At 68.0% G+C, this 47,542-nt stretch carries 36 protein-coding genes, 1 tRNA gene and 1 pseudogene; 25 read left to right on the top strand and 13 right to left on the bottom strand.

The genetic code is table 11. From position 1 onward, the window contains the following. The 18 genes from RMP06_RS13890 to RMP06_RS13975 form a co-directional block, all read left to right on the top strand. Window positions 1–141: EF-Tu C-terminal domain-related protein (locus tag RMP06_RS13890; protein ID WP_460826231.1), on the top strand; the 141-nt coding region annotated here is incomplete at its 5' end. A 28-nt stretch (window positions 142–169) separates the two neighbouring features. Next, a tRNA-Trp gene (locus RMP06_RS13895) sits at window positions 170–245 on the top strand. Window positions 246–397: 152 nt separating this feature from the next. Continuing rightward, window positions 398–781, top strand: a complete 384-nt coding sequence (gene secE / locus RMP06_RS13900; RefSeq protein WP_310462376.1) for a preprotein translocase subunit SecE — start codon at window positions 398–400, stop codon at window positions 779–781. Window positions 782–798: 17 nt separating this feature from the next. Continuing rightward, a complete protein-coding gene (gene nusG, locus RMP06_RS13905) occupies window positions 799–1,365 on the top strand; it encodes a transcription termination/antitermination protein NusG (RefSeq protein WP_310462377.1) in 567 nt (188 codons plus the stop codon). A 104-nt stretch (window positions 1,366–1,469) separates the two neighbouring features. Continuing rightward, on the top strand, window positions 1,470–1,904 hold the full coding sequence (gene rplK / locus RMP06_RS13910; RefSeq protein WP_310462378.1) for a 50S ribosomal protein L11: 435 nt from the start codon (window positions 1,470–1,472) through the stop codon (window positions 1,902–1,904). Window positions 1,905–1,906: 2 nt separating this feature from the next. Further along, window positions 1,907–2,623 carry a 50S ribosomal protein L1 gene (rplA, locus tag RMP06_RS13915; RefSeq protein WP_310462379.1) on the top strand — a complete coding sequence of 239 codons (717 nt, stop codon included), beginning with the start codon at window positions 1,907–1,909 and terminating at the stop codon, window positions 2,621–2,623. Window positions 2,624–2,973: 350 nt separating this feature from the next. After that, the gene (gene rplJ / locus RMP06_RS13920; RefSeq protein ID WP_310462380.1) at window positions 2,974–3,516 is read left to right on the top strand and encodes a 50S ribosomal protein L10; all 543 of its coding nucleotides are present in this window, start codon (window positions 2,974–2,976) and stop codon (window positions 3,514–3,516) included. A gap of 54 nt (window positions 3,517–3,570) precedes the next feature. Then, window positions 3,571–3,948: a 50S ribosomal protein L7/L12 gene (gene rplL / locus RMP06_RS13925; RefSeq protein WP_310462381.1), complete on the top strand. Its 378-nt coding sequence runs from the start codon at window positions 3,571–3,573 to the stop codon at window positions 3,946–3,948. Between the two features lie 331 nt (window positions 3,949–4,279). Beyond that, window positions 4,280–8,407 (top strand): DNA-directed RNA polymerase subunit beta, encoded by a 4,128-nt coding sequence (gene rpoB, locus RMP06_RS13930; RefSeq protein WP_310462382.1) that lies wholly within the window; start codon window positions 4,280–4,282, stop codon window positions 8,405–8,407. A gap of 11 nt (window positions 8,408–8,418) precedes the next feature. Further along, the gene (rpoC, locus tag RMP06_RS13935) at window positions 8,419–12,636 is read left to right on the top strand and encodes a DNA-directed RNA polymerase subunit beta' (RefSeq protein ID WP_310462383.1); all 4,218 of its coding nucleotides are present in this window, start codon (window positions 8,419–8,421) and stop codon (window positions 12,634–12,636) included. A gap of 134 nt (window positions 12,637–12,770) precedes the next feature. Continuing rightward, window positions 12,771–13,217 carry a Fur family transcriptional regulator gene (locus RMP06_RS13940; RefSeq protein WP_310462384.1) on the top strand — a complete coding sequence of 149 codons (447 nt, stop codon included), beginning with the start codon at window positions 12,771–12,773 and terminating at the stop codon, window positions 13,215–13,217. A gap of 82 nt (window positions 13,218–13,299) precedes the next feature. Then, complete coding sequence (locus RMP06_RS13945; protein ID WP_310462385.1) at window positions 13,300–13,980, top strand: metal ABC transporter ATP-binding protein; 681 nt, start codon at window positions 13,300–13,302, stop codon at window positions 13,978–13,980. Further along, window positions 13,977–14,864: a metal ABC transporter permease gene (locus RMP06_RS13950; protein WP_310462386.1), complete on the top strand. Its 888-nt coding sequence runs from the start codon at window positions 13,977–13,979 to the stop codon at window positions 14,862–14,864. Before RMP06_RS13945 ends, RMP06_RS13950 begins: the two co-directional genes overlap by 4 nt. After that, on the top strand, window positions 14,861–15,778 hold the full coding sequence (locus tag RMP06_RS13955) for a metal ABC transporter solute-binding protein, Zn/Mn family (RefSeq protein ID WP_310462387.1): 918 nt from the start codon (window positions 14,861–14,863) through the stop codon (window positions 15,776–15,778). Before RMP06_RS13950 ends, RMP06_RS13955 begins: the two co-directional genes overlap by 4 nt. Next, window positions 15,778–16,311: a DUF2796 domain-containing protein gene (locus tag RMP06_RS13960; RefSeq protein ID WP_310462388.1), complete on the top strand. Its 534-nt coding sequence runs from the start codon at window positions 15,778–15,780 to the stop codon at window positions 16,309–16,311. The genes RMP06_RS13955 and RMP06_RS13960 overlap by 1 nt, the downstream gene beginning before the upstream one ends. After that, window positions 16,311–17,054 carry an ABC transporter ATP-binding protein gene (locus RMP06_RS13965; protein WP_310462389.1) on the top strand — a complete coding sequence of 248 codons (744 nt, stop codon included), beginning with the start codon at window positions 16,311–16,313 and terminating at the stop codon, window positions 17,052–17,054. Before RMP06_RS13960 ends, RMP06_RS13965 begins: the two co-directional genes overlap by 1 nt. Further along, entirely contained in the window at window positions 17,051–18,325 is a 1,275-nt protein-coding gene (locus RMP06_RS13970; protein ID WP_310462390.1) for an ABC transporter permease, read from the top strand. Before RMP06_RS13965 ends, RMP06_RS13970 begins: the two co-directional genes overlap by 4 nt. 1 nt (window position 18,326) lies before the next feature. Beyond that, complete coding sequence (locus tag RMP06_RS13975) at window positions 18,327–18,956, top strand: DUF3299 domain-containing protein (protein ID WP_310462391.1); 630 nt, start codon at window positions 18,327–18,329, stop codon at window positions 18,954–18,956. A gap of 21 nt (window positions 18,957–18,977) precedes the next feature. On the opposite strand, the gene RMP06_RS13980 is transcribed toward RMP06_RS13975, so the two are convergent. Next, window positions 18,978–19,724 (bottom strand): Crp/Fnr family transcriptional regulator, encoded by a 747-nt coding sequence (locus tag RMP06_RS13980; RefSeq protein ID WP_310462392.1) that lies wholly within the window; start codon window positions 19,722–19,724, stop codon window positions 18,978–18,980. A gap of 138 nt (window positions 19,725–19,862) precedes the next feature. Between RMP06_RS13980 and uvrA the strand changes: the two genes are divergently transcribed. Beyond that, on the top strand, window positions 19,863–22,760 hold the full coding sequence (uvrA, locus tag RMP06_RS13985; RefSeq protein ID WP_310462393.1) for an excinuclease ABC subunit UvrA: 2,898 nt from the start codon (window positions 19,863–19,865) through the stop codon (window positions 22,758–22,760). A 36-nt stretch (window positions 22,761–22,796) separates the two neighbouring features. Here uvrA and RMP06_RS13990 read toward each other — a convergent pair whose 3' ends face one another. The 9 genes and pseudogenes from RMP06_RS13990 to RMP06_RS14030 form a co-directional block, all read right to left on the bottom strand. After that, window positions 22,797–24,029 carry a type II toxin-antitoxin system HipA family toxin gene (locus tag RMP06_RS13990; protein ID WP_310462394.1) on the bottom strand — a complete coding sequence of 411 codons (1,233 nt, stop codon included), beginning with the start codon at window positions 24,027–24,029 and terminating at the stop codon, window positions 22,797–22,799. Beyond that, complete coding sequence (locus RMP06_RS13995) at window positions 24,026–24,361, bottom strand: helix-turn-helix transcriptional regulator (RefSeq protein ID WP_310462395.1); 336 nt, start codon at window positions 24,359–24,361, stop codon at window positions 24,026–24,028. The genes RMP06_RS13990 and RMP06_RS13995 overlap by 4 nt, the downstream gene beginning before the upstream one ends. 45 nt (window positions 24,362–24,406) lie before the next feature. After that, entirely contained in the window at window positions 24,407–24,850 is a 444-nt protein-coding gene (locus RMP06_RS14000; RefSeq protein ID WP_310462396.1) for a DUF3237 domain-containing protein, read from the bottom strand. 56 nt (window positions 24,851–24,906) lie between these two features. After that, window positions 24,907–25,449 carry a TetR/AcrR family transcriptional regulator gene (locus RMP06_RS14005; protein ID WP_310462397.1) on the bottom strand — a complete coding sequence of 181 codons (543 nt, stop codon included), beginning with the start codon at window positions 25,447–25,449 and terminating at the stop codon, window positions 24,907–24,909. Window positions 25,450–25,455: 6 nt separating this feature from the next. After that, a complete protein-coding gene (locus RMP06_RS14010) occupies window positions 25,456–26,382 on the bottom strand; it encodes an alpha/beta hydrolase (RefSeq protein WP_310462398.1) in 927 nt (308 codons plus the stop codon). A 38-nt stretch (window positions 26,383–26,420) separates the two neighbouring features. Next, window positions 26,421–27,806, bottom strand: coding sequence for an ABC transporter substrate-binding protein (locus RMP06_RS14015; protein ID WP_310462399.1), 1,386 nt, complete (start codon window positions 27,804–27,806; stop codon window positions 26,421–26,423). A gap of 35 nt (window positions 27,807–27,841) precedes the next feature. Beyond that, window positions 27,842–28,582 (bottom strand): ATP-binding cassette domain-containing protein, encoded by a 741-nt coding sequence (locus RMP06_RS14020; RefSeq protein ID WP_310462410.1) that lies wholly within the window; start codon window positions 28,580–28,582, stop codon window positions 27,842–27,844. Continuing rightward, window positions 28,525–29,259 (bottom strand): annotated as a pseudogene (locus RMP06_RS14025) (ABC transporter permease); the annotation flags it as partial. The gene RMP06_RS14020 and the pseudogene RMP06_RS14025, both read right to left, overlap by 58 nt. 61 nt (window positions 29,260–29,320) lie before the next feature. Continuing rightward, window positions 29,321–30,349, bottom strand: coding sequence for a GGDEF domain-containing protein (locus RMP06_RS14030; protein ID WP_310462400.1), 1,029 nt, complete (start codon window positions 30,347–30,349; stop codon window positions 29,321–29,323). A 255-nt stretch (window positions 30,350–30,604) separates the two neighbouring features. On the opposite strand from RMP06_RS14030, the gene RMP06_RS14035 reads away from it, so the two are divergent. Together RMP06_RS14035 and RMP06_RS14040 are read left to right on the top strand one after the other, a co-directional pair. Next, a complete protein-coding gene (locus tag RMP06_RS14035) occupies window positions 30,605–32,647 on the top strand; it encodes a putative bifunctional diguanylate cyclase/phosphodiesterase (RefSeq protein WP_310462401.1) in 2,043 nt (680 codons plus the stop codon). A gap of 81 nt (window positions 32,648–32,728) precedes the next feature. Next, window positions 32,729–35,092, top strand: a complete 2,364-nt coding sequence (locus RMP06_RS14040) for a putative bifunctional diguanylate cyclase/phosphodiesterase (RefSeq protein WP_310462402.1) — start codon at window positions 32,729–32,731, stop codon at window positions 35,090–35,092. Here the strand turns inward: RMP06_RS14040 and RMP06_RS14045 are convergent. Genes RMP06_RS14045 through RMP06_RS14055 form a run of 3 tightly spaced genes read right to left on the bottom strand, consistent with a single transcriptional unit; the run spans window position 35,076 to window position 38,796 of the window. After that, window positions 35,076–36,980, bottom strand: coding sequence for a polysaccharide biosynthesis protein (locus RMP06_RS14045; protein ID WP_310462403.1), 1,905 nt, complete (start codon window positions 36,978–36,980; stop codon window positions 35,076–35,078). The genes RMP06_RS14040 and RMP06_RS14045 overlap by 17 nt on opposite strands. A gap of 17 nt (window positions 36,981–36,997) precedes the next feature. Next, entirely contained in the window at window positions 36,998–37,594 is a 597-nt protein-coding gene (locus tag RMP06_RS14050; protein WP_310462404.1) for a sugar transferase, read from the bottom strand. Between the two features lie 17 nt (window positions 37,595–37,611). After that, on the bottom strand, window positions 37,612–38,796 hold the full coding sequence (locus tag RMP06_RS14055) for a DegT/DnrJ/EryC1/StrS family aminotransferase (protein ID WP_310462405.1): 1,185 nt from the start codon (window positions 38,794–38,796) through the stop codon (window positions 37,612–37,614). A 244-nt stretch (window positions 38,797–39,040) separates the two neighbouring features. Between RMP06_RS14055 and RMP06_RS14060 the strand changes: the two genes are divergently transcribed. From RMP06_RS14060 to RMP06_RS14075, 4 genes are all read left to right on the top strand, one after another. Next, window positions 39,041–42,391 carry a C2 family cysteine protease gene (locus RMP06_RS14060; RefSeq protein ID WP_310462406.1) on the top strand — a complete coding sequence of 1,117 codons (3,351 nt, stop codon included), beginning with the start codon at window positions 39,041–39,043 and terminating at the stop codon, window positions 42,389–42,391. 104 nt (window positions 42,392–42,495) lie between these two features. Beyond that, window positions 42,496–44,649, top strand: a complete 2,154-nt coding sequence (locus tag RMP06_RS14065) for a type I secretion system permease/ATPase (protein WP_310462407.1) — start codon at window positions 42,496–42,498, stop codon at window positions 44,647–44,649. After that, complete coding sequence (locus tag RMP06_RS14070) at window positions 44,646–46,016, top strand: HlyD family type I secretion periplasmic adaptor subunit (protein ID WP_310462408.1); 1,371 nt, start codon at window positions 44,646–44,648, stop codon at window positions 46,014–46,016. The genes RMP06_RS14065 and RMP06_RS14070 overlap by 4 nt, the downstream gene beginning before the upstream one ends. Further along, window positions 46,006–47,412 (top strand): TolC family protein, encoded by a 1,407-nt coding sequence (locus RMP06_RS14075; protein WP_310462409.1) that lies wholly within the window; start codon window positions 46,006–46,008, stop codon window positions 47,410–47,412. The genes RMP06_RS14070 and RMP06_RS14075 overlap by 11 nt, the downstream gene beginning before the upstream one ends. The last annotated feature ends 130 nt before the right edge of the window (window positions 47,413–47,542 follow it).

Consider the following 47,542-nt stretch of genomic DNA (forward strand, 5'->3'; position numbering starts at 1 on the left):
GAAATGGTCATGCCGGGCGACAACGTGTCGATCACGGTCAAGCTGATCGCCCCGATCGCCATGGAAGAAGGTCTGCGCTTCGCCATCCGCGAAGGCGGTCGCACCGTCGGCGCCGGCGTCGTCGCCAAGATCATCGCCTGATTTCCAGTAAACTCACCAGTCAGGCCGCAGGGGTATAGCTCAACTGGCAGAGCGTCGGTCTCCAAAACCGAAGGTTGGGGGTTCGATTCCCTCTGCCCCTGCCAAATCCGATGGCTAAAAAGTCGTCGAGATTTGTTGCCTGACCGGCAGCCCGCGGGACGTGTCGACGCCCTGGCGGGCTTTCCTGCTTGTGGATGTCGATGATGGCGCGCAGTGCAATGGCTGTGACACGCCCACCCCGAACGAAGTGAATGTGATGACCGCTCCGCAAGTCGAAACTGTTTCCACCAACGCTGACAAGACCCGGCTGATCGCTTCGGGTCTGCTGCTGCTTGGGGGGCTGGTGGCGTTTTACCTGCTCTCCGCACAAGGGCCGTATGCCCAGTGGGCGGCCCTGCTGGTGCTGCTCGGCGGTGCAGTGGCCGTGTTCTTCGCCTCCGAGTCTGGCAAGGCACTGATCGCCTACGGCCGCGAGTCAGTCAAGGAGTTCTACAAGGTGGTCTGGCCGACACGCAAGGAAGCAGGTCAGATGACCGGCTATGTCTTTGCCTTCGTCGTGGTCATGGCCTTGTTCCTGTGGATGACCGACAAGACCCTGGAATGGGTGCTGTACGACCTGGTCCTCGGCTGGAAACGCTGACAAAGCAAGGTTTCATGATGAGCGATATCCAGTCCACAATCCCTGCCGCCGTTCCCATGCGCTGGTACGTGGTCCACGCCTATTCCGGTATGGAAAAGGCCGTCGAGCGCAACCTGCGCGAACGCATCGACCGCTCTGGCATGCAGGCCAAGTTCGGCCGCATCCTGGTCCCGACCGAAGAAGTGGTCGAGATGAAGAACGGCAAGAAGTCGGTCACCGAGCGCCGTTTCTTTCCCGGCTATGTGCTGGTCGAGATGGTGATGAACGACGAGTCCTGGCATCTGGTCAAGAACACCAGCAAGGTCACCGGTTTTGTCGGTGGTGCCAAGAACCGTCCTTCCCCCATCTCCGAAGACGAGGTCATGAAGATCGTGACCCAGATGCAGGAAGGCACCGAGAAGCCACGTCCCAAGGTGGAGTGGGTGGTCGGTGAAGTCGTGCGGATCAAGGACGGTCCGTTCACGGACTTCAATGCCGTCATCGAAGACGTCAACTACGACAAGAACAAGATGCGGTTGTCGGTCACGATTTTTGGCCGTGCAACACCAGTGGAACTCGACTTTCACCAGGTCGAGAAAGTCTGACGCTTCACCGCGTCGGATCGGGTGGCGGGTGCATGGTGTGCCCGCGTATCTCACATGACGAGGAGCCTGCTTCAGTGGCAGGCGCTTGAACTCGAGGAGCCATCATGGCAAAGAAAATCGTCGGCTTCATCAAGCTGCAAGTTCCGGCAGGCAAGGCCAATCCTTCGCCCCCGATCGGTCCCGCTCTCGGTCAGCGCGGTCTGAACATCATGGAGTTCTGCAAGGCGTTCAATGCGCAGACGCAGCAGGGCTTCGAGATCGGCATGAAGCTGCCGGTGGTCATCACCGCCTTCGCCGACAAGTCGTTCACCTTCATCATCAAGAGCCCGCCGGCAACGGCCCTCCTGAAGAAGGCCGCCAAGATCGAACGTGGTTCGGCCCGCCCGCACCTCGACAAGGTTGGCAAGCTGACCCGTGCGCAGCTGGAAGAGATCGCCAAGATCAAGGTCAAGGATCTGACCGCAGCGAACATGGACGCTGCCGTCCGGACCATCGCGGGCTCGGCCCGTTCGATGGGCATCAACGTGGAAGGGGTCTGATCATGGCAAAGCTGACGAAGCGCGAAAAGGCGCTGCAGGGCAAGATCGAGACGACCAAGCTCTATCCGATCGACGACGCACTGGGCCTGCTGAAGGCTTGTGCAACCGCCAAGTTCGATGAATCCATCGATGTGGCTGTGCAGCTCGGCGTGGACGCCAAGAAGTCGGACCAGGTCGTGCGTGGCGCGGTCGTGATGCCCAACGGCACCGGCAAGATCAAGCGTGTGGCCGTGTTCACCCAGGGTGCGAAGGCGGATGAAGCCCGCGCTGCAGGTGCGGACGTGGTCGGCATGGACGACCTGGCTGCGGAAGTCCGGGCCGGCAACATCAACTTCGACGTGGTCATCGCCTCGCCGGACGCGATGCGCGTGGTCGGTCAACTTGGCCAGATCCTGGGTCCGCGTGGCCTGATGCCTAACCCGAAGGTCGGCACCGTGACCGCTGACGTGGCCACCGCAGTGCGCAACGCCAAGGCGGGTCAGGTCCAGTTCCGCGTCGACAAGGGCGGCATCATCCACGGCACCATCGGTCGCCGTTCGTTCGAAGACGGCAAGCTCAAGGGCAACCTGCAAGCGCTGCTGGACGCGCTGAACAAGGCCAAGCCGGCATCGAGCAAGGGCGTCTACCTGCGCAAGGTCGCTGTCTCGTCGACGATGGGCGTGGGCGTCCGCGTGGACATCGCCAGCGTCACCGCCGGCATGGGCACCAGCCAGAACTGATCGACAGATCACGGTTTCGTTGCGCGGCGTCGCGTGGCGGAACCCGGGCATGGTGCGAGTCTGGCACCGTTGCTTCGACAATATTTGGTGGGCTGAGGCGGCAAGGGCGACAAGCTCTGGTCACCGCAGGTCATCGAAGACCGCTGGCGAATTGCTCCCCTGGGTGACCGGGACGGGCAGGGCTTAATCGGCGCGTTCAGGCTTCGGCTTGGGCTGATCCGGCCAGCGCAGATGGCGTACCCGCCGCAAAGGTTGACCCCGTGGTGACACGGGCTCCTGAACGGCAAGGTCGCTGAACCCGGTGTGCCCTGAGCGTGCAAGCGCGACGGGCATGTTTTAAGGAGTGGACCTTGAGTCTCAATCGCAACGAGAAAGCAGCCGTTGTCGAGGAAGTGATCGCCCAGGCGGCGAAATCACAGACCTTGACCGTGGCCGAGTACCGTGGCCTCACCGTCGCTCATCTGGATGCTCTGCGCAAGACCGCGCGCGAAAAGGGTGTGTATCTTCACGTGCTGAAGAACACCCTGGCCCGCCGTGCTGTTGCCGGAACGCCGTTTGAGGTCGCCGAGAGCCTGTTCGTCGGACCGCTGATCTATGGCTTCTCTGAAGATGCCGTGGCAGCCGCGAAGGTCGTTTCCGACTTCGCCAAGACGAACGACAAGCTGGTCATCAAGGGCGGTGCCTACGGTGGCAAGGCGCTGGACGTCGAAGGCGTCAAGGCGCTGGCCAGCGTGCCCAGCAAGGAAGTCCTGCTGGCGCAACTGCTGGGTCTGCTGCAGAGCCCGATGTCTGGTCTGGCCCGTGTACTGGCCGAAGTGGCCAAGCAGCGTGATGTCGTCGCCGAAGCGCCTGTCGCCGAAGCCGCGGCTGCTGAAGAAGCGCCCGCCGCCTGATCCCTGGTCACACACGACCTGTTTTCTCGAATTCACTGTATTTAGGAGCCCCAAATGGCATTCGATCAAGAAAAATTCCTGTCCGACCTGGACGGCATGACCGTTCTGGAACTCAACACCCTGGTCAAGGCTGTTGAAGTGAAGTTTGGCGTGTCGGCTGCCGCCATGGCGGTCGCCGGCGGCGGCGGTGGCGCTGCTGCTGCTGCGGTCGTTGAAGAGAAGACCGAATTCAACGTCGTGCTGCTCGCAGCCGGCGCTCAAAAGGTACAGGTCATCAAGGCCGTGCGCGAACTGACGGGCCTCGGCCTGAAGGAAGCCAAGGATCTGGTGGACGGCGCTCCGAAGAACGTCAAGGAAGCCATCTCCAAGGCCGACGCAGAAGCCGCTGTCAAGAAGCTGGTCGACGCTGGCGCTCAAGCCGAAGTCAAGTAATTCAGCGTGCGCGACAAGCGCATCTGAATCACAGCAGGCTGGTCCGACAGGGCCAGCCTTTTTGTGCTTCTCTTGGGGTTACGGGTTAATCCTTAGAGATCACCTGAAAAAGCCGTCCGGGGTATTCTGGAAGGCTTTTTCAAGTGTTCTCTGAACCGACTGCAGAGAACCGGTTTGGTCGGACCGGGGTGCAATGCCCTGGTTGTCCGCCAGCGGCTGGTAGTGGCCAGCCACCAAGCTTCAGGCGCAAGGCCTGGTGCCAGTCGTCCCGATTTTCGGCCGAATGAACTGCTGCCTTGGCCTGGCGGCGGACTTCGACACGGAGTGATTGATGGCGCAAGCAACCCCCTATAGCTACACCGAGCGCAAGCGAATTCGCAAGAGCTTCGGCAAGCGCGCGAGCGTGCTGAACGTTCCCTATCTGCTCACCATGCAGAAGGACAGCTACGTCGCTTTCCTGCAAAAGGATGTACCCCCGCTGAAACGCAAACCAGAAGGTTTGCAAGCCGCGTTCCTCTCGGCGTTCCCGATTGTTTCGCACAACGGGTTCGTGGAGATGAAGTTCCTCGAATTCAACATTGCCAAGCCGCCGTTCGACGTGCGCGAGTGCCAGCAGCGTGGTCTCACGTTTGCTGCTGCCGTGCGGGCGCGCTTGCAGATGATCATCTACGACCGCGAGAACTCGACCAACCAGTCGAAGGTAGTCAAGGAGATCAAGGAGCAAGAGGTCTACATGGGCGAAGTACCGCTCATGACCGACTACGGCTCGTTCATCGTCAATGGCACCGAGCGTGTCATCGTCTCGCAGCTGCACCGTTCCCCCGGCGTGTTCTTTGAGCACGACAAGGGCAAGACGCACAGCTCCGGCAAGCTGCTGTTCTCGGCGCGGATCATCCCGTACCGCGGCTCGTGGCTCGACTACGAGTTTGACCCGAAGGACATCCTGTTCTTCCGCGTCGACCGCCGCCGCAAGATGCCGGTCACGATCCTGCTCAAGGCCATCGGCCTGAATCCCGAGCAGATCCTGGCGCACTTCTTCGACTTCGACAATTTCCGCCTGATGGACTCGGGTGCACAGCTCGAATTCGTCGCGGAGCGTCTGAAGGGCGAGATCGCGCGCTTCGACATCACCGACAAGAACGGTGTGGTCGTCGTCGAGAAGGACAAGCGGATCACCGCCAAGCACCTCCGCCAGATCGATGCCTCCGAGACGCAGTTCATCAGCGTGCCGGAAGACTTCCTGGTGGGGCGTGTCATCGCCCGCAACATGGTCGATGCCGACACCGGCGAGATCGTGGCGAAGGCGAACGAGGAAGTCACCGAAACGCTGCTGAAGAAGCTGCGTTCGGCGGGCATCCGCGACGTGCAGTGCCTGTTCACCAACGAGCTGAACCAGGGCGCCTTCATCAGCCAGACCCTGGCGGCCGATGAAACCGCCGACCAGCTGGCCGCGCGCGTGGCCATCTACCGCATGATGCGTCCCGGCGAGCCGCCGACGGAAGACGCGGTCGAAGCGCTGTTCCACCGCCTGTTCTACTCGGCTGACACGTACGACCTGTCGCGCGTGGGCCGCATGAAGTTCAACGCCCGCGTGGGCCGCGACGGCTCCGAAGGCCCGATGACGCTGACCAACGAGGACATCCTCGACGTGGTCAAGATCCTCGTGGACCTGCGCAACGGCAACGGCGAAGTGGACGACATCGACCACCTCGGCAACCGCCGCGTGCGTTGCGTGGGCGAACTGGTCGAAAACCAGTACCGCTCGGGCCTCGCCCGGATCGAGAAGGCCGTCAAGGAACGCCTCGGCCAGGCCGAGACCGAAGCCCTGATGCCGCACGACCTGATCAACTCCAAGCCGATTTCCGCGGCGCTCAAGGAGTTCTTCGGGGCGTCGCAGCTCTCGCAGTTCATGGACCAGACCAACCCGCTGTCGGAGATCACGCACAAGCGCCGTGTCTCCGCCCTGGGCCCGGGCGGTCTGACCCGCGAGCGCGCCGGCTTCGAAGTCCGCGACGTGCATCCGACCCACTACGGCCGGGTCTGCCCGATCGAGACGCCGGAAGGCCCGAACATCGGCCTGATCAACTCGCTGGCCCTGTTCGCACGGCTGAACGAGTACGGCTTCCTGGAAACGCCGTACCGGCGCGTCAAGGACGGCATTGCTTCCCTGCAGATCGACTACCTGTCGGCCATTGAGGAAGGCAAGTACATCATCGCGCAGGCCAACGCCTCGCTCGACGCGGACAACCGCCTGTCCGACGAGCTGGTCTCGGCCCGTGAAAAGGGTGACTCGGTCCTGACCGGTCCGGAACGCATCCAGTACATGGACGTGGCCCCGACGCAGATCGTGTCGGTCGCGGCCTCGCTCGTGCCCTTCCTGGAGCACGACGACGCGAACCGCGCACTGATGGGCGCCAACATGCAGCGTCAGGCGGTGCCGACCCTGCGCCCCGAAAAGGCGCTGGTCGGCACGGGCGTCGAGCGTGTGGCAGCCGTGGACTCGGGCACTGTCGTGACGGCGCGCCGTGGCGGCATCGTGGACTACGTCGACACCAACCGCATCGTGATCCGCGTGAACGACGCGGAAACGGTGGCCGGTGAAGTCGGCGTCGACATCTACAACCTGATCAAGTACCACCGCTCGAACCAGAACACCAACATCCACCAGCGTCCCATCGTCAGCCGCGGCCATCTGGTCGGCTGTGGCGACGTGATCGCGGACGGTGCATCGACCGACCTGGGCGAACTCGCCCTGGGGCAGAACATGCTGGTCGCGTTCATGCCGTGGAACGGCTACAACTTCGAAGATTCGATCCTGATCTCCGAACGCGTGGTGGCCGAAGACCGCTACACCTCGATCCACATCGAGGAACTGGTGGTCATGGCGCGTGACACGAAGCTGGGCCCCGAGGACATCACCCGCGACATCCCGAACCTGTCCGAGGCGCAACTGTCGCGTCTGGACGAGTCCGGCATCGTCTACGTCGGTGCCGAAGTGAACCCGGGCGATGTGCTGGTTGGCAAGGTCACGCCGAAGGGCGAGACCACGCTGACGCCGGAAGAGAAGCTGCTGCGCGCGATCTTCGGCGAGAAGGCGTCCGACGTGAAGGACACCTCGCTGCGCGTGGACCAGGGCACGATGGGCACCGTCATCGATGTGCAGGTCTTCACCCGCGAAGGCATCCAGCGCGACAAGCGCGACCAGCAGATCATCGACGACGAGCTGAAGCGTTTCCGCCTGGACCTGAACGACCAGCTCCGCATCGTCGAGGCCGATGCGTTCGACCGGATCGAGAAGCTGCTGACCGGCAAGGTCGCCAATGGTGGTCCGCGCAAGATCGCCAAGGGCACGGTCATCGACAAGGCGTATCTGACCGAGGTCGAGAAGTACCACTGGTTCGACATCCGCCCGTCGGAAGACGAAGCGGCCAACCAGCTCGAATCGATCAAGAACTCGCTGGAGCAGACGCGCCACAGCTTCGACCTGATGTTCGAGGAAAAGCGCAAGAAGCTCACGCAGGGCGACGAGCTGCCCGCCGGCGTGCTGAAGATGGTCAAGGTCTACCTGGCCGTCAAGCGCCGCCTGCAGCCGGGTGACAAGATGGCCGGCCGCCACGGCAACAAGGGTGTCGTGTCCAAGATCGTCCCGATCGAAGACATGCCCTACATGGCCGACGGCACCCCCGCCGACATCGTGCTCAACCCGCTCGGCGTGCCGTCGCGGATGAACGTGGGTCAGGTGCTGGAAGTCCACCTGGGCTGGGCCGGCAAGGGCATTGGCCAGCGCATCGGCGACATGCTGCAGCAAGAGGCCCGCGTGGCCGAGCTGCGCAAGTTCTTCGACGAGCTGTACAACCAGTCCGGCGGTCGTCCGGAGCAGATCGAGCAACTGACCGATGACGAAGTCGTCGAGATGGCGCGCAACCTGACCAACGGCGTGCCATTCGCGACGCCGGTGTTCGACGGGGCGAAGGAATCCGAGATCCGCGCGATGCTCAAGCTCGCGTACCCGGACGACATCGCGGCGAAGAAGGGCCTGACCCCGACCCGCACGCAGGCCTTCCTGTACGACGGCCGCACCGGCGACCAGTTCGAGCGTCCGACCACCATCGGCTACATGCACGTCCTGAAGCTGCACCACCTGGTCGACGACAAGATGCATGCCCGCTCGACCGGCCCGTACTCGCTCGTCACCCAGCAGCCGCTGGGCGGCAAGGCGCAGTTCGGCGGCCAGCGCTTCGGCGAAATGGAAGTCTGGGCGCTGGAAGCCTACGGCGCGGCGTATGTCCTGCAGGAAATGCTGACGGTCAAGTCCGATGACGTGAACGGTCGCACCAAGGTCTACGAGAGCATCGTCAAGGGTGAGCACTCGATCGAAGCCGGCATGCCGGAATCGTTCAACGTGCTGGTCAAGGAAATTCGCTCGCTCGGTATCGACATCGAGCTTGAGCGCAACTAAGGAGAAGATGCATGAAGGGATTACTCGACCTTTTCAAGCAGTTCACCCCGGACGAACACTTCGACGCGATCAAGATCGGGCTGGCCAGCCCGGAAAAGATCCGCTCGTGGTCGTTCGGCGAGGTGAAGAAGCCCGAGACGATCAACTACCGCACCTTCAAGCCGGAACGCGACGGCCTGTTCTGCGCCAAGATCTTCGGTCCCATCAAGGACTACGAGTGCCTGTGCGGCAAGTACAAGCGCCTCAAGCACCGCGGCGTGATCTGCGAGAAGTGCGGCGTCGAAGTCACGCAGACCAAGGTGCGCCGCGACCGGATGGGTCACATCGACCTGGCCGCTCCCTGCGCGCACATCTGGTTCCTGAAGTCGCTGCCGTCGCGTCTGGGCATGGTGCTCGACATGACGCTGCGCGACATCGAACGCGTGCTGTACTTCGAAGCCTATGTGGTGGTGGATTCGGGCATGACCCCGCTGAAGAAATTCAGCATCATGTCCGAGGACGACTACGACACCAAGAAGCGCGAATTCGGTGACGAGTTCACCGCGCTGATGGGCGCCGAAGGCATCAAGCAGCTGCTCGAAGAGATGGATCTCGATGTCGAGATCGAGCGTCTGCGCGGCGACATGACCGGCTCCGAGCTGAAGGTCAAGAAGAACTCCAAGCGCCTCAAGGTGATGGAAGCCTTCAAGAAGTCGGGCATCAAGCCGCACTGGATGATCATGCAGGTGCTGCCGGTGCTGCCGCCGGACCTGCGTCCGCTGGTGCCGCTGGACGGCGGTCGTTTCGCGACCTCCGACCTGAACGACCTGTACCGCCGCGTCATCAACCGCAACAACCGCCTGGCGCGTCTGCTGGAGCTGAAGGCCCCTGAAATCATCGTGCGCAATGAAAAGCGCATGCTGCAGGAAGCCGTCGACTCGCTGCTGGACAACGGCCGCCGCGGCAAGGCGATGACGGGTGCGAACAAGCGCGCGCTCAAGTCGCTGGCCGACATGATCAAGGGCAAGTCGGGTCGCTTCCGCCAGAATCTGCTGGGCAAGCGCGTCGACTACTCGGGTCGTTCGGTCATCGTGGTCGGCCCGACGCTCAAGCTGCACCAGTGCGGTCTGCCCAAGCTGATGGCGCTGGAGCTGTTCAAGCCCTTCATCTTCTCGCGCCTGGAGGCGATGGGCATCGCGTCCACGATCAAGCAGGCCAAGAAGGAAGTGGAATCGGGTACGCCGGTGGTGTGGGACATCCTTGAAGAAGTCATCAAGGAACACCCGATCATGCTGAACCGCGCGCCGACGCTGCACCGCCTGGGCATCCAGGCCTTCGAGCCGGTGCTGATCGAAGGCAAGGCGATCCAGCTGCATCCGCTCGTCTGCTCGGCGTTCAACGCCGACTTCGACGGTGACCAGATGGCCGTCCACATCCCGCTGTCGATCGAAGCGCAGATGGAAGCCCGCACGCTGATGCTGGCCTCCAACAACGTGCTGTTCCCGGCTTCGGGCGAGCCGTCGATCGTGCCGTCGCAAGACGTGGTGCTGGGTCTGTACTACGCGACCCGCGACCGCATCAATGCCAAGGGCGAAGGCATGATCTTCTCCGACGTCATCGAACTCCAGCGCGCGCTGGACAACGGTGTGGTCGAGATCACCGCCAAGATCAACGTGCGCCTGACCGAGTACAGCCGCGCGTCGGCCGACGATGCCTGGGTGCCCGAGACCAAGCTGGTGGAAACCACCGTCGGTCGCGGCCTGCTGTCCGAGATCCTTCCGAAAGGCCTGCCGTTCACCAACCTGAACAAGGCACTCAAGAAGAAGGAAATCTCGAAGCTGATCAACACCTCGTTCCGCAAGTGCGGTCTGAAGGCCACGGTCGTGTTTGCCGACAAGCTGCTGCAGGCCGGTTTCCGGCTCGCCACGCGCGCCGGCATCTCGATCGCGATCGACGACATGCTGGTGCCGAAGGAGAAGGTCAAGCTGCTGGAGCGCGCCGAAAAGGAAGTCAAGGAAATCGAGCAGCAGTACGTCTCGGGCCTGGTGACCTCCGGTGAGCGTTACAACAAGGTCGTGGACATCTGGGGCAAGACGGGTGACGAGGTGGGCAAGGTCATGATGGCCCAGCTCTCCAAGCAGAAGACCATCGACCGCCACGGCAAGGAAGTCGATCAGGAGTCGTTCAACTCCATCTACATGATGGCCGACTCGGGCGCACGGGGTTCCGCCGCCCAGATCCGACAGCTTGCCGGCATGCGCGGCCTGATGGCCAAGCCGGACGGCTCGATCATCGAGACGCCCATCACCGCGAACTTCCGCGAAGGCCTGAACGTTCTGCAGTACTTCATCTCCACCCACGGTGCCCGCAAGGGCCTGGCGGACACGGCGCTGAAGACTGCGAACTCCGGTTACCTGACGCGCCGTCTGGTCGACGTGACGCAGGATCTGGTGGTCATCGAGGACGATTGCGGCACCGACAACGGCATGGCGATGCGCGCCCTGGTCGAAGGTGGCGAAGTCATCGAATCGCTGCGCGACCGCATCCTCGGCCGCGTCACCGCGATCGACGTGACGCACCCCGAGACCCAGGAAGTGCTGGTCACCCGCGGCAAGATGCTGGACGAGGACACCCTCGACCTGCTCGAATCCGTCGGCGCCGACGAAGTCAAGGTCCGCACTGCGCTGACCTGCGGCACGCGTTTCGGCATCTGCGCCAAGTGCTATGGCCGCGACCTCGGCCGCGGCGGCCTGATCAACATCGGCGAAGCGATCGGCGTGATCGCCGCGCAGTCGATCGGCGAGCCGGGCACGCAGCTGACGATGCGCACCTTCCACATCGGGGGTGCGGCGTCGCGTGCGGCGGTGGCCTCCAGCGTGGATGCCAAGTCGGACGGCCGCATCGGCTTCAACGGCACGATGCGCTACGTGACCAACGCCAAGGGCGAGCTGGTGGTGATCTCGCGTTCCGGCGAAATCATCATCTCCGACCCGCATGGCCGCGAGCGCGAGCGCCACAAGGTGCCGTACGGTGCGATCCTGAACGTCAAGGCCGACCAGCAGATCAAGGCTGGCACGGTCCTGGGCAACTGGGATCCGCTGACGCGCCCGATCATCACCGAGTTCGCCGGCAAGATGCGCTTCGAGAACGTCGAAGAAGGCGTCACCGTGGCCAAGCAGGTGGACGAAGTGACGGGTCTGTCGACGCTGGTGGTCATCGACCCGAAGCGCCGCGGCTCCATCAAGGTCGTGCGTCCGCAGGTCAAGCTGCTCGACTTCGCCGGCCAGGAAGTGAAGATCCCCGGCACCGACCACTCGGTGACGATCGGCTTCCCCATCGGCTGTCTGATCCAGGTCCGCGATGGCCAGGACGTGATGCCCGGCGAGGTGCTGGCCCGTATCCCGGTCGAAGGCCAGAAGACACGCGACATCACCGGCGGTCTGCCGCGGGTGGCCGAGCTGTTCGAAGCCCGCACGCCCAAGGACAAGGGCACGCTGGCCGAGATGACCGGCACGGTGTCCTTCGGCAAGGAGACCAAGGGCAAGGTGCGCCTGCAGATCACCGATCCGGAAGGCCGCGTGTCCGAGGAACTTGTGCCCAAGGAAAAGAACATCCTGGTGCACGAAGGCCAGGTGGTCAACAAGGGCGAGTCGATCGTCGACGGACCGGCCGATCCGCAGGACATCCTGCGTCTGCTGGGCGTCGAGGAACTGGCGCGCTACATCGTCGACGAAGTGCAGGACGTCTACCGACTCCAGGGCGTGAAGATCAACGACAAGCACATCGAGGTGATCGTTCGCCAGATGCTGCGTCGTGTGCAGATCGCCAACTCGGGTGACTCCACGTACATCGTCGGCGAGCAGGTCGAGCGTTCGGAGCTGTTCAACACGAACGAGCGCCTGCAACGCGAAGGCAAGCTGCCGGCGACGTATCTGGACGTGCTGCTGGGCATCACCAAGGCCTCGCTGTCGACCGACTCGTTCATCTCCGCGGCGTCCTTCCAGGAAACCACCCGCGTGCTGACCGAAGCGGCCATCATGGGCAAGCGCGACGAGCTGCGTGGCCTGAAGGAAAACGTCATCGTGGGTCGCCTGATCCCGGCCGGCACGGGTCTCGCCTTCCACCAGGCCCGCAAGGCCAAGGAAGCCATGGACGACACCGAGCGCCGCGCCATCGCGATGCAGGAAGCGCAGGAAGCGTTGGCGGCGATCGACGCCGACACGGCATCCGGCGTCGATGCACAGGGCTGACGCCTGAAGGGATGGCCCCGCACCGGCGCTGCCGGTGCGGAATGCCCCCCTGAAAACCCCGAGCTGGCTTGTCCACCTCGGGGTTTTTTACGCCCATGCGCTGTTGCAAATGCTTTTGCATTAGCATGTGACCCATGGAACCCCGTGAACGCCAGACCCGCCAGCGCGACGCGCTTCTGCAAGCCCTGCAAGGCAGCGCCCGCGCGCTGACGCCGGTCGAACTGTGCGAACTGGCGCAGCAGCAGGTCGCCACGCTGAACCTCTCCACCGTCTACCGGCAGCTCAACGCGCTGCAGGAGCTGGGCGTGGTGACGCGGGTGGACCTGCCGGGGCAGTCGGCGCGCTACGAGGCCGCCTGCGAGCAACACCACCACGGCGTGGGCACGCACGGTGAGCAGTACCACCACCACCACCATTTCCACTGCACCCAGTGCGACCGCGTGTTCCCCATCCACGCCTGCCCCGGCACGATGTCTGAACTCGCGCCGCCCGGTTTCCAGGTCCAGCGCCATGACCTGACGCTGCACGGCCTGTGCGCCGACTGCGGCAGTGCCTCAGCCGCAGGGAGCACCGCATGTTGATGGCGAGCGCGGCGGTGCGGTGTGCGGGGGCGCTGGCGCTGGTGGCGCTGCTGTGGCTGGCGGTGGGCTGGGGGTTGTCGGCATGAACGCGGCGGTGTTGACGCTCGACGGCGTGGGGGTGCGGCGCGGGGAACGCTGGGCGCTGGAAGGCGTCAGCGGCACGATTCGGCGTGGTGCGATGACGGCCATCGTCGGCCCGAACGGCGCTGGCAAGAGCACGCTGCTCGACACCCTTGCCGGCCAACTCACCCCGCAGCAAGGGCGCCTCATCCGCGCTGCCGGCGTGACGGTGGCGTATCTGCCGCAGAGCGCGCGCATCGACCGCAGTTTCCCGATCCGCGTCGGTGACGTGGTGGCGCTGGGCGCGTGGTCGCGCATCGGCCTGTGGAAGGCGCTCGGCGGTGGCCTGCGCCGCGAGGTGGCCGAGGCGCTGGTGGCGGTGGGGCTGGCGGGCTGCGAACGCCGCGTCATCTCCGATCTGTCGGCGGGACAGTTCCAGCGCGTGCTCTTCGCCCGGCTGATGCTGCAGAACGCCGACCTGATCCTGCTGGACGAGCCCTTCAACGCCATCGACGAGGACACCACCGCCGACCTGCTGGCCCTGGTGCACCAATGGCACGCCCAGGGCCGCAGCATCGTCGCCGTGCTGCACGACATGGCGCAGGTGCGGGCGCACTTCGACCAGACCGTGCGGCTGTCGCAGCGGGTGCTGGGCTGGGGCGCGACCGAAGCGGTGCTGTCGGCCGACGAGGTCACCGCATGACGCTGCCGGGTCCGGGCGACTGGTCCGCGCTGCTGTTCCAGTCCTTGTTCCAGCCGTTCGTGGAATTCGGCTTCATGCGCCGGGCGCTGGTGGCGGTGGTGGCGCTGGCGATGGGGGCGGCGCCGCTGGGCTGTCTGCTGGTGCTGCGCCGGATGAGTCTGGTGGGCGACGCCATGGCGCACGCGCTGTTGCCCGGCGCGGCGGTCGGCTACCTGATGGCCGGGCTGTCGCTCACGGCGATGAGCCTTGGTGGCTTCATCGCGGCGCTGCTGGTGGCCCTTGGCGCAGGCGCCGTGACGCGGCGCACCGGCCAGCGCGAGGACGCGAGCTTCGCCGCCTTCTACCTGATCGCGCTGGCGCTGGGCGTGCTGCTCATCTCCACGCACGGCAGCAGCGTCGACCTGATCCACGTGCTCTTCGGCAGCGTGCTGGCGGTGGACAACGCGGCGCTGGTGCTGGTCGCCGCCATCGCCAGCGTGACGCTGCTGGTGCTGGCGCTGCTGTACCGGCCGCTGGTGGTCGAGAGCTTCGACGCGGTCTTTCTGCGCTCGGTCGGCGGCCCCGGTGCGCTGAGCCACAACGTGCTGCTGGTGCTGACGGTGGCGAACCTCGTCGGCGGGTTCCAGGCGATGGGCACGCTGATGGCAGTGGGTCTGATGATGGTGCCGGCCATTGCGGCCCGCTTCTGGGTGCGTGACCTCGGGCACCTGGCGCTGCTGGCGGCGGTGATCGCGGTGGTGTCGGGCTGGGTCGGGCTGCTGCTGTCGTTCCATGCCGAGTTGCCGTCGGGGCCGGCGATCGTGCTGGTGGCGGGTGGTTTCTATGCCGTGTCGCTGCTGTTCGGGCGGCACGACGGTCTGCTGCGGCGCCGGGCCACGCCATGACGACGCGCCGGCACAGTCTGCACGGTCTGGTCGGTCTGGTCGGGGGGCTCGCCGCGGTGGCGTGGCCGCTGGCATGGGCACAGACACAGGACAGCAGTACCCGCCCGTTGCGCGTGGTGGCCAGCTTCTCGATCCTGGCCGATCTGGTCGTCAACGTCGGCGGCCCGGCGGTCGAGGTCCATGCCCTGGTCGGCCGCGACGCCGACGCCCACGTCTTCCAGCCCGCTCCCGCCGACGTGAAGCGTGTCGCCCAGGCCGACCTCGTGGTCGTCAACGGCTTGCACTACGAAGGCTGGCTGACGCGGCTGGTGCAGACCGCCGGGTTCAAGGGCCCGGTGCTGGTCTGCAGCGACGGCCTCACGCCGCGCCGCCTCGGCAAGGACGCCGATCCCCACGCCTGGCAAGACCTCGCCAGCGCCCGCCACTACGTCGCCCGCATCCGCGATGCGCTGGTGCAGGCCCGCCCCGCGCAAGCCGATGCCCTGCGGCGCCGCGCCAGCGACTACACCGCCCAGCTTGACGCCCTCGACCGCCAGACCCGCGCCGACTTCGCCGCGCTGCCAGCCGACCGGCGCCGCGTGGTCAGCACGCACGATGCGTTCGGGTATTTCGCCGCGGCCTACGGCATCGAATTCCTGGCGGCCCAACGCTGGAGCACCGACAGCGAGCCGTCCGCCGCCGACGTGGCGCGGCTCATCCGCCAGCTCCGCCAGCAGCGGGCGGCGGCGCTGTTCGCCGAGAACATCGCCGATCCGCGCCTGATGCAGCGCATCGCCAAGGAGTCGGGCGCGGTGGTCGGCGGGACGCTGTATTCCGACGCGCTGTCCGCCCCTGGCACCGCGGCCGACACCTACCTCAAGCTGTTCCGCCACAACGCGCAAACGCTGCTCGCGGGACTGCGCAGGAGTCCATGATGAAAAAGCTGACCCCCTGGTGGGTGATCTCCGCGCTGGCACTGGGCGTTGCGCCTGTCCTGGCTGCTGGCACACCAGCCCATGCCCATGTGCATGGCGCCGTGCAACTGGACATCGCCCTGGACGGCCCGACCCTGACGATCACGCTGGAAGCCCCGCTCGACAGCGTGTTCGGCTTCGAGCACGCCCCGCGCACCGCCGCCGAGAAAAAAACAGCCCAGGACGCGCTCGCCACCCTGCGCACCAGTGGCACGCTGTTCGTGCCGGACGCCGCCGCGGGCTGCACCTTCAAGTCCGCCACCGCCGACTCCGAGGCGCTGCACCCCGGCGCCAAGGCCGGTGAGCACGCCGACCTGGACGCGAGCGCCGAGTTCACCTGCGCCAAACCCGAGCAACTGCGCCGCATCGACCTGGGCGGCCTGCTCGACCGTTTCCCGCGTGTCCAGCGCCTGCAAGCGCAGATCGTCACCGCGCAAGGCCAGTTCAAGCAGACGCTCCAGCGCCCCGCCCGGGTGCTGACCTGGGGCCGCTGATGGCCGCCGCGTCGAACGGGCCGCTGCTGAGCCTGCGCGACCTGCGCTTTCGCTGGCTGGGCAGCGCGCATGACCAGCTCGACATCGCCGCCTTCGACGTGGCGCCCGGCGAGGCGGTGTTCCTGCGCGGCCCGAGCGGCTGCGGCAAGAGCACGCTGCTGTCGCTGCTCGCGGGCGTGCTGGTGGCGGACCACGGCACGGCGAGCCTGCTCGGCCAGGACTGGCACACGCTGTCCGCCGGCCGCCGCGACCGCCACCGTGCTGACCACGTCGGCTACATCTTCCAGCAGTTCAACCTGTTGCCCTACCTGTCGGTGCGCGACAACGTGCTGCTGCCGAGCCGGTTCTCGGCGCTGCGGGCCGCCCGGTCGCGTGAGGCCGCTGGCTCGCCGGGGGCCGAGGCGGAGCAGCTGCTCGGGGCGCTGCAACTCGACCGCACGCTGTGGGGCCGCCGCGCCGCCGAGCTGTCGGTCGGCCAGCAGCAGCGGGTGGCGACGGCGCGGGCGCTGCTCGGCCGCCCGGAGATTGTCATCGCCGACGAGCCGACCTCGGCGCTCGACGAGGCGCTGCGGGACCGTTACCTCGCGCTGCTGCTGGGTGCTTGCGCCGAGGCGGGCAGTGCGCTGGTGCTGGTCAGCCATGACCTGCGGCTGGCGGACCATTTCAGCCGCCGCGTCGATCTGCCGCAGCTCAACCGCGCCGCGCAGGCCGTGTCCAGTGCGGCAGAGGAGGGCGCCGCATGACCGCGCTGCTCTCCCTCGCCGCCCGCAGCGCCTGGAACCGCCGCTTCGTGCTCGGGCTGATCGTCGCGTCGATCGCGCTGTCCACCTTCTTGCTGCTGGGCATTGAGCGGGTGCGCCAGGACGTGCGGCGCAACTTCTCGCAGGCCGTCTCCGGCACCGACCTGATCGTCGGCGCCCGCACCGGGTCGGTGCAACTGCTGCTGTACGCGGTGTTCCGGCTCGGCAGCGCGACCAACAACCTCCGCTGGGACAGCGTGCAGGCGCTGGCGACACAGCGGCAGGTGGCCTGGGTCGTGCCGATCTCGCTGGGCGACACGCACCGCGGCTTCTCGGTGGTGGGCACGACGACCGGCTATTTCGCGCACTTCCGCCACGGTGAGCAACAGCCGCTGGCGCTGGCGCAGGGCCGGGCGTTTGGCGACGGCAACGACCAGGTGTACGAAGCGGTGCTCGGCGCCGAGGTGGCCGAGCGGCTGGGCTATGCGCTCGGGCGAAAGGTGGTGCTTAGCCACGGCGACGGCGCATTTGCCGCCAACGACCACGCGGACAAGCCCTTCACCGTCGTCGGCATCCTGCAGCGCACGGGCACGCCGGTCGATCGCTCGGTCCACATCCCGCTCGGCGGCATGGAGGCGATTCACCTCGATTGGGTCGCGGGGGCGCCGATGCCTGGCATGGCCGTGACCGCTGAGGCCGCGGTGGCGCAAGACCTGACGCCGCGCAGTGTCACGGCCGCGCTGGTCGGGCTGAAGAACCGTGCGGCGGTGTTTTCGGTGCAGCGGTGGGTGTCGGGCTACCCGGACGAGGCGCTGATGGCGGTGCTGCCGGGCGTGGCGCTGGACGAGCTGTGGGAGGTGGTCGGCGCGGGCGAGCGGGCGCTGCTGGCGGTGAGCGTGCTGGTGTCGGTGGTGAGCCTGGCGGGGCTGATGGCGGTGATCATGGCGGGGCTGAACGAGCGGCGGCGCGAGCTGGCGATCCTGCGTTCGGTGGGCGCCGGGCCGTGGCAGATGCTGGGGCTGCTGGCGGTGGAAGGGGCGCTGGTCACCGCCTGTGGCGTGGTGCTCGGGGCGGTGGTTTGTTATGGGCTGATCGCGGTGCTGGGCGACTGGGTGGGACTGCACTGGGGTGTGGCGCTGCGGCTCGGTTGGCCGGGGCCGGGGGAATGGACGCTGCTTTGTGGGTTGCTGATGGGGGGCTGGCTGGCCAGCCTCGTTCCGGGCTATCGTGCTTATCAACTGTCGCTGGCCGACGGGTTGTCACCGAGGATTTGAAATGACTGTGAACCTGAATCAGAACGCCAATCTGCACCGAAACAGGCCCCGGCTGTGGATCATCTGTGCGGGGCTGGGCTGGGCGCTGGGGCTGGGTTCGCTGACCGTGCTGCAGGCGGCTCCGGTTGACAAGGGCGCTGTCAAGTCAGGGGCTGTTCGTGAACTCAAGTGGGAAGAACTCGTCCCGTCCGGCTGGGATCCGGCCAAGATCCTGAAGGGCAAGGGTGACTTGGCGCGTCTGCAGGACGGCGATCCGAAGACCTCCGCGCTGATGCGCGAGGTTCGCCGGGTCTGGGACGATGCCCCTACCCGCCCCGAACTCGCCGGCCAGAAGGTCAAGCTCCCCGGCTATCTCGTCCCGCTCGAAGGCCAGTGCGGCGAGTGGAAGGAGTTCCTGGTCGTGCCGTACTTCGGCGCCTGCGTCCACTCGCCGCCGCCACCGGCCAACCAGATCGTGCATGTGAAGGCGGCCATTCCGGCCAAGGGCCTGCGCAGCATGGACACCGTCTGGGTCACCGGCACGATGCGCACCGAGCGCCGCGACACCGACATGGGCGTGAGCGGCTACACGCTGGAAGGCGCGGTGGTGGAGAAGTACGTGGAGCCGCCGCTGCCGCCCGCGACGAAGTGATGAGGGCAGGCGGCGAGGCGTTCAACGCCCTGCGCTGTCGTCCTTGAGCGCCTGCATCAACACCTCCATGTCCAGCCGCGCATGGCGCGCATCGACGGCGTGCAGCACCCCCTCGCGCCGCAGCGCCGACACCAGCCGGCTGGCGGTCTCGAAGGTCATGTCCAGCATCGCGCCCATTTCCTGGCGCGTCGGCATCCAGATCCGCCCCTGCGCCTCGCCGAACTCGCTGAGCTTGAGCAGCAGCCGCAGCATCCGGTGACGCGCCGGGCCGCGGGCGAGTTCGGTCAGCCACTCGTCGGCGTCGTCGAGCGCACGTTGCCAGCGCTTCATCAAGTCGCGGGTGATCTCGGGGTGACCGGCCGAGAGTTCGTCGATCAGCGCACGCGGAATGCGGCAGACATGCACCTCGGTGCAGGCCACGGCGTCGGTTGCATAGGTCTGGTGCAGGATGGCCTCCAGCCCGAGCAGATCGGTGCGTCCGGCCAGACGCAGGATGCGCCGCTCGCCGGCCTCGCTCGTGCGCTCCAGGCGCAGCACGCCGCTGCGCACCGTGAACACGGCGTTGCCGCTGTCCTGCGCGGCGTAGAGCGTCTGGCCTGGCTCCAGTGTCAGGTCGGCAATGCGGTAGTGGATCTGGGCCAGCGCGGCTTCATCGAGCGCGCCGAACAGCGCGAACTGGCGCACCCCGCAGCTCGAACAGACCTGGGCTTGCGGGTTGTAGGGGCCGAACTCAGGCTTCAGAGGAATGATCGGGACAGGTTGGCCCATGGCGTTCTTTGGTCATGTGGACAGGCGGTCGAGTATGGCGTGTTTGAACTGGTGAGGGGCTGACACCGTGCCCGTGTGGCCGGTCTGCCTGCCCGGTATCATGCCCGGTTGCCCTCGCGCCGCCGGAAGCTGTCTGCCATGCCCCTCGAATCGCCCAAGTCGCCCGTCCGCCAGTCGCTGATTTCTGTCCGCGGTGCCCGCACGCACAACCTGAAGAACATCGATCTCGACCTGCCGAAGAACGCGCTGGTCGTGATCACCGGGCTGTCGGGCTCGGGCAAGTCGAGCCTCGCGTTCGACACCCTCTACGCCGAAGGCCAGCGCCGCTACGTCGAGAGCCTGAGCGCCTACGCCCGCCAGTTCCTGCAACTGATGGACAAGCCCGACGTGGACGTGATCGAGGGCCTGTCCCCGGCGATCTCCATCGAGCAGAAGGCCACCAGCCACAACCCGCGCTCCACTGTCGGCACCATCACCGAGATCCACGACTACCTGCGCCTGCTCTACGCCCGCGCCGGCACGCCGTTCTGCCCCGACCACGGCCTGCCGCTGGAGGCGCAGAGCGTCAGCCAGATGGTGGACGCAGCGCTCGCGCTGCCCGAGGAGACGAAGCTGATGGTGCTCGCGCCCGTGGTGCGCGACCGCAAGGGCGAGTTCGTCGAGCTGTTCGAGGGGATGCAGGCGCAGGGCTACGTGCGCTTCCGGGTCGATGGCCAGATCGTCGATGCCGCCGAGGTGCCGCCGCTCAAGAAGACCGAGAAACACGACATCGACGTCGTCATCGACCGCCTCAAGGTGCGCCCGGATGCGCAGCAGCGGCTGGCCGAGAGCTTCGAGGCGGCGCTGCGCATCGCGGAAGGCCGCGCGCTGGCGCTGGAGATGGACACCGGGCGCGAGCACCTGTTCTCCAGCAAGTTCTCGTGCCCGGTGTGCAGCTACTCGCTGTCAGAGCTGGAGCCGCGGCTGTTCTCGTTCAACTCGCCGGTCGGCGCCTGCCCGAGCTGCGACGGGCTGGGACACGTCAACGTGTTCGACCCGGAGCGGGTGGTGGCGTTTCCGACGCTGAGCCTGGGCAGCGGCGCGGTCAAGGGCTGGGACCGGCGCAACGGCTACACCTTCTCCACGCTGGAGAGCGTGGCGGCGCACTACAAGTTCGACCTCGACCAGCCGTTCGAGGAACTGGCGCCCGCGCACCGGCAGGTGCTGCTCTACGGCTCGGGCGAGGAGGAGATCACCTTCGTCTACGCCGCCGAGGGCGCGGGTGGCAAGAAGCGCAGCGTCAAGCGCGCCCACCCCTTCGAAGGGATCATCCCCAACCTGGAGCGCCGCTACCGCGAGACCGACTCCTCCGCCGTGCGCGAGGATCTGGCGCGTTACCAGGCCAACAAGCCCTGCGCAGAATGTGGCGGCGCACGGCTGCGGCGCGAGGCGCGCAACGTGTTCCTGGCGGATGCGGGCGGCCTGCCGCAGAAGGCGATCTTCGAGGTCGAACACGCCACGCTGTCCGACTGCCTCGCCTACTTCGAGGCGCTGCACCTCAAGGGCGCCAAGGCCGAGATCGCCGACAAGGTGGTGCGCGAGATCCGGGCGCGGCTGAAGTTCCTCAACGACGTAGGCCTGAACTACCTGAGCCTGGACCGCAGCGCCGACACCCTCTCCGGCGGCGAGGCGCAGCGCATCCGGCTGGCGTCGCAGATCGGCTCGGGGCTGTCGGGCGTGATGTACGTGCTGGACGAGCCGTCGATCGGCCTGCACCAGCGCGACAACGAGCGGCTGATCGGCACGCTGCGCCACCTGCGTGACCTGGGCAACAGCGTGCTGGTGGTCGAGCACGACGAGGACATGATCCGCGCCGCCGACCACGTCATCGACATGGGGCCGGGCGCTGGTGTTCACGGTGGGCGCGTGATGGCGCAGGGCACGCCCGACGAGGTGGCCGCCAACCCCGATTCACCGACCGGCCGCTACCTCGCGCAGGTGATGCGCATCGAGCTGCCCGCGCAGCGCCGCCGGCTGCAGGACCAGGCCGATCCGCGGGTGCTGCGTGTCGTCAATGCGCGGGGCAACAACCTGAAGGGCGTCACGGCCGAGATTCCGGTCGGCCTGTTCACCTGCGTGACCGGCGTGTCCGGATCGGGCAAGAGCACGCTGATCAACGACACGCTCTATGCCGCCGTGTCGCGCAAGCTCTACCAGAGCCACCAGGAGCCGGAGGCACACGACGAGATCGACGGTCTGGAGCATTTCGACAAGGTCATCAACGTCGATCAGAGCCCCATCGGCCGCACCCCGCGCAGCAACCCCGCGACCTACACCGGCCTGTTCACGCCGATCCGCGAGCTGTTTGCCGAGATGCCGGCCGCCCGCGAGCGCGGCTACGGGCCGGGGCGGTTCAGCTTCAACGTCGCGGGCGGGCGCTGCGAGGCGTGCCAGGGCGACGGGGTGCTGAAGGTGGAGATGCATTTCCTGCCGGACGTCTACGTGCCCTGCGACACCTGCCACAGCAAACGCTACAACCGCGAGACGCTGGAAGTCCTCTACAAGGGCAAGAACATCACCGAAGTGCTCGGCATGACCGTGGAAGACGCCCACGCCTTCTTCAGCGCAGTGCCGGCGCTGGCGCGCAAGCTGCAGACGCTGCTGGACGTGGGCCTGGGCTACATCAAGCTTGGCCAGTCGGCGACGACGCTCTCGGGTGGCGAGGCACAGCGGGTGAAGCTGGCGCTGGAGCTGTCCAAGCGCGACACCGGCCGCACGCTCTACATCCTCGACGAGCCGACCACCGGGCTGCACTTCGCCGACATCCAGCTGCTGCTGCAGGTGCTGCACCAGCTCTGCGAGGCGGGCAACACGATCGTGGTGATCGAGCACAACCTGGATGTCATCAAGACGGCGGACTGGCTGCTCGACATGGGGCCGGAGGGCGGGGCGGGCGGCGGGCGGCTGCTGGTCGCGGGGACGCCGGAGGACGTGGCGGCGTGCGAGGGGAGCCACACGGGGCGGTTTCTGAAGTCGTTGCTGGCGGCGGTGCGGTAACGTTCCGGAGCGATTTGCCGCACGCGGGCCAAGCCCTCACACCAGCCTGCGCCGATTGGCTTCGATGGCACTGCGCACCCGCCTGACGGTCGCTGCCCGGATCGGCCGGGTGGCAGCGGTCGCTGCAAATTGCCCGGCCAGCTCGGCGAAGTGGTCCACCACCTGCGCCGCCCACGGCCGGTCCAGCCCCCCTTGGCTGGCCAGGGTCAGCAGGTGGGCCCGGGTGATGTCGCGTCCCTCGCCGCACACGTCCATCTGGTGTTCGCCACCCGGCCCTTCGCAGAAGGTCAGGTCGTAGCACGGCGCCAGCCGCCAACCGCGGTCCCGCCCCAGCCTGAACGACACGTTCTTGGCATGGTCATCGCGGTTGTGGAACACCACATTGAACACGGCCCGCTCGTACGCCTTGCGCACCTCGCGCTCATCCCGCGTGAACAGCCGGGTGGCCCGCAGCAGCGTCGTGTAATCGACGGCGGACGGTAGCCGGAAATCCACCTGCAGCGCACCGGCGAGCGTATGCACCGGCACGCGCAGCCCGTCCTCGACATCAAAGCGGGCGATCCCGAACGCCCCCAGGCGGGTGTCGAGGTCGAAGCAGCGGGTTTCGGGCATGTCCAGGCCGCCGTCCCGAGCGAGTTGCGCGTAGGTGTCCTCCAGTGCGCAAACTTCCTTGTGCTCGCCTCTGGCCTGGAACTTGACCAGCCATGGCCGGCTCCCGGGAAAGGGGGCCGTGCCGACCTCGGCCGTGCGGGGATCGTGGTGGACCAGCACCTTGGGCCGCGCGCCCTGCGGCGATCCACCCAGCAGGGCCAGCTCACGCAGCGCCACACTGTCTCGGTCATGCACCACGGCGCTGGCCTCATGCGCCAGGTCCAGCAGCCGCATCGCACGGGGGGCGATCGACTGGGGATCCGCCGGCTCGAAGGTCAGGGCGCCCAACGTGCGCTCACCGAGGAACATCAGGCGGTCCAGCGGCGACACCGTGGCCGGATTCACCCCGCCTTGGCGGAACAGCCGGTCCATCACCAGCAGGCCCCAGCCATCGGGCAGGGCATCCGCGATGAGGCCCGGCAGGTGCTGCTGGTGGGCGGGAAACCCGCTGGAGGCACCCGACCGGAGTGGCAGGTGACGCGGCGACAGCTCCAGCCCCTGCTGCAAGGCCTCGGCCGAGTATTCGAACAGCAGTTCATGCCCGTGGTGGGCCAGCGTGCCCAGCAGCCACCGCTCGCCCCAGCCGGCGTAATGCACCAGGACTTTCTTGCTGATCATGGCGTGTGTGTGTGCGTGCGTTTGCGCGACGCCCGCTGACGGGGCGCGCTGACCCTGCGCTCCAGCTCGGCGATGGAGCGGGGCGGGGCCTGCACGAAGAGCGGCTGCAGCGCCTCTTCCAGCCCGAGCACCTGGACCACCCGCACCAGCGAGGCCAGGGTGGTCTGGCCGGAGCTTTCGAGGGTCACGACCGTGCCGCGCGACACCCCTGCCCGCAGCGCCAGCTCGGATTGAAGCAGGCCCTGCGCCAGACGTGCCACCTTGAGCCGCTGGCCCAGGGCTTGGCAGATTTCGTCAGAGGAGGCGAGACCAAAGTCCAGTTTGCTGATCATTGCAGCCTATTCTAGGCCTTGATGAACAGTTTGCTGATCTCAGGGTCAACGCAGCAGATACACCCCGATCCGCACCGCCTTGCGCTCCGCCGGTAGCGGCGTCAGCGTCCCGACGAAGATCCGCCGGTTCAGCCACGCATGCGGCCCGTCCGGCGCCGTCAGCCGCACGACCGAGCGCGCATAGCGCCCGTCCGGCGACGGATCCTCGATCAGCACGCGGTTGTGCACCGTGATGACGGTGCCGTCATCGGTCTCCATCTCGTACAGCGCGTCCAGCTCCTTCACGCCGTCCGGCCGCACCAGTTGCCGATCCGCCCCGCCGGGCAACACGCGCCCGCGCAGCCGTGGTCCCTCGAACGTGCCGCCTAGGATGTCGATGATGAACCGCTCGCCCAGCGGCGACCTGCCCAGCGCGCGGCGCGGGCCGATGTCCACGGTGGCGTCGTAGAGGGGTTCGAGGGTCGGGAGGTTGGGGTGGTCGCTGTTCATGGGTAGACCTGCCGTTCGATGGTGTCGATGATCGACTGTCGCCGCGCCTGCGTGACCTACGCGGGGTCGAGGTCCTGCTCGAAGATGGCGGCGAAGGTCTGCCGGTTCGAGACGAAGTGGAAGGCCAGTCCGACCGCGTTCGCATAGACATCGAGCACCTGCACGTCCGCCCGCACCACGCCCTCGGCCTGGCCGCGCTGGAGGAGCCGCGCCAGCGCCGCCATGCCGCGCAGATTGGCCTCGCGGACCTCGGGCATCTCGCGCACGAAGCGCCCGCCGAGCAGGTTCTCGCCCATCACCAGCCGCACGAACTGCGGGTGCGCGACGTGGATGTCGAAGACGTGACCGGCGTAGGTCCGCAGCGCCTCGCGCACGGGCAGCACGTCGAGGTCCGGCTCGGGGGTGTCGCGGCGGATCTGCGCGTAGGCGTGCGACAGCGCCGCCGCGTACAGCCGCTCCTTGCTGTCGAAGTGGTAGTACAGCATCCGCTTGCTGGTGTGGGTGCGCGCCGCGATGGCGTCCACACGAGCACCGGCCAGCCCGTGCTCGGCGAACTCCTCAATCGCCACCGTGAGGATGTTCAGAACGACCGGGTCCATGCCGCTTCAGTTCGCTGCAGCCACCAGCATCGCCCGCAGCGCGTCGCACAGCGCATCCGCCGCGACCCGGCTGTCCTCGGAAATCGCGGTGTAGCTGAAGAAGCCGTGGTTGAGTGTCGGGAACTCGCGCAGGGCGGTGGGCACGCCAGCCGTCCGCAGCGCGGCGGCGTAGGCCAGGTTGTCGCGGTACAGGAAGTCGTACGGCCCCACCCCGATCAGCGCGGGCGCGACCCCGGCCAGCGTCGGCGCCCAGCGCGGCGAGACGAGCGGGTCGCGTGCCTTGGCCTCGGCGTCGGGGCCGGTGCCGAGGTACATCTCGCCGACGGCGCCGTGGGCCGGGTCGGTCAGGTCGGTGGCGGGGTAGAGCAGGAGCTGCGCCGCCAGCGCGATGCCCTCGTCGCGGCAGACGACCGCCGCGACCGCCGCGAGGTTGCCGCCCGCGCTGTCGCCGCCGACCGCGAGCGGCCGGTCGGCGCCCGCGAACTGCGCCCGGTGCGCGTGGACCCAGCGCACGGCGTCGAGCGCGTCGTGGACGCCGGCCGGGAACGGGTCTTCCGGTGCGAGCCGGTAGCCGACGCTGAGGACGACGGCGCCGGTGCGGTTGGCGATGCGGATGCAGTGCGCCTCGTGCGAGTCGATGTCGCCGACGATCCAGCCGCCGCCGTGGAAGTAGACCAGCGTGGCGGTCGGCTCCGGCGTGTCGAGCGGCCAGATCGCCCGCAGCGGGATCGCCGCGCCGGGGAGGGTGAAGTTCTCGATGCGGCCGGTGGGCAGCAGGGGCTTCGGGTAGAGGAAGGCGCGGATGTTGCGGGCGCGCTCGCGCATCTCGGGGCCGCTGCCTTCGTAGAGGCCGGGGACGCCGGACGCTTTCCAGCGGCGGTCCACCTCGGCGAGGGCGGGGTCGAGTGGCGGGGGAGTGGTGGTGTCGGTCATGTGGGCATGTCAGGGCAAGTCACTCAAGGCGCTGTGGATCACTTGGCGGGCACGACGTTGACCAGGTCGATCACCACCGACTGCCCCACCTTGGGCGTCTTCACCTCGTCGGTGGCGAAGTAGACGTTGTGCGTCGCGGCGATCGGGGCGAACCAGGCCAGCTCGGTGACGCGGGCGTAGACCTTCTTCCACGCCGCTTCGGACTGCGGCAGCGGGAGGTTGGCGGCCTCGTCCATCAGCTTGGTCAGCGTGGTGTCCTCGTTGCCGAAGAAGTTCAGGCTGCCCTTGGGCGAGAGCGTCTGGAAGCGGGCCAGGTTGGGCACGCCCGAGTTGCTGTTGAACACCAGCGTGGCATAACCGGCTTCGGCCAGCAGCGCCTTGGCCTTGGCCGGGTCGTAGGGATAGCGGGTGTCGTTGGCCGGGTCATGGCCGAGGAAGCCCTTGCCCTGGAGCTGTGCGCTCGGGTCGGCGTAGTGGCCCAGCAGCGCCTTGGCGATGAGCTTGCGGTCGATGGCGTGGTTGATCGCCTGGCGCACGCGCACGTCCTTGAGGGCCGGGTTGATGGTGCCGTCGCGGTCCACGATGACCAGCCCGCTCCACTGCACCGGCTCGGAAACGATGCGCATGTTCTTGTCGAGCTTGGTCGCGTTGGCGTGGCCCGTGACCGGGTCGCTCACCAGCAGCTTGACCTGGCCGGCCTTCATCGCCTGGATGGCCGAGTTCTGGTCCTCGAACACGCTCAGCACGATCTTGTCCCACTGGATGCGGGACTTGTCGTAGTAGTGCTCGTTGGGAACGTAGGTGTAGGTCTTGCCGGTGACGGTGGCGGCGGGGTCGAGCTTGTAGGGGCCGGCGCCGAAGGTCTGCGTGCCGAGCTGGTCGGGCTTGTCCAGCGCCTTCGGGCTGATGAGGTCGCCGCTGAGCCAGTAGGCCTCGAACAGGTTGAGCAGCGCCGGGTTGGGCGAGCTGAGCTTGATCTTGAAGCGGTGCGTGTCGAGCACGTCGATCGACGTGACGTTGGCGAGGTTGACCGAGAACGGGCCTTTCTTGTTGCGCCAGTACTCGATCGACTTCCTGGCGGCTTCGGCAGTGACCGGTTCACCGTCGCTGAACCTGGCGTCCTTGCGCAGCGTGAAGGTGGCTTCCTTGCTGTCGGCGCTCATCTCCCAGGCGGTGGCGAGCGCGGCCTCGAAACTGCCGTCAGCGCGCACGCGGATCAGCGGTTCGTAGGCGGGCATCAGGTGCGTGCCGGCACGGCCGTTGCCGCTGACGGACGGGTCCATGCTGAGCGGTGCGAAGGGGTTGCCGACGGTGAGCACCTTCTGCTGCGCCAGTGCCGCACCGCCCGCGCCGAGGGCGACCACGGCGAGCAGGACGTGGAGGGCGCGGCGGGTCAGCCGGGGCAGGGTCGCGTGCTGGGTCATGGGAGTCTCCTGGGTAGACATGGAATCTGGTGGGATCAGTTGGTGGTGATCGCGGTGCGGGCCAGCCGCCACGCCTCGCGGCGCTCGCGCTGCAGGACGGGGTGCGGCACCGGGGCGGCGGCCAGCAGCGCCTGTGTGTAGGGGTGCTGCGGGTGGTCATGGACCTGCGCCGCGTCGCCGTGCTCGACGATCTCGCCCTGGTAGAGCACGGCGGTGCGGCGGGACACATGGCGCACGACGGTCAGGTCGTGCGAGATGAACAGCAGGCTCAGGGCCATGCGCTGCTGCAGTTCGTTGAGCAGGTTGAGCACCTGCGCCTGCACCGACAGGTCCAGCGCGCTGACCGGCTCGTCGCAGACCACCAGCCGCGGCCGGCCGATCACGGCGCGGGCGATGGCGATGCGCTGGCGCTGGCCGCCGGAGAACTGGCCGGGGTAGCGGGCGGCGGTGTCCACGGGCATGCCGACGCGCTGCAGGATGTCGACGATGCGGTCGCGGATCTCGGTGGTGTTGCGGTTGCCGGCGGCCAGCAGCGGCTCGGCCAGCGTGTCGCCGATGGTGCGCGACGGGTTGAGCGAACCGTAGGGGTCCTGGAACACCACCTGGATCTCGCGCCCGAGCTGGCGGCGGCGCTCGCGGCTGGCGTGGGTGATGTCCTCGCCGTCGTAGAGGATGCGGCCGGACGTGGCGGGGGTCTGGCCGAGGATGCCCCCACCATGACGAGGCCGAGCACCGTCACCACCGGCAGCGCGGCGTTGCGCAGCGCGTGTTTCCAGATGACTGAATGTTCGGAGATGCCGCTGGCACGCAGGCTGCGGATGAAGTCGCGGCCCAGCACGTCCTTCATCGCGTCCCGCGTCTGCTTGGCCACGGCCGTGATCGGCTGCATCGCCACCGACAGCACCGGCAGCACGAGGCCCAGCAGCCACGCCTTCGGGTCGTCCAGCAGCGGCGTGAACCCGGTCGCCGGCAGCCACTTCAGCCACACCGCGAACACCGCGATGAACACCAGCGCGACCCAGAACGACGGAAAGACCAGCCCCGCCAGCGACAGCGTGTCGATCGTGCGCCCGACCCAGCCGCCCCGCAGCGCGCTGAACACCCCCAGCGCCAGCCCCACGGTCACGCAGACCGCGAACACCCCAGCCATCAGCGCCAGCGTCACGCCGATGCGGCCGTTGAGCATGTCGGCCACGCGTTCCTTGGTGAAGAAGGACACGCCCAGATCGCCACCCAACGCCCGGCCGACCCAGCGCCCGTACTGCACGACCAGCGGCTGGTCCAGGCCGAGTTCCTGGCGCAGCACCTGGTACTGCTCCTCGGTGCCTTCGCCCTGCATCATCGTGCGCGCCAGATCGCCCGGCGCGAGGCTGTTGAGGAAGAAGGTCAGGAAGGTGACAACGAACAGCAGCGGCACCGACAGGGCCAGCCGCCTGAGAATCATCCGCAGCATCAACAATACCGCCAAGTTAATGAACCAGTTGGTTCAATACTGCGGTTTTCCCTCTCCGAATTTACCCGGCAAGGACGGTGACCCGGTCCCTGCCGCTGTCCTTGGACGCATAGAGCGCCTGGTCGGCGCGCTCCATGAAGGCCGCACCGGTTTCGCCCGGCTGGAACAGGGTCAGGCCGATGGAGATGGTGACGCGGGTGGCCTCGGCGTCCTGGCCCTGGCGGCGCACACGGGCCGCCGCCACGCGGGTGCGGATGCTTTCGGCCAGCGCACGTGCTTCCGACAGGCTGCGCGAGGGGACCAGGACGGCGAACTCCTCACCACCGATGCGGGCGGCCAGGCAGTCCTCGGGGGTGGTTTCCTTGAGGATGGTGCCGATGGCGCGCAGCACATGGTCGCCGTAGGGGTGGCCGTAGGTGTCGTTGATGCGCTTGAAGTGGTCAATGTCCGCGATCAGCAGGCAGGGCCGCTGGTAGCGCTTGGCGGGGGAGTCCGCTTCCGCGAGGCAGGCGGCCATGCGCTGGTCGAAGGCGCGCCGGTTGGCCAGCCCCGTCAGGCTGTCGAGGCGCGATTCCTCGTGGACCCGGCGCAGCTCGGCCCGCAACTGGCCGATCTCGTTCTGGCTGTCGGACAGGCGCTGCTGCATCTCGGTCACGGCGGTCTGCATCTGGCGCGTCGTGTTGAGCATTTCCTCCAGCGCGGGCGAGTGGGCGCTGCCGGCCAGTTCCAGGCTGAGCTTGGACAGCGAGGTGCCGTACTGGGCGGTCTGGTCGCCGGCGCGGGCGGCGGATTCAGCCATGCCGGTCAGGACGGTGGAAACCCCTTCGGCGGTGCGCTCGATCAGCGTGGCGTCGAGGCCGCTGCCCGTGACGAAGCGTTTGTAGAGCGCGTCAGCCACCGCGTCGTCAAGCTGCAGGTGCTGGCCGAGGTAGCGGTCCATGGCCGCACGCAGCGGCGGGTTCTCGCCACGGACGTATTCGTACCACAGCGTGTAGTTCACGGGGTGCAGCGCACTGCCGTAGCGTTTCATGAGCTGCACCGCCTGTCGCAAGACGTCGGCACTGCGCTCCATGCTGTCGTGGTATTTCATCGGTGTAAGCATCCCGGCGAGCTCGCCAGGCACCAGCGAGTGTCCGGAGATGGTAAGGCGCATCGCGACGCCCATTCGCCAAGAGTGTGGGCACTCTGGTACCCACTTCGCATTCTTGCGATTGATCAACGCCCGAGGCGGCTTGTAGTGGGCTGTGGCGGGATAGGTGGCTCTGTCCCCCTGTCCGCAGGGGGTTGCCGGCGTGCTGCGCATTCGGTCCTTCCCGGCGTGCTGACCAGCCGTGACAATTTTTACATGTCACGCCAACCCGCCCTGCCGCAACGCTTGAACCGCGCCCTCCGGGTGGGTGCGCTGCTGGCCGTGCTCGCCGCGGGGAGTGTTGCCGTGTTCGTGACGGAGCAGTCCTTCGTGCTGGGCGCGCTGGCCGGGGCACTCGCGGGGGCCGGCGTGCTCGCACTGTTCATGCTGTCGCGCCATCGGCAGGCGCAGCGTCAGGCGCGCAGCGAAGCCACCCGCAGCCAGGAGACCACCGCGCTGCTGCTGCACGACTTCGAGACCCAGTCCGAGGCCTGGAGCTGGGCCGCCGACCGCGAGGGCCGCCTGACGCACGCGACTGAGCGGATGGCCTGTGAGCTGGGCGCCGCTTCGCCGGAGCCACTGCTGGGTGTCTCGTTGCTGCAACTGCTGCGCTTTGGCGAAGGTGGGCCGTCGCTGGCGATGCAGCAGGGCTTTCGTGATGCGCCGTCGCCGCAAATGCCGCCCGACCATGTCTGGCTGATGGGCTGCCTGGCCGGTCGGACGCCGTTCCGCGGCGTCGAGGTGCAGGTGCACAGCCCCGCACGGCGCACGCTGTGGTGGTCTGTGAGCGGTGTGCCGGTGTTGGACGAGATTGGGGTGCATGTCGGCTGGCGCGGTGTGGTGCGCGACGTGACGACACTGCACGAGCAGTCGCGTGCGCTGGAGCGGCTGGCGCATGAGGACTCGCTCACCGGGCTGGCCAACCGGCATGTGCTGCAGTCGCGCACCGAGCAGGCCGTGGCTGCACTCGCCCAGGCACCCGAGGCCGACGGCGAGGACGCGCTCAGCCCGCTGTCGCTCTACCTGCTCGATCTGGACAACTTCAAGTCCGTCAACGACCACTTCGGGCACCTCGTCGGCGATCGGCTGCTGCAGGAGGTGGCGCAGCGGCTGCAGCGCTGCGTGGACGCGGGGCCTGGCGGTGGTGTGCTGGCGCGGCTGGGCGGGGACGAATTCGCGCTGCTGATCGCGCAGCCGATGCATGTCGTCGAGCGCGAGGCGCTGGCGCTGGCGATGCTGGCGACGCTGCGTGAGCCGTGGACGCCGGAGGATCTGTGCATCGAGGTGCGCGCCAGCCTGGGCGTGGCCGCATGGACGGGTCCGGCACATACCGCGTCCTTGCTGCTGCAGCAAGCCGACATCGCGCTGTACGAGGCCAAGGCCGCCGGGCGCGATCTGGTGCGGCTATTTGATGCGGCGATGGGCGAGCGCATGGTCGAGCGCCACCTCGTCATCCACGAACTCGGCCAGGCACTGGCCGCGGCACAGCGGGCGCTGGCGTATCCCGAGCGGCCCGAACCCGAGCTGCCCTGCGGCCGGCTGAGCGTCCACTACCAGCCGCAGCACGACGTGGGCGACGGTCGGCTGACCGGTTTCGAGGCACTGGTGCGCTGGCGCCATCCGCAGCGGGGCTGGATCTCGCCGGCGCAGTTCATCCCGGTGGCCGAAGAAACCGGGCTGGTGGTGGCGCTCGGCGAGTGGGTGCTGCGCCAGGCGTGCCGCGACGCGGTGGGTTGGGGCGGCGATGGCAAGATCGCCGTCAATGTTTCCGGCGTGCAGCTCGCCAGCCGGCACCTGATCCGCACCGTGGCGCAGGTGCTCGCCGAGACAGGGCTGCCGCCGTTCCGCCTGGAGCTGGAGGTCACTGAAACCGCTGTGCTCGCCGATCCGGCCGCAGCGCGCACACGGATGCAGTCGCTGCGCTCGCTGGGCATCGGGCTGGGGCTGGACGACTTCGGCACCGGCTACTCGTCGCTCGCCTATCTGCGCACCTACCCGATCAACACGCTCAAGATCGACCGCAGCTTCATCACCGGGCTGTCCGCAGGGGCGCAGGCGGACATGATCCTGCGCACCATCATCCAGCTCGGCCAGGGGCTGGGGATGAAGACGCTGGCCGAAGGCGTCGAGACCGCCGAACAGCTCGACACGCTGCGCCGGCACGGCTGTCTGCAGGTGCAGGGTTACCTGTTCGCCGCGGCGATGCCTGCGCACGACGCCACGGAGCGTGTATTCCGGGCGCGCAAAATAACCGCCTGAAGTGTGCAAATTGCGATAATCGGCCCCGTACCCGCTGCGGCGCTGCCATGACTTCCTCCCCGATTTCCGAGTGAACTGCACATGAGCAGCCTCTCCGCCGACTCCAGCCTCCACAGCGAGGCCTCCCATTGGTCCGACGCCGTCGAGCGCCGCCACCACGATGCCCGGCTGATGCAGATGCTGCTGCGCGTCACCCCCATGGCGGCGGTGGTGGACATCGGGCTTGGCCTGCTGGCGGCGTGGCTGGTCTACCCGGAGCTGGGCTGGGGCGTGCACATGGTCTGGCCGCTCGGTCTGTCGGTGGTGGCCTTCGGGTACGGACTCGACAGCCTGCTCCACCTGGGGCAACCGCTGGAGAATCTGGCACGACCGGCGGTGCGCTGGCGGCTGCTGGCGTATGTCTCGCTGGTGGCACTGATGTTTTCCGGTGTGGCGATTTTCCTGTTTCCCGTGGTCAGTCCAGACCGGCGCTTCCTGCTCGGGGTGATGGCCAGCGGGCTGATCCCGATTGGCACGATGTCGCTGGCGCCGGTGGGCAGCGTCGCGCGGCTGTGGCTGCTGATCACCTCGGCGGGTGTCCTGCTCGGGCTGCTGCAGCTCGAACCGTTTGTCCGCAACATCACCTGCGGACTGATGCTGCTGACGGACCTGATGCTGCTGGCCTCGGTGCAGTCGATCAGCACCGGCGTGGTCGCACGGTTGCGGGCCGAAACGGCAGCGCTGCGGGGCCGGCAGTCGCTGGACCTGTTGCTGCGCGACTTCGAGACGCAGGCCGATGACTGGCTCTGGGAGACCGACGCAGGCGGGCGGCTGCGGCACGTCTCGCTGCCGATGGCGCGGGCGCTGGGCTTCGACGAGGGCGACCGGCTGATCGGCATCCGGCTGACCGAGGTGCTGGGGGTCCGCACGGCGGTGTTGGCGCTGACCGATCACCTGCGCAGGCCCAAGCCGTTCCGCGGGCTGGAGCTGGCGCTGTCACCCCACCACCCGCAGGACACACCGCGCGTCTGGAGCCTCAGCGGTGTGCCGGTGTTCGACAGCGACGGGGTGCCGGCGGGCTGGCGTGGGCTGGTCCGCGATGTCACGCTGGTGCGCGAGCAGGCGCGCGAGCTGCACCGCCTGGCGCGCACCGACATGCTGACCGGGCTGTCCAACCGGCATGTGCTGCAGCAGCGGTGCGCCGACACGCGGGTTCCGCTGACGCTCTGCTTGATCGACTTGGACCACTTCAAGACCGTCAATGACACCCTCGGCCACGCGGTTGGCGACCGGCTGCTGCAGGAGATCGCCCGCCGCTTGACCGCTTGCGTGGCGGGCTGGTCGCGACCCGAGGCGGTTGTGCTGGCGCGACTGGGCGGGGACGAGTTCGCTCTGCTGATCGACCAGGCGCTGACACCCGCCACCCGTGAGGCGCTGGTGGGTTCGCTGCTGGCGGTGCTGCAGCCGGTGTGGGAGGCGGAGTCGCTGCGGGTGGAGGTGCGGGCCAGCATCGGTGTGGCCACCAGCGAAGCGGGTACACCCGACGCCGACCGCCTGTTCCAGAACGCCGACCTGGCCCTCTACGAAGCCAAGGACGGTGGACGCAACCAGATCTGCGTGTTCGACGCTGCCATGCGAGGTCGCATGAACCGCCGCGCCGGGGTGATCCGGGACATCGGCCTGCTGCTGGCCGCTCCCGACGCGAACCACCCGACAGCGGGGCGGCTGGCCGTGCATTACCAGCCGCAGTTCAGCCTTTGCGACGGTCGGCTGGTGGGGGCGGAGGCATTGCTGCGCTGGCGGCATCCGCGCCACGGCTGGATCGAGCCGGGCGAGTTCATCCCGATCGCGGAGGAAACCGGTCTGATCGTGCCGCTGGGCGAGTGGGTCTTGCGGCAGGCCTGCGCCGAGGCGACGGGCTGGCCGGCGTCGGTGCGGCTGGCGGTCAACCTGTCGGCGGCGCAGCTCGGCCGCGATGGGCTGGAGGCGCTGGTGCAGACCGTGCTGTCCGACAGTGGATTGCCCGCCCCACGGCTCGAACTGGAGATCACCGAGACGGCGCTGATGGACGACCCGGATCGGGCGCTGGCCTGCGTGCAGTCGTTGCGCTCGCTCGGTCTGGGCATCGCGCTCGACGATTTCGGCACCGGCTACTCCTCGCTCGCCCAGCTCGCCACGCTGCCGGTGGACACGCTGAAAATCGACCGCAGTTTCGTCGCTGCGCTGGGCCGTGAAGGGAGCGGGCAGGCCGAGGCCATCGTGCGGCTGATCGTGCAACTGGCCCGCACCATGGGGATGCACACGCTGGCCGAAGGGGTGGAAACCGAGCGGCAACGCGGGGTGCTGCGGGCGTGTGGCTGCGAGATGGCGCAGGGCTTTCTCTGCAGCGCTGCGCTGGAGCCGCTGGCGCTGCGGGCCTTGCTGGCGCAGGGTGGGCAGTCGGAGGTGGTCAGCGGTCCGCGGTGAGGGGCGTGGCCGGCGGGACAGGGCGGGCGGGCTGGTATTCGCCGACCAGCCGTGCCAGCCGCTCGCGCACCTCGTCGTCGCTGGCCACCGAGCGCGCCGCGGCCCAATCCAGCAGCGCCTGCACATCGGCCGAGCGGTCGTCCAGCCGGGCGATGCGCAGCCGCTCGAAGCGGGTCGGCAGCGTCGCATCGGCATCCGCCAGCAGCTCCTCGTAGAGCTTTTCCCCCGGCCGCAGCCCGCTGAAGGTGATCGGAATCTCGGCCAGCGTGTGCCCGCTCATGCGGATCAGGTCACGTGCCAGATCGACGATCCGCACCGGCTCGCCCATGTCGAGCACGAACACCTGCCCGCCGTCGCCGATCGCCGCGGCCTGCACCACCAGCCGCGCCGCCTCGGGGATGGTCATGAAGAAGCGCGTGATGTCGGGGTGGGTCACTGTCACCGGGCCGCCGCGGGCGATCTGCTCCTTGAACTTGGGGATCACGCTGCCCGAGGAGCCGAGCACGTTGCCGAAACGCACGGCCATGAAGCGTGTGCGCCCACCCGTTTCCGCCATCTGCGCGGCGAGTTTGGCGATCACCATCTCGGCGGCGCGCTTGGTGGCGCCCATCACGTTGGTCGGGTTGACCGCCTTGTCGGTGGAGATCAGCACGAAGCGCTCGGCGCCAGCCACCGCCGCCGCGCTCGCCGCCCGCCATGTGCCCAGCGTGTTGTTGCGCACGGCGGCGAAGGCGTTGTCGTCCTCCATCAGCGGCACGTGCTTGTAGGCGGCGGCGTGGAACACGACCTGGGGCCGCACGCGGGAGAAGGTGGCGTGCAGGTGCTCCGGGTCGCGCACATCGCCGACCAGCCGCACCAGCGGGATGTGCGGGAAGGCCTCGGTCAGCTCCTGCTCGATGCGGTAGAGCGCGAACTCGCTCAGCTCGTACAGCACCAGCCGCAGCGGCCCGTAACGCGCCACCTGCCGGCACAGCTCCGAGCCGATCGAACCGCCCGCACCGGTGATCAGCACCACCTTGCCCGACAGGCACTCGCTGATGCCGCCCTCGTCAAGCTGTACCGGGGCGCGGCCGAGCAGGTCGTCCGGTTCGATCTCGCGCACCTGCGCCACCGCCTGCCCGTCGCGCAACTCGGCGGCGGTCGGCACGGTGACGACGGGCAGGGCAGTTGCTGCGGCGAGGTCCAGTGCGCGGCGGCGGCGGTCCGGTGCGGCTGAGGGCATGGCAACGACGATGTGGGTGATGCCGTGGACTTCGCTCCAGCGGGCGGCGCTGTCGAGCGGGCCGAGCACGGGGACGTTGCCGATGCGGGCGCCGTGTTTGCGCACGTCGTCGTCGAGCAGGCCGACCACGACCCAGCCGTGGTGCTGGATGCCGGCGATCAGCAGCTTGGCGGCATCGCCCGCCCCCATGACGAGGGCACGGCGGGTCTCGTGCATCGAGCCCGAGATCCGCCCGCGCATGTGTTCGTAGAGCATCCGGTAGCCGATGCGCGTCATCGCCAGCGCCATCAGCGTGAACACCGGGTGCAGCGCCAGCACTGCCCGCGGCACCCCGACCAGTTGCGCCATCAGCACGACCACCGCGGTCAGCGTGCCCGCGATGGCACACGCGATCGTCAGCCGCTGCACCTCGCCGAAGCCCGAGAAGCGCCACATCCCCTTGGGCACCTTCAGCAGCACGAACACGCCCAGGTAGACCGCCACCAGCCCGACCAGCACCCATTGGTCATAGTCCGGCCGGGCGTTGAGCCAGCGGTCGAAGCCCATGCGGAACAGGTAGGTGAAGTTCCAGCACAGCGCAATGATCACTGCGTCGATGGCGAGCGCCAGCGGCTCGCGGTGCGGGCGGATGCGGGTGAGGACGGTGTCGAGGTGGTGCCAGGTCATGGGGCGGGCGGGTGCGGTCAGCGGGCGATGATCGCCGAAAGTGTCCGTCCGATCAGCTTCAAGTCCGTCCACCCCCCGGCCTCGTCCACATACCGCGCCTGCAAGGCCAGCTTGGTCGGAAGGATCACCTCACGGTACGTCCGCTCCGGGTCGCTGCTCTGCGCCAGCAGCGTGCCTTCGTCGCGGTATTCGATGGACGCGAAATCGGTGATGCCGGGCCGCACCGACAGCACCTTCTCGCGCAGATCCGCCGGGTACAGCGCCACGTAGCGTGGCACCTCCGGGCGCGGGCCGACCAGGCTCATCGTCCCGTCGAGCACATCGAACAACTGCGCCAGCTCGTCCAGCTTGGTGCGGCGCAGAAAGGCGCCGACACGGGTGATGCGCGCATCGGCGCCGACCGTGAGCTGCGGGCCGCGGTCGGCGGGGTTGTGCGCCATGGTGCGGAACTTGTGGATGCGGAACTCGCGCCCGAAGCGGCCCACGCGCACCTGTCGGTAGAACACCGGGCCGGGTGAATCGAGCTTGATCGCCAGCGCCACCAGCCCCAGCGGCAGCGCGAGCATGACCAAGCCGAGACTGGACAGCAGCAGGTCGAGCAGGCGCTTGGACATCACAGCTTGAATCGGAGTCAGGTCAGCGCCTGCCGCAGCGCCGCCGCCACGCGCCGCACGTCGTCCTCCGTCATCCGCGTGTACAGCGGCACGCTCAGCATCCGCTCATACGCCCGCTGGCTGTGCGGGAAGTCGCTGGCCTGCAGGTCGTAGCGTTCGCGCCAGTAGGGGTGCTGGTGCAGCGGGATGTAGTGGACGCTGCAGCCGATGCCGGCGGCGTAGAGGGCCTCGATCAGTGCGTCGCGGCCGATGGGTGCGTCGTCGGTCAGGCGCAGCACGTAGAGGTGCCACGAATGCACCTCGCCTGCGGCCGGGCGTGGCGGCAGGACCAGCGGCAGGTCGGCCAGCAACTCGTCGTACAGCGCCGCGAGCCGGGCGCGTTGCTGCTGGAAGCCCTGCGCGCGCCGCAACTGGTGGATGCCCATCGCGGCGGCGATGTCGGTCAGGTTGTACTTGAAGCCGGGTGCGACGATCTCGTAGTACCAGCTCGGCACCTTGGCGGTGAAGCGGTCGAAGGCGTCGCGGTTGATGCCGTGCAGGCGCATGACCTTGGCGCGGGCGGCGATCGCCGGATCGCGGGTCACCAGCATGCCGCCCTCGCCGGTGGTGATGGTCTTGTTGGCGTAGAAGCTGAACACGGTGACATCGCTGCCCAGCGTGCCGACGAGGCGCCCGGCGTGCGTGGTCGGCAGCGCGTGGGCCGCGTCCTCGACCACCTTCAGGCCGTGGCGGCGGGCGATGGCCAGCACGGCGTCCATGTCCACCGCGAGACCGGCGAAATGCACGGGAATGATCGCCTTGGTGCGCGGCGTGACCGCGGCTTCGATGGCGGTCGGGTCGATGTTCAGCGTCGCCGGATCGATGTCCACCAGCCGCACGTCCGCGCCGAGGTAGCGCACGACCTCGGCGGTGGCGGTGAAGGTGTGCGTCGTCGTGATCACCTCGTCGCCGGGGCCGATGCCGAGGGCTTCGAGCGCGAGGTGCAGGCCGGCGGTGGCGGAGTTGACGGCGATGGCTTCGAGGCCGGGGTGGTCCGCTGCACCGAGGAAGGCGGCGAAGTCCTGCTCGAAGCGGCGCGCCTTCGGGCCGGTGGTGACCCAGCCGGATTTGAGGGTGTCGATGACCTCGGCGATCTCTTCGTCGCCGATTTCGGGCAGGGCGAAGGGGAGGAAGGGCAGGGCGGGCGCGGTGGGAGCGGTCATGGGGGCATTCAGGGGGAGCGGCGGCGGGATGCTAAACCAAGGTTCGTTTACGCCCTCGACCAGTTTCCCGAGGTGTGTGCAGCGCAGGCGCCCATGTTCTGCCTTCCAGCGTCAGCAGGCTGAAACGTCGGAAGAGCCACGTCGGAAGAACCTTTTTTGAAACAGTTTGAAGCTGTTTGCGGGAGAGGTGTCTGGGCGGCAAAGGTGGGTGAGACACTGGTGTCCAGACAAACGGGGAACACCAATGGCATTGGTCGCCAACATCGCAAGCTGGTCACAAGCGGACTATCAGAGCGCCACCGCGGCGCAGATCACGTCGCTGACGGCGGCGCAGGTCACGGCCATGCTCCACCCGGACTGGCTGCTGCCGGCTGCCATCGCCGGTTTCACGGCGGCGCAGATCCCGTCCATCGCCACCGGCTGGAACTGGATGAGCGCGACCTGGCTGAACGCGCTGTCGCCCGCGGCCTTCGCGGCGATTCCGGCCACGGCCACCGTGGGTGTGGTCAAGTTCTCCAGTGCCACCATCGCCGGGTTGAACGCCGCCCATGCAATCGCCCTGACGCCTGCCCAGCTCGCGGTTCTGGGCTCGCCACAGTCGCTGAGCGTGACCGCCGTGGCGGCGCTGAGCGCGGTGCAACTGGTGGCCATCCCCACCGCCAAGTGGGGTTCGATGGGCGCGGCCTGGCTGAACGCGGTGCCGGCGTCTGTCTTCGCGACGATCCCGGCGGCCAGCGTGGCCAAGTTCTCCAGCTCGGCGGTGGCGGGCCTGGATGTGGCCCATGTGCGTGCGCTGTCGGTCGGCCAGATGGCCGGCCTCTACTACCCGGAATCGCTGAGCGTGGCGGCCGTCGCGGCGCTGTCACCGGCACAGGTCGCAGCGATCAGCACCAGCTTCTACTGGATGAGCCCGGCCTGGCTCAACGCGCTGTCGCCGACGGCCTTGGCCGCGATCCCGGCCAAGGGCATTGGCCAGTTGGCGGCCACGACTGTCGCGGGGCTGGACACGGCGCACCTGCAGGCGCTGACCGGCACGCAACTGGGCACGCTGAGCCTGGGCTCGCTGACCACGACCCAGGTGGCGGTCTTGTCGGGCACGCAACTGGCGAGCATCGGCGCCGACCGCTGGTACTGGCTGAGTGCGGCATGGCTGAACGCTATCCCGGTCGCGACCTTCAAGACACTGTCGGCCGCCGCCGTGGCGAACTTCGCCGGATCCGCCGTCGCGGGGCTGGACCTGCCGCATGTGGCTGCACTGACCGTGGACCAGATGAAGACGCTGGCCTCCCCGTCGTCGCTCAGTCTGGCCGCCGTGGCGACGCTGACCCCGGCCCAGGTGGCCGCGATCGGTGGCAACTTCTACTGGATGAGCGCGGCCTGGTTCAACGCACTGACGCCCGCGGCCTTCGCTGCGATCACGCTCCAGAGCGTTGGCCAGATCGCTAGTGCCACCATCGCCGGCCTCGATGTGGCCCACACCCGGATGTTGACGGCGGTCCATCTCAATGCGATCAGCCTGGATGCCCTGAGCACCGCCTCCATCGGCGCGCTGCTGCCGTCCCAGGTCGCGGCGATCACGCAGAACTTCTACTGGCGCACGCCGGTCTGGCTGAACGCACTCTCGGCCGACGCCTTCGCCGCCATCCCGCCGGCCGGCATCACGCAGATGAAGAGCGCGACCATCGCCGCGCTCGACGCCACCCACGTCGGCGCAATGACCGCCGGCCAGGTCGCCGCGCTCGACTACTGGCAGCGCACCGCGCTGACCGCCGCACAACTGGGCTGGATCTCCACCAGCGCCATCGCCGGCCTCACCACCGCCCAGCTTGACGACCTGACCCCGGCCCAGCTCGCTGGCCTCACCGCCGTGCAGACCGCTGGTCTGACCACCACCCAGATCGCCAGCCTGACCCCGAAGCAGTTGGCGGCACTGTCGGCGTCGGCCGCGTCGGGTTTCAGCGCCACCCAGATCGCCGCGATGGGCACCAACGTGTGTGTGCTGGCGCCTGCGGCCATCGCCGCCCTGTCGGTTGCCACGTTCAGTCAACTGACGCTGATGCAACTCAGCAGCCTGCAAGGCGATCAGGTCGCGGTGCTCACGTCCGCGCAACTGGCCTCGCTCAGCGCCACGCAGGCCAACTACCTGACCACGGGTCAGCTCGACGTGCTGGGCAGCAAGGTGCAGTCCCTGAGCAACAGCGCCGTGGCCGGCCTCGGCAACGCCAACCTGCTGGTCGTCTATTCGTCCTTGTCGGCGACCCAACTCGCGGCGCTGTCGCCAGCCCAGAACGCCATGGTGCAGGCCGCCGGCTCGACCGTGGCGACGCTGCTGACCTCGCTCACCGATGCCGGCGTGCGGGCGCAGGTCGCGGCCGTCCTCAACGCGGGCGAGTCGCTGTTCAGCTACAACGGGCTGGTGCAGGTGCTCGGCGGCGTGGGGGCTTCGGTCGGTGCCGGCGGGTTGACGCTGGCGCAGATGAACGACCTGAAGGCACTGTCGGCCGCCGTGGCGCAGACACTGGGCAGCGGTTCCTATCTGGCCAGAATCACCAGCAACGTCGTCAACGGCGACATGTCGAACGCCTGGTGGACCGGTGGCACGGCCAGCCAGACCGCGCTGGGCAATCTCGCGGTGGGCAGCACGGCTGGCCAGATGGACAAGCTGGTGGGCAAGTGGTTCCTCGGCACCGACCTGCCGACCTGGACCGGCACGGCGACCTACACCGCCTTCGACGCACCGCTGTTCGCTGCCGGCGGCCCGCAGGCGTGGGAAGTCAGCCAGGGCAGCATCGGCGACTGCTACCTGCTGGCCGCCATGGTCACGGTGGCCGACGACTACGCCTCGATGCTGGAGACGATGTTCACCGACAACGGCAACGGCACCTGGGGCGTGCGCTTCTACGCCCCCAACGACGACCCGCTGTACGTGACGGTCAACAACGCGCTGCCGGCGTGGAGCACGGGCACGGCCACGTCCGGCGCACTGTGGGTGTCGCTGCTGGAGAAGGCCTACGTCGAGTGGGAAGTCCACTACAAGGGCGAGATGAACAACTATGACGGCATCAGCGGGGGCGACAGCCGTGGCTTCCAGGCGCTCATGGGGCGTTCCTCGACCTACTACAGCATGTCCAGCTACACCATCAATGCTTGGACGACCAGCGTCAAGGACACCGTGATCACGGCCCTCAGCAGCGGCCAGGAAGTGATGTACGGCAGCAGCATCACCACCGCCGACCCGCTCAGCGGCAAGACCGAACTGGTGGGCAGCCACATGTTCGCGGTGCGCGGCTTCGATGCGGCTACGAACGAGTTCATCCTGCAGAACCCCTGGGGCAGCGAGGGCGGTTCGGGCTGGCTCGGCGTCTTCGGCATGAGCGCCGCCGAACTCTGGGTGGGCAGCAACAACTTCGTCATCACCAACGAGGCGTCTCCGCTGGGTGCACTGGACACCAAGTACAACTACAACACCAGCAACGCTGCCAGCCAACTGGTGCAGGCCATGGCAACCCAGGACGGTGCGGCGGCTTCCACTGGCATGCTGACGAGTCAGACCGCATTCGACCCTGCCCGTCTCCTGCTGGCCAGCGCCGCCTGACCCCTTCGATCTGACCCCATGCCACGACGCCCCGGCGTCGTGGCATGACAGGCACTCGGTACGATGCTGTCCGAGTGCCTTTCCCATTTTTGCCCCGCTGCTGCATGAGTTCCGTTCCCCCACCCAACGCGCCCGACTCCGGTTTGTGGGCACTGCTCGCGATGGCCGCGCTGCATGGCGTCGCCTGCGACGAGGCCCAGCTGCACCACCAGCACGGACACCGGCCGTTCGATGTGCAGACGATCCTGCTGGCCGCCCTATCGCTCGGCCTGACCGCCAAGGCGCTGCGCCAGGATCCGAAGCGGCTGGCCAAGGCCCCGCTGCCCGCCGTGGCGCAGGACCGGGAAGGCCGCTTCTTCGTCGTCGCCCGGATCGAGGCTGCCAAAGGTGAGACCCCCGCGCCGGACGCGAAGGTGCTGATCCAGCGCGCCGGTGAACCCCCGGCCGTGATCGCGCTGTCGGAGCTGCTGGCGACCTGGACCGGCGAGCTGGTCTTCTTCACCAGCAAGGCCAGCTTCAGTGGCCAGATGGCCCAGTTCGACTTCACGTGGTTCATCCCGGCCATCGTGAAGTACCGGCGCCTGCTGGGCGAGATTCTGCTGATTTCCTTCGTGCTGCAGCTCATCGGGCTGGCGACGCCGCTGTTTTTCCAGGTCGTGATGGACAAGGTGCTGGTCAACCACGCGATGAAGACGCTCAACGTCATCGCCGTCGGCCTCATCTGCGCCACCGTGTTCGAGGCGCTGCTGTCGGGCATCCGCACCTGGGTGTTCGCGCACACCAGCAGCAAGATCGACGTGGAACTCGGCGCCCGGCTGTTCCGCCACCTGCTGAACCTGCCGCTGGCCTATTTCCAGTCGCGCCGGGTCGGCGACTCGGTGGCGCGCATCCGCGAGCTGGAAAACATCCGCAGCTTCCTCACCGGCAACGTGATGACGCTGGTGCTGGACCTGCTGTTCTCCTTCGTGTTCCTGGGCGTGATGCTCTGGTACAGCGCGGCGCTGACGATGGTGGTGCTGGCGTCGATCCCGGTGTATGGGCTGCTGTCGATCGTGTTCACGCCGGTCATCCGCGCACGGCTGGACGACAAGTTCAACAAGAGCGCCGAGAACCAGTCCTTCCTGGTCGAGACCCTCGGCGGCATCGACACGGTCAAGGCGCTGGCGGTGGAGCCGCGCTGGATCCAGAAGTGGGACCAGCAACTCGCCGCCTACGTCACCGCCGGCCTGTCCGTCACCAACGTCGCCACGATCGCCAGCGGCGGTGTCACGCTGGTGAGCAAGCTGGTGACGGCGGCCATCCTGTGGCTCGGCGCGACGCTGGTGATCGACAAGCAGTTGACGGTCGGCGAGCTGGTGGCGTTCAACATGCTGGCGGGCCAGGTGTCGAGCCCCATCCTGCGGCTGGCGCAGCTCTGGAACGACTTCCAGCAGGTCGGCCTCTCGATGCGCCGGCTGGGCGACATCCTCAACGCCCGCACCGAGATCGCCGGCCAGAAGACCCGCCTGCCGCGGCTGAACGGCGCCATCGAGTTCGACCAGGTGTCGTTCCGCTACCGCCCGGACGCCGCCGACGTGCTGCGCCAGGTGTCGCTGAAGATCGAGCCGGGCGAGGTCATCGGCATCGTCGGGCGCTCCGGTTCGGGCAAGAGCACGCTGACCAAGCTGGTGCAGCGGCTGTATGTGCCCGACCGGGGCCGCGTGCTGGTGGACGGGCAGGACATCGCCATCGTGGACACCACCAGCCTGCGCCAGCAGATCGGCGTGGTGCTGCAGGAGAACATGCTCTTCAACCGCTCGGTGCGCGACAACATCGCGCTGAGCAACCCGGCGCTGCCGATCGAGGCGGTGATCCAGGTGGCCAAGCTGGCGGGGGCGCACGAGTTCATCTGCGAGATGGCGGAGGGCTACGACACCCTCGTCGGCGAACACGGCACCGGCCTGTCCGGCGGCCAGCGCCAGCGCATCGCCATCGCACGCGCGCTCATCACCAACCCGCGCATCCTGATCTTCGACGAGGCGACCAGCGCGCTCGACTACGAATCCGAGCGGATCATCCAGGACAACATGCGCCGCATCGCCCAGGGCCGCACCGTGCTCATCATCGCGCACCGCCTGTCCGCCGTGCGCGAGGCGAACCGCATCGTGGTGCTGGAGCGCGGGCAGATCGTCGAGGTGGGCAGCCACCAGGAGCTGCTGCAGGTGCCGAAAGGGATCTACGCCCACCTGCACGCGCTGCAGCAAGGGGGCCAAGCATGAGCCTGCGAAACCGCATCGCCGCGTGGGGTGCGCTCGTCACCCGCTACCGTCAGGTCTGGGGCCATTTCTGGCAGCAGCGCGACACGCTCACCCCGCCCGCGCTGACCACGGAAGAAGCCGAGTTCCTGCCCGCCGCGCTGTCGCTGCAGGCGCAGCCGGTGTCGCCCGCCGGGCGCTGGGTGGCGCGCATCCTGATGCTGCTGGTGCTCGCGCTGGTGGCGTGGTCGGTGATCGGGCGCACGGACATCGTGGTCAACGCCCAGGGCAAGGTCATCCCCAACGGCCGCACCAAGACGGTCGGGGCGCTGGAGGTAGCGCGTGTGCAGGCGCTGCATGTCGAGGACGGGCAGGTGGTGCGCGCCGGCGAGCTGCTGATCGAGCTGGACCCGCGCCTGAGCGACACCGAGCAGGACAAGGCGCAGGGCGAGTTCCAGGCCGCGACGCTGCAGCGCGAGCGGGCCGCTGCCCTGCTGGCCGCGCTCGACAGCGGCCAGCCGCCGAACCTGTCGACGCTGCCCACGCTGCCCACGCTGCCCACGCTGGCCGAACTCGACCCCGACCGCCTGCAGATGACCCGCCAGCACCTGCAGGACCAGTGGCGCGACTACACCGCCCGCATGGCCCGGCTCGATGGCGAGATCCGCCGCTACGGCCAGGAGCTGCCGCTGGTGGCCCAGCGCGCCCGCGACTACGCCGAGCTGGCGCAGACCCGCGACGTGTCGCGCCATGCCTGGATGGAGAAGGAGCAGGCCCGGCTCGACCTCGAAGGCCAGATCGCCGACCTGCACCGCCAGAAGACTGCGCTCACCGCCGAGCTGCGCAAGTCGGCGCAGGACACGCGCACCGACGCCAGCCGCCAGGCCGCCGCGGCGCAGCAGGAGGTGCGCAAGGGGCGCGTGCGGGGCGACCTGCTCAGGCTGACGGCGCCGGTGGACGGCACGGTGCAGCAGCTCGCGGTCCACACCGTCGGCGGGGTCGTCTCGCCCGCGCAGCCGCTGATGCAGATCGTGCCGAAGCAGACCCGTGTCGAGATGGAGGCGTTCATCGAGAACCGCGATGTCGGCTTCGTTCGGGAAGGCCAGACCGCCCGCGTCAAGATCGATGCCTTCGAGTACACCAAGTACGGCACGCTGGAAGCCACCGTCGCCCACGTCTCCCGCGACGCCATCCCGGACGAGAAGCGCGGCCCGATCTACGCGGTGAAGCTGGCGCTGCGCCAGCCGGTGCTGCAGGTGGAAGGGGAGGCCGTGCCGATCACCGCCGGCATGTCGGGCAGCGTCGAGATCAAGACCGGCTCGCGGCGGCTGATCGAGTACGTGCTGTCGCCGCTGGTGCAGCATGTCCGGGAGAGCCTGCATGAGCGGTGAGTTCGGGTGGCGCGCCGGGCTGTGTGCGTGGCTGGTGGCGTGTCCGGGATGGGCGGTGGCGAACTCGGCGCTGGCGGATCGGCTGGACAACCCGCTGGCCGTACCGCGCCTGGTCGAACCTGCCCCCGAGCCGGCCAGCCCCTGCGCCGCGCTGCAGACCCCGGACGGCCCGCTCTCGCTGGCGCAAGCGATGCAGACCGCGCTGTGCCTCAACCCGCAGGCCCGCGCGGCCGGGGCGGCGATCCGGGTGCAGGCCAGCGCGGTCGGCGAGGCCCGGGCGGCGTATCTGCCCAAGCTCAACATCGGCGTCAACCGCCTGTTCAGCCGCACCGCCTACACCGACGGCGACCTGCCCGACGACGACCGGGTCGGCACCAACCGCTCGGTCAACCTGACGTGGCGGCTCGTCGACTTCGGGGCGCGCAGTGCCAGTCTGGACGTGGCGCACCAGTTGCTGCGCGCCGCCACCGCTTCGCGGGATGCGACGCTGCAGAAACTGCTGGCGGCGGTGGTGGAAACGTATTTCGACGCCGTGACCACCCAGGCGACGCACGGCGCCCGTGCCGAAGCGGTGCGCCTCGCCCGCTCGACGCTGGTCGCCACCGAGCGCCGCGAGGCGCTGGGCGTGGCGGCCGGGAGCGACGTGCTGCAGGCGCGTGCGGCGCTGGCGCGGGCGCAACTGGCGGCGCAGCGGGCACGGGGCGAGCAGGTGAAGGCGGCGTCGGTGCTGGCCTACGTGATGGGCCTGCCCGGCACGGCGCCGCTGACCTTGCCGGACGGGCTGGACGTGCCCGACGCCCCGGCCGTGGAAGACCTCGCGCACTGGCTGGCGCAGGCGCAGGCGGGCCACCCCGGCATCCGTGCCGCCCAGGCACAGCGCGAGGCGGCCGTGGCCAAGGTCTCCGCGACCCGCGTCGAGGGCTGGCCGTCGCTCGACTTCAGCCGTGCCGACCAGGTGAACGGCCTGCCCAGCCAGGGTTTCGGCGCCACGCGCAGCCGCGTCACCACCTACGGGTTGGCGCTGTCGATCCCGCTGTTCGAAGGCTTCGCCCGCGTCTACAAGGTCAGCGGTGCCCAGGCGCAGGCCGAGCAGAGCGATGCCAGCCTGCAGAACGTGGTGCTGCAGGTGTCGATGGAGGTGGTCAAGGCCCACGCCGACGCCACCGCCGCGCTGGACAACCTGCAGGCCAGCGTCACCCTCGTCGACGCCGCGCAGGCGGCGGTCGGCAGCGCGACGCGGCGCTACGACAAGGGGGTGAGCGACATCCTGGAGCTGCTGACCAGCCAGAACACCCTGGCCGACGCGCAGCAGGAGCGCATCCGCTGTCTGGCCGAGTGGCACGCGGCGCGGCTGAAGCTGGCGGCGGCGGCGGGGGTGCTGGGGGCGCAGGACTGACGGATCTAGTGTTGCGTCAAGCGTTGATGGACGGTTGGCGCGGCCCGAACCCCCACCCCAACCCACCCCCCCGGGGGGCGGGTGCACCACCACATCGCCCCGGCTCCGTTATCCTCCCCCCCCCCGGGGG

Source organism: Sphaerotilus sp. (assembly GCF_031429695.1).
GTDB lineage: Bacteria > Pseudomonadota > Gammaproteobacteria > Burkholderiales > Burkholderiaceae_C > Sphaerotilus.

Bases quoted from the DNA above. Each gene is read 5' to 3' on its own strand.
- secE (WP_310462376.1), top strand. From the start codon at position 398: ATGACCGCTCCGCAAGTCGAAACTGTTTCCACCAACGCTGACAAGACC.
- nusG (WP_310462377.1), top strand. From the start codon at position 799: ATGAGCGATATCCAGTCCACAATCCCTGCCGCCGTTCCCATGCGCTGG.
- rplK (WP_310462378.1), top strand. From the start codon at position 1,470: ATGGCAAAGAAAATCGTCGGCTTCATCAAGCTGCAAGTTCCGGCAGGC.
- rplA (WP_310462379.1), top strand. From the start codon at position 1,907: ATGGCAAAGCTGACGAAGCGCGAAAAGGCGCTGCAGGGCAAGATCGAG.
- rplL (WP_310462381.1), top strand. From the start codon at position 3,571: ATGGCATTCGATCAAGAAAAATTCCTGTCCGACCTGGACGGCATGACC.
- rpoB (WP_310462382.1), top strand. From the start codon at position 4,280: ATGGCGCAAGCAACCCCCTATAGCTACACCGAGCGCAAGCGAATTCGC.
- rpoC (WP_310462383.1), top strand. From the start codon at position 8,419: ATGAAGGGATTACTCGACCTTTTCAAGCAGTTCACCCCGGACGAACAC.
- RMP06_RS13940 (WP_310462384.1), top strand. From the start codon at position 12,771: ATGGAACCCCGTGAACGCCAGACCCGCCAGCGCGACGCGCTTCTGCAA.
- RMP06_RS13945 (WP_310462385.1), top strand. From the start codon at position 13,300: ATGAACGCGGCGGTGTTGACGCTCGACGGCGTGGGGGTGCGGCGCGGG.
- RMP06_RS13950 (WP_310462386.1), top strand. From the start codon at position 13,977: ATGACGCTGCCGGGTCCGGGCGACTGGTCCGCGCTGCTGTTCCAGTCC.
- RMP06_RS13955 (WP_310462387.1), top strand. From the start codon at position 14,861: ATGACGACGCGCCGGCACAGTCTGCACGGTCTGGTCGGTCTGGTCGGG.
- RMP06_RS13960 (WP_310462388.1), top strand. From the start codon at position 15,778: ATGAAAAAGCTGACCCCCTGGTGGGTGATCTCCGCGCTGGCACTGGGC.
- RMP06_RS13965 (WP_310462389.1), top strand. From the start codon at position 16,311: ATGGCCGCCGCGTCGAACGGGCCGCTGCTGAGCCTGCGCGACCTGCGC.
- RMP06_RS13970 (WP_310462390.1), top strand. From the start codon at position 17,051: ATGACCGCGCTGCTCTCCCTCGCCGCCCGCAGCGCCTGGAACCGCCGC.
- RMP06_RS13975 (WP_310462391.1), top strand. From the start codon at position 18,327: ATGACTGTGAACCTGAATCAGAACGCCAATCTGCACCGAAACAGGCCC.
- RMP06_RS13980 (WP_310462392.1), bottom strand. From the start codon at position 19,724: ATGGGCCAACCTGTCCCGATCATTCCTCTGAAGCCTGAGTTCGGCCCC.
- uvrA (WP_310462393.1), top strand. From the start codon at position 19,863: ATGCCCCTCGAATCGCCCAAGTCGCCCGTCCGCCAGTCGCTGATTTCT.
- RMP06_RS13990 (WP_310462394.1), bottom strand. From the start codon at position 24,029: ATGATCAGCAAGAAAGTCCTGGTGCATTACGCCGGCTGGGGCGAGCGG.
- RMP06_RS13995 (WP_310462395.1), bottom strand. From the start codon at position 24,361: ATGATCAGCAAACTGGACTTTGGTCTCGCCTCCTCTGACGAAATCTGC.
- RMP06_RS14000 (WP_310462396.1), bottom strand. From the start codon at position 24,850: ATGAACAGCGACCACCCCAACCTCCCGACCCTCGAACCCCTCTACGAC.
- RMP06_RS14005 (WP_310462397.1), bottom strand. From the start codon at position 25,449: ATGGACCCGGTCGTTCTGAACATCCTCACGGTGGCGATTGAGGAGTTC.
- RMP06_RS14010 (WP_310462398.1), bottom strand. From the start codon at position 26,382: ATGACCGACACCACCACTCCCCCGCCACTCGACCCCGCCCTCGCCGAG.
- RMP06_RS14015 (WP_310462399.1), bottom strand. From the start codon at position 27,806: ATGACCCAGCACGCGACCCTGCCCCGGCTGACCCGCCGCGCCCTCCAC.
- RMP06_RS14030 (WP_310462400.1), bottom strand. From the start codon at position 30,349: ATGAAATACCACGACAGCATGGAGCGCAGTGCCGACGTCTTGCGACAG.
- RMP06_RS14035 (WP_310462401.1), top strand. From the start codon at position 30,605: ATGTCACGCCAACCCGCCCTGCCGCAACGCTTGAACCGCGCCCTCCGG.
- RMP06_RS14040 (WP_310462402.1), top strand. From the start codon at position 32,729: ATGAGCAGCCTCTCCGCCGACTCCAGCCTCCACAGCGAGGCCTCCCAT.
- RMP06_RS14045 (WP_310462403.1), bottom strand. From the start codon at position 36,980: ATGACCTGGCACCACCTCGACACCGTCCTCACCCGCATCCGCCCGCAC.
- RMP06_RS14050 (WP_310462404.1), bottom strand. From the start codon at position 37,594: ATGTCCAAGCGCCTGCTCGACCTGCTGCTGTCCAGTCTCGGCTTGGTC.
- RMP06_RS14055 (WP_310462405.1), bottom strand. From the start codon at position 38,796: ATGACCGCTCCCACCGCGCCCGCCCTGCCCTTCCTCCCCTTCGCCCTG.
- RMP06_RS14060 (WP_310462406.1), top strand. From the start codon at position 39,041: ATGGCATTGGTCGCCAACATCGCAAGCTGGTCACAAGCGGACTATCAG.
- RMP06_RS14065 (WP_310462407.1), top strand. From the start codon at position 42,496: ATGAGTTCCGTTCCCCCACCCAACGCGCCCGACTCCGGTTTGTGGGCA.
- RMP06_RS14070 (WP_310462408.1), top strand. From the start codon at position 44,646: ATGAGCCTGCGAAACCGCATCGCCGCGTGGGGTGCGCTCGTCACCCGC.
- RMP06_RS14075 (WP_310462409.1), top strand. From the start codon at position 46,006: ATGAGCGGTGAGTTCGGGTGGCGCGCCGGGCTGTGTGCGTGGCTGGTG.